The sequence below is a fragment of the Streptomyces avidinii genome (assembly GCF_014650695.1).
GTDB lineage: Bacteria > Actinomycetota > Actinomycetes > Streptomycetales > Streptomycetaceae > Streptomyces > Streptomyces avidinii.
Window position 1 is genome coordinate 96871 of record NZ_BMVL01000004.1, and the last position, 57671, is coordinate 154541.

Below are 57671 nucleotides of genomic sequence, written 5' to 3' on the forward strand. Positions count from 1 at the left end.
GTGGCGGCCGTCCTGCTGCGTCCGGGGGCTGCACCTGCTCCCGGTACGCCCTGATCCCCGCCGGCTCCGGCATGCCCTCTGGAAGCGACTGAAGCGAGATGCAGGCGGAAGGTCGGAGCCGAGGTGGCGATGAGCCCCGAACCGAGCGCCTGAGGGCACTCCTGTCTTCGACGTTCTCACCGCCCGCCAGGAACCCGGAGGCCTGCTCCGCATCCGGCAGCAGGACATCGCCGAACGCCTCGGACTCACCCAGTCCGTCGTTTCTTGGGCGATTGGCACCTACGGGACAAGGGCACCCTCAGCGAGCGGCAGCGCAAGGGCACCGTCCTCATCCGGCCCCGGCGTCCTATCTCTGACCCACGGTGCAAAGTAGCCGTCGGCCCTCTGTCCGTCCCCGTTGCTTTGTGCCCTGCCTCTCCGTTAGGCCGAACGAGTAGTCGACGGAGGGGCGGGAGCGTTCACGCGCCGGGAGTGGTCACCCGAAGACGTGGTGGCGTGCTGGACGCCGGTAGGACCTGACTGGGAGCTGGTTGAGAACAAGTCGGGCCCGACCCGGCTCGGGTTCGTGCTGATGCTGAAGTTCTTCGAGCTGGAGGGCCGGTTCCCTCAGTTCGTGGAGGAGTTCCCGCAGGCCTCGTCGACTATGTGGCCGACGTGGTCAAGGTGCCGGCGGAGGACTTGGGCCCTTGGGGAGGATCGGGCCGGCCAGTAGCAACTCCGCGTAGAAGGCACGTCGCACTCGTAGACCGACCTTGATCCAGCCGGTTGGGTTACGGAAGACGATGTCGGGCTTCGGCGCCGTTCAAGGACGGCTTCCCCGCCGGGCGGGAGCCAGCAGCCAGCGTGGTGAACGCCCCGGGCGTCGGGAGCCAGGCCGCCTCGGCACACGATCCAGCGGTCCCCGAGGGCGGCCAAATCGGCTCAGCCAGCAGGATCGTCACCAGCCGCAAGCGGCGTCTCACCCACTCAGTCGAGTGCGTAGGCAGTGCGGAGTCGGCAGCTACCTCGGCAAGCGCAAGGCGACCGCCTTCAGCTGGGGCCGGCACTTGTAGGTCGGGCATAGCCGACGGGCAGCCGTTCATCAATCCGGTGGTTGATGAACGGAGGCATCCCCTGCTGCCCGTCGCCAGTGGGCAAGGCGGTTCCGGGCGTAGAGGGTGTCGGGGTGGTCGGGCCCCAGTACCCGCTTGCGGTCCGCCAGCAGCTGCTCGAAGGCGGCTGCCGCGCCGGCCACATCCCCCGCGTCCCCCCGGAGGTTGGCGAGGCTGTGCCGGGTGGCGAGGGTGCCGGGGTGGTCGGGCCCCAGTACCCGCTTGCGGTCCGCCAGCAGCTGCTCGAAGGCGGCTGCCGCGCCGGCCACATCCCCCGCCTGCCCTCGGAAGCCAGCGAGTCTGTGCCGGGCGATGAGCGTGTTGAGGTGGTCGGGCCCCAGTACCCGCTCGATGTCAGCCAGCAGATCCTCCAGAGCGGCTGCCGCGCCGGCCACATCCCCCGCGTCCCCCCGGAAGCTGGCGAGGCTGTGCCGGGCGTAGAGGGTGTCGGGGTGGTCGGGCCCCAGTACCCGCTTGCGGTCCGCCAGCAGCTGCTCGAAGGCGGCTGCCGCGCCGGCCACATCCCCCGCCTGCCCCCGGAAGCCAGCGAGGTCGTGCCGGGCGATGAGCGTGTTGAGGTGGTCGGGCCCCAGTACCCGCTCCATGTCCGCCAGCACATCCTCCAGAGCGGCTGCCGCGCCGGCCACATCCCCCGCGTCCCCCCGGAAGCCAGCGAGCTCGTGCCGGGCGATGAGGGTGCCGGGGTGGTCGGGCCCCTGTATCCGGTCCATGTCCGCCAGCACATCCTCCAGAGCGGCTGCCGCGCCGGCCACATCCCCCGCGTCCCCCCGCCAGTAGGCGAGGTGGTGCCGGGCGGTCAGGGTGTTGAGGTGGTCGTGCCCCAGATGGTGCTGGGTGTCGGTGGCCAGCTGCTGGAAGTAGTGGACGGCAGCCGTGGTCTGGCCAGCCTCGCCGAGACTCCGACCGGTGCGGGCGAGGACGAGGTGGGCATCGGGCTGATACAGGGCGTCTTCGGCGTGGAGGGTCAGCACTTCGGTGTTGGCGCGCAGGGCCTGGGCGAGGGAGGTGTCGCGTTCGACCTCGGGCCAGGCGGCCATCAGGGCGTCGGCGGCGGTACGGGCGAGTCGGCCGTGCTGATCGGCGGGGAGGGGGTCGCGGACGGCGCGTTGGAGGAGCTGGTGGACGCGGACAGTGTGGTGTGGGCTGCTGGGGTTGTGGTCGATCAGGCTCAGGCGGTTCAGCGCACGCAGCGCCTGTGTGGCTTCTGCATCCGTGATCTCGTCTGGATGGGTCTGTCCTGGGGCGGCGTTGTGGTGTTGGGCGAGGTGGTTGAGAGCTGGTGGGCTGGCCAGGACGGCGGCGGGGATGCCGTTGGGGTCGAGCATTGCGGCGAGCTGCAGCATGGGGCGGGCCAGTCCCGCTGGGGGAAGTTGGTCAGCGCATTCAATGGACAGGGACCAGGTGGCGGCGACGTTGGTTGCCTGGTCGTCGGGGAGTCCGGAACGGTCGGGCAGTACATCGGTGAGGGTCCTTGCTCGGTCGGTCAACCGGTGCCGGTAAGTGGCGCAGTCCAGGCCGACGTCGAGGAGGTACGCGGCGGCCTGGGACAGTGCCAGCGGAAGGTTGCCGACATCGTTGGCGAGGCCGGAAAGCTGGTCGGTGGGCTCGTGGCGGTCGTGGGCGGCCAGAGCAGCGGTGAGGTAGGCGGTTGCCTCGTCGTCGGTGAACAGGCCCACCGGTACGAGCTGGCGGCTGTTTCCGGTGAGAGCGGCGTCGCGGCGGCGGGTGGTGATCAGGGTGCGGCCGTGGGTGCTGTCGGGGGGCCACAGGTTGCGCAGGTCGGCTGGGTCGGCGAGGTCGTCGAGTACCACCAGCCAGCGGCGCACAGTGCTGGGCTTGGGCTCCAGCCAGGCCAGGAAGGTGCGTGCGGCGGTCTCCGGGTTGGTGGGGTCGGCGCCGAGGATCTCGACTGCGGCCTGGGCGTAGCCGGTAACGACTGCGTCGCGGGTGACGGCTGTGACCCATACCAGCAGGTCCAGCTTCCCGGCCTGCCACAGGGTTCGGGCGTGGTGAGCTGCAAGTTGGGACTTGCCCACTCCGCCGAAGCCGGTCAGCACCTGGGTGTGTACGACGGTGTCCACGCCGTACGACGCGTGCTCCAGCAACTGGGCGGTGGCACGGTCCTGGAAACAGTGGGCCTGGCGGGGCAGTACACCAGCCTGCTGCGGCCAGGTCACCGGGGGAAGAGGTGCAGCGTGGAAGGCGACCCGCCCGCCGGGGCCGACATAGCCGACGGCGAGGCTGCGATCCTTGGCGGTGATACTCCCCGGTAGGCCGGCGAAGCCGGGCGTCGGGTCAGGGGTTGCCGGTCCGCTCAGTCTTTGGGCGGATCCGGCCTCGGAGGGGGGCTGATGTACGCACCCCCTTGGATGGCCTGGGCCGCGATTGAGCTGTCCTCGGCATGGATGCTCACGTTGTGGGCTGCCGCCAGTCCGCCTGTCACTCCGCCCTGTGGGGCGTGTTCGCTCAGCAGAGCACGCAACTGGTCAGCGGCTTGGCTGCGGTCTCCCTCGTCCAGGTTTTCCAGCATGGCTTCGATACGGGCCTGCCATGCAGCCTGTTGGCTGATCCGAGCCCGCTCTGCCTCGGCCGGGTCGGTGGCCTGCAGGGCGGTAGCGGTCTGGTCAAGGCGCTCCAGCTCCGCTTGCTCACGCTGGGCATCGCCCCGCCCGAACCAACGCGCAACCGCGCCCCGCAACCCGTTCCACGCATCGGTACCGGCAACCTGCACCACCGCGGTGCCGCCAGCCACAGCCAGCGCTACCAGGGTCTCCAGCATCTTCCGGCCTCCTCACCTGAGTGGCCTCTCTAAACCCATATCGCCGCAGAGAAGGACCGCAGGCAGCGCCTTGTCGGGAACACCCTCATGCTTATTGTCCAAGGCTTTCTAAGCGGGTGCACACCGGTGACTGCCCGATGAGAGTCGGCGCTCCGTTCAGTGACCCGTTCTGCTGTCCGGCCCGGGGCGAGGCCCGGGTGGCGCAGACCGGGTGGGCGCCGTGAGCTGGAAGAGGGGCGACTGAAGCGAGGTGGCGGCTGTGGCGCGTCCTGTGTGGGCCGGGAATCTGTCGTTCGGCCTGGTCAGCCTGCCTGTCGGCCTCTACACGGCTACAGACAGCCATACCATCCCCTTCCATCAGCTCCATCGCGGCACCTCCGACCGGATCCGCAACCGGCGGGTGAACGAACGCACGGGTGACGAGGTCGAGCTGACGGACATCGTCAAGGGCTACGACGCCGGCGACGAGTACGTGCTGGTCGAGCCGAAGGAACTCGACGACATCGCACCGGGCCGCTCCCAGTCGCTGGACATCGCCGGGTTCGTCGACCTGACAGAGGTCGACCCGATCTTCTTCGACAAGACCTACTACCTCGGCCCCCGAGGCAAGGAGTTCGGGAAGGTCTACAGCCTGCTGGAGCAGGCGCTGGCCAAGGCCGGCAAGGCGGGCATCGCCACCTTCGTGATGCGCCAGCACGAGTACCTGGTCGCCCTCAAGGCCGAGAACGGCCTCCTCACGCTGCACACGCTGCATTGGGCGGATGAGATCCGGGACCCGGGGAAGGAGATCGACACCCTGCCCGGGAAGGCGAAGGCTGCGGACAAGGAGCTGAGGATGGCCGAGCAGCTCATCGGCGCCATGAGCATGGACTGGGATCCCGAAGAGTTCCACGACACGTTCCAGGAGAAGGTCGCGGCCCTGATCGAGGCCAAGAAGGCCGGCAAGACCGCGGCGAAGGCCGAACCCGCGGCGCAGCCCACCGGGGTGGTCGACCTCATGGAGGCTCTGCGTGCCAGCGTCGAGCGCGCCGGAAGCCCGAAGACCACGGGCGAGAAGGCCACAGTCTCCGGGAACACCGCAGTTCGGAAGAAGCCGGCGGCGAAGAAGCGGATCCGCTCCGCCCCTAAGGAGGAACTGAGCGGTTTGTCGAAGGCAGACCTCTACAAGAAGGCTGCCGCTGCCAACGTCCCCGGCCGCTCGAACATGACCCGCGACGACTTGGTGAAGGCGCTGTCCCGAACATGACCGAGGCGGGACGTGACGAGCAAGACCCGTCGGCCTTCGCGACCGCCCGCGCACGCCTCGCGGCCGATCGCGCCGACACCCTTGCGCGGGCGGCCGCGCTTGGCCGCGACTTCGACGGGATCGTCGCGGCGAACGCCCTGGTCGCGGTCGACGACGAGCACGACCCCGAGGGAAGGGAGGCGGCACCGCCTTCGAGCGGGCCCACGTGGCCACCCTGCTGGCGCGGGCGCGCGAACACCTGGAAGAACTGGACCGAGCACTCGAACGGCTCGAAGAGGGACTGTACGGACAGTGCGAAGACTGCGGCGGGACGATTCCGCCCGAACGCCTGGAGATCCGTCCCGCCACGACCACCTGCGTCCGCTGCGCCGCCGATCCGCAGCGGCGGGCACTACCCCTCCGACGTCGCAGCCGGAGCCGCCATCGGCCTGGCCGCAGCCGCCCTCGTCCGGGCGGCCCCTCGTCTCCTGGTGCGCCACTTGGGATGCCCACCACCCGCAGGCGGGTGACCGGTTCCATGAGGGGTAAGCGCGCCGTGACAACAGCGTGCACATCAACCAGGGAGGGGTCTGCCATGGCTGCGCGTCTCGAGGTCCGGCACCAGGCATCGACTCCGTCAAGTACCACGCCGGCGCCCCCACCCCACCGGCACCAATTGGGGCCGTTGACCGGCGCGGCACCCCACCGGCGATATGAACGGCGGCCATCGTGCAATAACGGACGAACCAGGCGGAGAAGGTGAAGCCCAGATGACCGACGTTGGACGGCACCCGGACCACAGCAGCACCGAGGAATCGATGGGCGACCTCGTTTCACGGGCGTCGCAGATTTCGAAGCTGGTCCGCGAGGAGATGCAGCCGGCCCGGGCGGAGATGACCCAGAAGCGCCCTGGCCGCCCAGGCCCGGGTCGCCGCCGTCATCGCAGCCCTGGCCCTGCTCCTCCCGGTGTGGGCTTCGGCCCTGATCATCGCCGCCCTGCTCGCGGCCGTCGCAGCCGTGATGGCCGCGGCCGGGAAAAAGCAGATCGCCAAGGCCGGCACCCCCACACCGGAGCAGGCCATCGACAGCGTCAAGGCCGACGTGGCCGAGATCAAGGAGACAGCACACCGATGAGCACCCCTTCCCAGGACGACAAGGACGCCGCGCCCACTCCCGAGGAGCTGCGCGAGCAGGTCGAGCACACCCGCGAGGAGCTCGGCCAGACCGTGGAGGCGCTGGCAGCCAAGGCCGACGTCAAGGCGCAGGCCAAGGAGAAAGCGGCCGAGATCAAGGAACAGGCTGCCGAGAAGGCCAACCTGGTGAGCAACCAGATCCGCGACAAGGCGGCGCACGCCACCCAACTGGTCAAGGACAAGACGCCCGATCCGGTCCTGGACAAGGCTGCCCAAGCCGCGGCGCAGGTCCGCGACGCCGCGGCTCGGGCCGGGCAGCTCGCCGCCGACAAAACCCCGGACCCGGTCCGGGAGACGGCCGAGTCGGCCGCGACCATGGCGAAGGCCAACCGCATTCCCCTGATTGCCGCGGCTGCCGCGTTCGTCGTCTTCCTGATCGTGCGCCGCAGCCGCAGCCGCAGGTGCCAGTGCCGTTGAAAGCATCCAAGAGCGCCTACAAGCCGGTAGGCCTGGTCCTCGGCGCGGCGAGCGGCATGATCGCCGGCGCGACCTTCAAGCAGACGTGGAAGTGATCACGGCGACGATGCCCCTCACGCCACCGACGAGCACCGCGCCTGGCAGGAAGTCCTGATCGCCGCAGCCCTGCAAGGCGCGATCTTCGTCGTCAAGGCCGCCGTCGACCGGTCAGGTGCTGCCGGCACCCGGCGCCTGACCGGCACCTGGCCCGGCTGAACCATCCAAGGGCGGCGCCGGCCTCGCCTTGAGGACCGGCGCCGCCAGGCCCCTGTAGAAACGATGGAGGAAGCCGTGGCCGCACACCACGGGCTGCACGCCCTCACCGCCGCCGCTCTCGCCACCGCCCTGCTGGTCGCCCGCTGGCGAGCCACCCGCGCGGAACGCGACACCCACGGCGCCAGCGCCGCCAAGGCGCCCTGGCGACGCACGGCGTCCCAACCCACCAACACAGACAGCGCCTCCGCGCGTGTGGCAGAGCTGCACACCTCGTTCCTGGACCCAACCCTGCGGGAAGCCGACGCCCACCTCGAGCAGTACTGGAACAAGCTCACCTCGCTGTACCCGCACCGCGACGGCGAACGCCGTCACAGGTAGAAGCCAGGCGTCATCCCGCGGGCCAGTCACCGACTCGCACCGGCCGGCAGCTCCTCATCGGCAACGGACGCCACGCGGGCTGACACCCGAGGCGGGTATCGCACCCTGCTCTGGGCATACGAGAGCCGTGCGCTCTCTCCTGGTGCCTGGGAGTGCAGCCGCGAGCGTGGCCCGGTCCGGGGGGACCAGGTGGTGCGACGGTTGGGGCGGGATCGTAGGCTGCGGCCATGGCCGAGATCCAGACTCTGACGCCCTGCGACGCCTTCGAGCTGCTCATGGCGGGTAACCAACGGTTCGTCTCAGGCGCCTCCGAGCATCCGAATCAGGACGCCGCCCGCCGCGCCGAGACCGCACCGTCCCAGCAGCCCTTCGCCGTGCTGTTCGGCTGCTCCGACTCCCGGCTGGCCGCAGAGATCATCTTCGACCGCGGCCTGGGTGACCTGTTCGTGGTCCGCACCGCGGGGCACGTCGCCGGTGCGGAAGTACTCGGTTCCATAGAGTTCGGCGTGAGCGTCCTCGACGCGCCGCTGGTCGTCGTCCTCGGCCACGACTCGTGCGGCGCCGTCGCCGCGGCCTGCTCCGCTCTGGAGGACGGGCAGACGCCGCGCGGCTTCGTCCGTGACGTAGTCGAGCGGGTGACTCCGAGCGTGCTGGCGGCCCGCGCAGCCGGCCGCGAGACGGCCGACGAGATCCTGGCCGAACACATCGAGCACACCGTGGATCTGCTGCTGGAACGCTCCCGCGTCCTGGCTGAGCGAGTGGCGGATGGCCGCCTTGCCATGGTGGGACTGTCTTACCGACTGGCCGACGGCAGTGCCCAGCTCGTCGCCGCTCGCGGCCTCGATGCGGCGGTTCTCACGGCGTCGTAACCGCTGCGGGGGTGATCAGCGCCCCTTGCCGCGGTCGAAGGAACCCCGCACGTGGATGAGGAAGACCCATCGGGCCCACTTGATCATCCGCGGTCCCCGGGCTGCTCTTCCTTCCCGACCCGGCTGCTTCGGTAACTGGGGTCCGGGCTGCCAGCCTCGACGTGTGGGGCCGTGTCGAGCAGCCAAGGGCGCGTGTGGCGGCGCTTCGCTCATCCTTGGTAGCTCGGTTGCGCCCTTGGTGTCAGAGCACACCCACCGCCATGACCGCCCAGCCCAGCCTGGAGGTCCCTGAGTCAGCGCCGTGGTAGGGCAAGGTGGTCCCGCTCAGCGCGCATGCCAGGCCGAAGCCGGCATAAGCACCGCCCACACCGTGGCCCTGGCCACCCAGCGCGGCCATCGCTGCCACCGGGCGCTCCAGAACGCATTCATCGTCCGTTCATCACTGGTCATGTTCTGAACGTCGCATCGGCCACGGCGGCGTGGCATCGGCCGGCGGAACGACCTCCCTCCCCCAGCCGGGTGAGCTCAGCGGTTCCGGGAGTGGGCAATCCAGGTGAGCAGGTCCGTCCCACCCCCCAGCGTCGGCCTCAGTCGCAGAAGGTGCGCCTACGCGATGCGGACCCGACAGTCGGCGGACTGATCTCACCCTGAGCACAGCAGAGCGCTCTTCGGACGGATGCGGTGGTGCGGCAACAGCTCACGGCATTGATCAGCTAAGAAATCGTGACAGTCCTGAGTCGGGTGGCGCTCAAGTGAACAAAGGGGATGGCTTCCAGGACATCCCCCTGTTGTTCGAGGCTCCTTCTCCTGGCAGCACGGGCAACTGGGCTGAAATCTATGCAGTGGTATGGGATTCTATTGCAATGATTCCTCGTAGGATCCTAGCCTTTGTGATCTTAGCGGTGGCCCTGCTTTCAGCACTCCTGGTCTTGGTGTTCAGGCTCATCGACAACCGCGCACAGGCCTTCAGCGCGGCGTCGGTGCTGATTTCCGGAATTGCCCTGACTGGCGTTGTGGTCTCGCTCACGTTTCAAGCGCAGCAGACAAAGGCTGCCAGAGATGAACGGGACAGGTCTACCCATAGGCAGATGATCTATCTGACGATGGGAGATCGGGCCCTGGCGGAATGTCTGGAACCGCCAAACGCTCCAATGTCATTCGAGCGGTATCGGCAGATCATTTTCGCCAATCTGATCATGGGTAGATGGTATGCCGCGTATCAACTGGGAGAAGTGGATGATTCCATGCTCAGGTATACGCTTGAGCGGCATTTTCGCGGCGAGATAGGAAGAGCGCATTGGGAATATGGCCGCCACGACTGGCTTCGCGGCGCCATAGGAGGGCGGCAGCGAAGAGCTGCGGCGTTCGCCGATATAGTCAAGGAGAGCTACCAAGCCGCTGTCAACGCAGGGCCTGCAGTGCCAGCAGCTGACTACTTCACCGACGCGGGCACCGACCCTGGGACATGACCCAGCTGAAGGTCGGAGCTCTGCCCATCTGCGGCACGGACGAGAAGCTCAAGGGCATCTCACCGACCGGGACATCGTGGTGAAGGGCCTGGGCGCGGGCAAGGGCCCCGGCTCGGTGAAGGCGGGCGACCTCGCCCAGGGCGAGGCCGTGACCATCGGCGCCGACGACGACGCAGAGATCCTGGGCATCATGAGCGAGCACCCCTTCTGTCCGGTGGCTGCGATCCGGCCGACCGCCGGGCGTTCCCAATTCGGCTGCCCGCTTCCCGCAGTCCGCCGGAAGTGGCGGAAGCCCCGGCGGGCCCGCAGGCCCGCCGGGGCGAGGTACCGCTCAGGAGCCGACTCAGCCGTTGACGTTGACGGCCTTCCAGGCTGCCGCCACCTGCTGGTACTCCGCGCTGGTCGATCCGTACAGGTCCGCCGTCGCCTGCAGGGTCGCGGTGCGCGCTCCCGCGTAGTTGGTGGTCGACGTCATGTAGGTCGAGAGCGCCTTGTACCAGATCTTGTAGGCCTTGGTCCGACCGATCCCGGTCACCGTCGAACCGTCGTAGGTGGGCGAGTTGTACGCGACCCCGTTGACCGTCTTCGCGCCGCTGCCCTCGGAGAGCAGGTAGAAGAAGTGGTTGGCCACGCCCGAGGAGTTGTGCACGTCGAGCCGGCCCACGGTCTTGGACCAGTAGTCGGCCGAGGCGCCGTCCTTGCTGGGCTTGTCCATGTAGCGCAGCGGCGTGCCGTTGCCGCGGATGTCGATCTTCTCGCCGATGAGGTAGTCGCCGACGTCGGCCGAGTTGTTGGCGAAGAACTCCACCGAGGTGCCGAAGATGTCGCTGGTGGCCTCGTTGAGGCCGCCCGACTCGCGGCTGTAGTTCAGCTTGGCCGTGGCGGCGGTCAGGCCGTGGCTCATCTCGTGGCCGGCGACGTCCAGGGAGGTGAGCGGCTTCTGGTTGGCGGCGCCGTCGCCGTAGGTCATGCAGAAGCAGGCGTCGGACCAGAAGGCGTTGACGTAGGCGTTGCCGTAGTGGACGCGGGAGTAGGCGGCCTTGCCGTCCCCGGCGATGCCGTTGCGGCCGAGTTCGGACTTGTAGAAGTCCCAGGTCACGGCAGCGCCGTAGTGGGCGTCGGCGGCGGCCGTCTGGCGGTTCGACGGCAGTCCGTCGCCCCACTTGTCGTCGGCATCGGTGAACAGGCTTCCGGTGCCGGTGGTGCCGCCGTTCAGGTCGTAGGTCTTGTGGCCGCCGCGGGTGCTGTCGGTCAGGCTGTAGGACGCCCCGCTCTGCGTGGTGTCCAGCGTGACGGAGCCGGAGTACTGGCTCGTGCCGGTGCCGGTGTCGATGGCCTCGTAGGAGTACAGCTCGGCGCCGGTGGCGGCGTCCGTGATGACGTGGCGCTCACTGGGGGTGCCGTCGTGCTGGGTGCCGGTGACGACGGCCTCGTAGGCGAAGACCGGGTTTCCGCTCGCGGCCCAGACGACCTGGCGGGCACCAGCGGGCGCGGCCTTGAGGGAGGATCGGGCGGCGGGCGGGGCTATTCGGGCCTCGATGCCCTTGGTGGTCCTGCGGCTGCCGTCCTTCTTCTGGTGGACCACCAGATCTCCGCCGAGGATCGGCAGCCCGTAGTAGGTGCGCTCGTAGCGGGTGTGCACCGTGCCGTCGGCGTCCTTGATCACATCGCGGGCCACGAGGCGCTCCTCGGGGGCCAGGCCGATGGCCCGCGCAGTGTCGGCCGCCGTGTTCTGGGCCGCAGTGATCGCCTGCACGCGCGCGTCGGCGGTGAGGGCGAGCGCGGTGGCTCCCGCCTCGCGCTCGGCCGAGGCGTTGGCGGAGCCGCTCTGGACGGAGATGGCGACCATCGCCGCCGAGGCGACGACAGCGGCGGCGCGCAGCACTCGGGTGCGGGGGGCGCGGAATGAGGACGTGGGGAGGGTCACTCGTGCTCCTTCAATTGCCGTGGGGGGCCAGGCGGTTGAGATTGCCAGGAAGGGGCGGTGGATTGGCAGGTATGCAACAAGAATTTGACCAGCTGTTGTCCGGAAAGAGGGGAGCGATGTTCGCTGAGCGACCAAAAATGGAACATTCCGCTTCCCCGGACGCGGTGTGCACCGAGTCCGGGGATGGGGCCAGCGGTTACTGGATGCCGGGGATCTGCCGGGCCTTGAACGCGGCGCGCACGGCGTCCGCGGCGTTCGCGCCGTACATCCGCTGGGCGGTCGAAACCGTCGTCAGGGCCGCGTCCTTGAAGGATGTGTCCGGCGCGAAGCCGAACTGGGCGTTGACGATGATGCGGTCGGCGGTCCGGGCGCCCAGGGCGTTGCGGATGTCGAAGAGGGCGCGGGACCAGATCTCCCCGTCCGCGTGGACCTCGCCCTCCAGGTCGGCGTACACCTTGTTCCCGTCGATGCGGCGCAGGCAGTGTGGGGCGTCGCTGTAGGAGGCCGCGTCCCAGTCGGCTACGCAGGCCAGGTCGGCCCGCCTCGGCCAGCCGTACGCGGCGTCCGCGTGGGCGCCGACCTCGACGGCCAGGTAGTCACCGAAGGCCTCGCCGATCGCGCCGGCCTCGGGAGAGGTGCCGAAGCCGGGGACCTGCGCGTTGTGCACCGCGTGGCCGTACTCGTGGACGATCACCTCCGCGTCCTCGGCGTCGTCGACACCGCCCTTGCCGAAGCGGATCTCGGTCTTCTTGTCCGAGAAGAAGGAATTGTCCGCGCCCCACTGGTTGATGCGGACCGGCTGGGCCCGGTCGTTGGCCCCGGGCAGTTCGGTCCCGAAGCCCAGCCCTTGCAGGTACTCCTGGGCCTCATTGACCCAGAAGTAGGCCATGACCTGCTCGAACTGGTCGTCGGTGCGGTTGTATACGGTCGCGTCCGCGGGATTCGCCGAGGCGCCGGTGTCCGATCTGACGTACACCCACCGGCCCGACAGCCGGCCGCTGGCATCCAGGTTGCGCAGCGCGGCCGTGGTGTAGGCCGAGGCGGGCACGGCGTCGGCGGCATCCTTGGCGTCGGCCAGGGTCTGATCCCCCGAGGACTGGACGGGGTTGACCATGAAGATGCGGGCCTGGGGCAGCGCTGCTGCCGGCGCGGACCCGGACCCGGACGCCGAGGCCGGTCCGGTCAGGGCGACAAGGGTCAGGGCGGCGGCCGTGGCGGTGGCCGCGGCGTTCAGACCGCGGGGTATGCGGCGGGACATGGACATCCTCCTGTGAGGGACGCGTCGTGCTGGAGAAGAGACGCGGAAGGGCGGGGCGCGGCCGCGATCCTCGCGCACGACGTCCCGCCCGCGCCAGGCCCGCGTTCCGGGAAGTTCCGCCGCACACGGCGCCATTCGGGCAGGGCACTCGCCCCTGGGAACGGATCCTGGCCTCGGTCCTGGCCGTCGCGGACGCCGCCGACGACATCGACTGGACCGTCTCCGTCGACTCCACCGTCGTCCGGGCCCACCAGCACGCCGCCGGAGCACTCAAAAAGGGGCGGCAGGACGCCAGGAGCCGGTCGATCACGCACTCGGACGTTCCCGCGGAGGCCTGAGCACCAAGGTCCACCTGGCGGCCGACGGCCGGGCCCGACCCCTGGCGTTCACCGTCACCGCAGGCCAGGCCGGTGACGCACCTGCCTTCGAGACGGTGATGGACCGTATCCGTGTTCCCCGCACCGGTCCGGGCAGGCCCCGGACCAGGCCCAACGCTGTTCTGGCCGACCGCGCCTACTCCTCCCGCGCGATCCGGGCCCATCTGCGACGCCGGGGAATCCGCGCGGTCATCCCGCAGCCGTCGGACCAGATCGGCCACCGCCAACGGCGAGGTCGTCACGGCGGCCGCCGGCCCGGCTTCGACCGCGAGGCCTCAACGGTGTCGCCGTCGGGGCTGAACGCCACGGAAGTCACCACGTCGGGTCCGACCAGTCTGTAACGGGTCTTTCGAGTGCGATGTCCCACAGCCGGGCTGTGTTGTCAGTGCTGCCGGAGGCGAGGTTTGTTCAGGCGAGCCGGACGTCGAGCACGGTCCGGGCACGCCGAGCACGGTCCGGTCGGGCCGCCCGGTCAGTGCGCGCGGGCCCGCGCGTCGAGATCGTCCCCGGCATCCGGTTCACGGTGGCGCACCGGGCCGGCGGGCCCGTAGGTACGGGGTCAGGTGATGACCCGGACGGAATCCGGCTTCGGGAAGGGCATCCTCAGCCAGCCCGCGGGCCAGCCTCCGTCGTAGGGGTCCCCGGGTTCGGTCACAAGCAGCCGGGGGACGCGCCACAGCCACCACTGCTCCTCGTCGCCGCGGCCCGGCCACTCGATCGTCGCCGCGCGGAACCGCTCGTCGAGCTCGTGGAGCCTCGGCTGCCGGGCCGACCGGACGCGCGGGGGCAGCAGGGGCCAGACGCGGGCCAGAGCGGTCCGGCACCAGATGTCGCTGTCGAACTCCGCGAGGCACCAGGCGTACCCCTCCTCCACGCCCGCCACCTCGTGGCCCCATCCGTCGAGCAGTGCGGAGAACGTGCAGGGCTGGCCGCCCGCCCGGCGGTCGGCACCGGCCGCGACCATGGCCGCGTGCACGGCCTCCTGCTCCTGCTCCTGCGTGGTCACGAGCACCCCGTCCGTGCGTCCGAGGGCGGCGAGGGCAGGATCCGGACCCCACGTCCACCCGGAGAGCGGGCCGGGCGCTCCTGCGCAGAGCTTTCCCGCCGCCGCCCCGATCATCCGCAGGTCGAGTCCCCCGGGTCAACGGATTTCGCCGTCGACCGCGGACTCCCTTCGCCGCAGCAGCCGGAAGGGCCCGGTTTCCTGACGTTCGGACAGCTCACCGATGCCCGCTCCGTCCCGCTCCGTCCGGTTAGGTCGGTCCGGCTCGAAGTCGACGTCCTCGTACCGCCGATGGCCGCGTCGGCCCCGGCGGACCTGCGGTCGGACCCCGACTGGCCGGTAATGATGTCGAGTACATCGCAGTTCGATTCCGATCCGATCTCTGGCCTGCGATGATTCGCCGCAAGTAGCACGCTTCGGCCAACGGGGACAGCTATCCGATTCTTCGCCATGTCTGGTTATGATCGGCACCCTCCCGCCGTCCCCCGCTCGCGAGGACCGATGTCTCCCACAGAACCCGAAGGCATACGACGGCAGTCGACGCCCCGTCGGTGGCGCACCGTGCGCCTGCGCACCCTGCTCATCTGGCTGGCCGTGGTCCCCACCGTCGCGATGGGCACCCAAGTGACGCTGACCGCACAACGATTGCTGGACCAGTCGGAGCAGCTGCGGTCCGACGTGGTGGCCGCCGAGCGGATCGGCGCCCCGCTCTACACGCTGATGGTCGACATGCAGGCCGAGCGGACGGCGACCGCCTCCCGTTGGATGGAGACCGGCGGGTCCGAGGGCGAACTCCGCGCCCGGCGCGAGGCCACGGACCTGGCCGCGGCCGAGTTCCGCCGCCTGGCGGTCGATCCGTCGAGGTCCTTCGGAGAAGTGACCCGGCAACTCGACAAGCTCGCCGACCACCGTCAGCGGGCGGACACCCGCAGCGGCACCGCCGACAGCACGCTGGCCTACTACTCCGAGGTGATCGGCAAGGTCATCCAGGTGTACCAGCAGGAGTTCAGCCACGCCGAGGACGCCGAACTCGCCCAGGCGAGCCGGCCCGTGGTGTCGATGCTCCAGGCCACCGAGATGGTGGCGCGCGAGGACACCGTCCTGGCCCTGGCCGGACCGTCCGGGGAACTGACCTTCGCCGGCTACGACCAGTTCGTCAGCGCCCTGGGCGCCCAGCGGTACCTGCACGAGGCGTTGATCGTGCCGCACCTCACGGCGAGGGACCAGCGGTTCTACGAGCGCGTCGTCGGCTCCGCGGACTGGCAGACCAAGACGCGCATCGAGAGCGCGGTCCTCTCCGGGCACAAGGACATCGCCTCGGGCATCAGGCTGCCCGCCGATATCGCCGGCTGGCCCTCCGCGCACGCCAACTTCTCGGTGCAGATGACCACGCTCAACATCGACCTGGCCCGCTCGGTCCTCGCCCGCGGCGACGCCAAGGCCGCCGAGCTGCAGACCGAGGTCGCCTGGCTGATCGCGGGCAGCGCCGGCGGGCTGCTGGCCGTCGTCGTCGTGGTCGTCCTCACCACCCGGTCGGTCCTCCGCCGCCTCCACGACCTGCACGAACGCACGGTGACCGTCGCGGAGGAGACCCTGCCCGACGTCGTCTCCCGGCTCCAGCGCGGACAGACCGTGGACCCCGGGGTCCTGCCGGCCGTGAGCGGGGACCGCGACGAGGTCGGACGCATCAGCGACGCGTTCGCCCGGGCCGTCGCCGTGTCCGTCGACGGACACCGCCAGCTCGCCGCCGAGCGCCACGGATTCGGCCTGTTCGCCTCCGGCATCGCCTCGCGGACCGGCAACCTGGTCAGCCGCCAGCTGAGCCTCACCGAGGACCTCCAGGACACCTTCGGCCACGACGAGGCGCTGCTCGCGGAGCTGATGCGGGCCGACCAGCTGACGGTCGGCATGCGGCGCCAGATCGAGAACCTCCTCATCCTCGCGGGCGGCGAGGTCCCCGACCCGCACACCGAGCCCATGCGCGTGGCCGACCTGCTGCGCGAAGCGGCCGCGGAGGTCGAGGACTTCCGGCGCATCGAGCGGCAGGCCCTGGACGAGATCAGTGTGGAACCGAGCGCGATCAGCCGGATCAGCCACCTGCTCGCGGAGCTGCTGGACAACGCCACCCGGTTCTCCCCGCCGCGGGCCAAGGTGGTCATCCGCGCCGAGGTGGTGGCGGACGGGCTGTCCGTCGAGATCGAGGACCGCGGGCCGCGCGTGAGCCCGGAGCGCTACGAGGAGATGAACGGGCGCCTGCACGCGGCCCCGCCGTACTCCGTCCTGGCGCAGAACGCCCACCGGCTCGGGCTCTTCGTCGTCGGGCACCTCGCCGAGCAGCTCCGGGCCACGGTCACCCTGCGCCGTTCTGTCTACGGGGGCACCTCGGCGGTGGTGATCCTGCCCGGGGAGCTGCTGGTGGCCGCCGACGAGCGGGACCCGCGCGCCCCCGAGCCCGAGCCGCAGCGGGCTCTGGAGGCCCCGGCCCCGGTTCCCGAGCTGCTCCCGGCGCCCGCCCCGGCTCCGGCGGCCACTGCGGCCGCTTCCGTGCCGGGACCGGCCCAGGCGGGCGGGCCCGAGCCCGCACCCGAGCCGGTCGCGCACACGAGTGCCGGGCTGCCGAGCCGCCGTACCAAGGCACCCGCGGCCGTGCCCGCGGCCGCGCCCGCCCCCGAGCTGGTACCCGTACCCGCACGCGCGGGCCGCCCGGCCCTCCCGGAGCGCGTCCCGCAGACCCACATCGCCGAACAGCTGCGCGAGCCCCGCGCGCAGGAGACCGTGGTCCGGCCCGACACCGCGACACCCGAAGAGGTGGCCGATGCCTGGGCGGACTACGAACAGGGGACCCAGACAGTGGAAGAAGAGCTCCGACGGGATCAGCCATGACCACCTCACCGAACACTGCGGCAGCCAACGACGCGATCTACAGCGTCCTCGACAACAACCTGAGCAGGATCGCCGGCGTCCAGGGAGCCGTGCTCCTGTCCAACGACGGCATCAAGCTCAGCGCCTACCTGCTGGACGAGCCCCAGGCCGAGCGCATGGCGGCCGCGGCCTCCGGCATCGCGTCCACGATGAAGGCGATATCCCGGGACGTCGACGGCGGCCGCGTCATCCGCCAGCTCGTCGAGATGGACGACCGGTACCTGTGCATCGTCGGATGCGGCGAGGGCAGCACGCTCATCGTGGTGACCTCCCGCAAGGCGCGGCTCGGCGAGCTGGGCGGCGAGGCCGTACGGACCGCGCAGGCGCTCGGCGAGTGGCTGGGCACCCCCGAGCGCGGCCAGCCGTCCGCGTAATGCCGCAGGACGAGCCACAGCCACAGCCCGGCCGCCGCCGGACGCGGCTGTACGCCCTGACCGACGGGCGTACGGCCGCAGCGCACACCGTCCTCACCATGGACACCACGATCACGGCGGCGACCGGCGCGGACGTGGACGGCGGCCTGCCCACCGAGTGGCAGGAGATCCTCGCCATGTGCGCGCCGCCGGGCGGGCGGGCGGTCGCGGAGATAGCGGCGCGGATGAACATCCGCCTCACCCCGATGACGCTGCTCCTCGGTGAACTCGCCGACCGCGGGCTGATCCACCACCGGCCGCCCCTGGCGGTCGCCGAGACCACCGACGTGCACCTGCTCATGAGAATCAGGGACAGCCTTGCCCGGATATGACACGACCGCGACCGCCCACCGGGAACCGGCCCCGGTCAAGATCCTCGTCGCCGGCGGGTTCGGGGTCGGGAAGACGACGCTGGTGGAGACGATCTCCGAGATCGAGCCGCTGCGCACGGAGGAACGGCTGACCGCCGCCGGTGTCGGCGTCGACGACCTCGACGGCATCGAGTCCAAGACGGTGACCACCGTGGCGATGGACTTCGGCCGGCTCACCCTCACCGACGCCGGAGTCGTCCTCTACCTGTTCGGCACGCCCGGCCAGGAACGCTTCTGGTTCATGTGGGACGACCTGCTGAACGGGGCGCTCGGGGCGATCGTGCTGGTCGACACCGGCCGCCTCGACCGCAGCTTCCCGGCCGTGGACTTCTTCGAGAGCCGCGGACTGCCCTTCGTGGTCGGCGCGAACTGCTTCCACGGCGAACAGCCCTACACCGCGGAGGAGATCGCGGCCGCGCTGCACCTGCGCGATCCGAACACGCCCGTCCTCATGCTCGACGCCCGCTCCCGTACGGACGTCCGCGCGTCCCTCATCGCGCTGCTCGACCTGCTCATCACCAAGGCGCAGGCCCCGGCGGCCGTCAGCGGCTGAGTCCGGACCGGGCCGCGGTCACCGACGCCAGGTGGTCGGCCAGGTTCCGGTGCGGGCTCCAGCCCTGCGCCCGGGCCCGGGTCAGGTCCAGCACCACCGGGTGCGCCAGCTGGTCCACCGCGTAGCGGCTGAGGGCCGGTTCGGTGCCGGCCGCCGTCGCCACGGCCTCCGCGATCCGCGCCGCCGCGGCGGCCACCGGCAGCGGGAGGTGCCGGATCCGGGCCCGGACGCGGTGCGCGCGCAGCACCGCGCGCACCGCGGCGTCGCGGCCGTACGGTTCCCCGTCGGCGATGTTGTACGCACCCGGCGCCCAGGAGGCCGCGGCCAGGCAGGCCCGCGTCAGGTTCTCCACCGCGGTGAGGCTGAGCCGTACGTCCGGGCCGGGCAGCAGCAGCGTGCCCGCCCGGACCCGGGACAGCAGCCGGGGCAGCAGCGTGGTGTCGCCCGGCCCGTAGACGGCCCGCGGCCGCAGCACCACCGCCCCGGCGGCCAGGGCCAGGGCCTCGCCCTGTGCCTTGGTCCGCCCGTAGGCGTTCAACTGCCCGGCGCGCGGGTGCTCCTCGCCGACCAGGCCGCGGTCGCGCCGCGGGTCGTACACGCTGGCGCTGCTCACCCACACCACGGGCCGCCCGCCGGCCGCCCTCAGCAGCCGCTCCGTACCCTCCACGTTGACCGCGCGCATCAGCGCCGCGGCCCGCGAGCCGGGCGCGGGATCCCCGACGGCCGCCGCGCAGTGCACCACCAGGTCCGCGCCCGTCAGGTCCGGCAGCTCCCGGGCGGCGTCCCAGAACCGGTGCGTGCCCACCGGGCCGGGCCCGCGGCCCAGGCACACCACCTCGGCCCCGGCCGCCGCGGCGGCGCGTGCGACGTGCCCGCCGCAGAAGCCACTGGCGCCCGTGACCGCGATCATGCCGCGGCCCCGGCGGCCCCGGCCCGTACGGTCAGTGCGCGCCAGCCGGGCAGGGCCGCGCCCCGGTCCACCCGGGCCCGCGCGACCACCGGCCGGTACGGAGCCAGCGCGCCCAGGACGTCGGCCAGTTGGGCCCGGGCCAGCCGGGCCCCGGGGCACGCGTGCGGTCCGGCGCCGAACACCAGCCGGGCCACGGCCGGGCCGGCGGGCCGTCGGGGGTCCGGGTCGCGCCGGTGCGCGGCGGCCGCGTGCCGGGCGACCAGCAGCAGCCGGTCACCGCCCCGCACCGGGCAGCCGCCGACGGCTCCGTCCGCCGCGGCCACCCGGGGCAGCAGCGGGGAGGCCGCGGTGACCCGCAGCAGCTCGTCGGCCAGCACGGGCCGCAGGGCCGCGTCCGCCGCCTGGTCCCACAGCCCCGCGTCGGCGCACCAGGCAACCGCCCGCGGCAGCGCGGCAACGGTGGTGTTGACGGCGGCCACCGCCACCATCGCCGACAGGGCCTCATCGGCAGGGCCCAGGAGCAGGCGGAGCCGGTCGGTGGCACGGGCCGCGGCGGCCTCGGCCCGCGGGCGGCGCGGACCCGGCAGGTGGCTGCGTACGGAGGCGGCAGCGGCCTCGGCGGCCGCTCCGGCGACCGCTCGCGGATCGGCGCCGGGCCCCAGCAGGGCGCACACCACCGCCCCGGAGAGCTCCCGCGCGAGGTCGACGAGGTCCACCTCCCCGCCCCGCGCCAGCGGCGCGAGCCGGCGTACGAGCAAGGGCTGCCAGAGCGCCCGGAGTTCCTCGACCCCGGCCGCGCCCAGCGTGCCCGCGAGGCCCCGCCGGTCCGCCCGGTGCCCGCCGCCCTCCTGGTCGAACAGCACACCCTCGCCGTCGCGCAGGGCCGCGCGCGCGGCGGCGCCCGTCGTACCGGCCGCCGTCCGGTCGAGCGGCAGCCGGGTCAGGGCCTCCCGGTAGGCGTCCGGCCCGTGCACCAGCAGGGTCCGGCCGAGCCGTCGCACCGCCCGCCCGCGGGTGGCGGCGAGCAGCCCGAACAGCAGGGGGTGGCTGCGCAGGTAGACCCGGCGGTCCCGGAGGCGGGCCCGGGCGTGGGACGTGGAGCTCATCGGGGGTGTCCCTCCGTGGAATCGGCGGGCCGGGCAAGGGCGGGCCGGGCAAGGGCGGGCCGGGCAAGGGCGGGGCGGGCAAGGTCGGGCCGGGCAAGGGCGGGCCCGGCAAGGTCGGGCCGGGCAAAGGCGGCGAGGGCCGTCATCGCGCGGGGCCCAGGCGGCGGGCCGCGAGGGCCGCCGTCGCCGCCCGGTCGGGTTTGCGCGAGCGCCCCGACAGCGGGATCCGTTCCAGGAGCAGTGCGTCGGGCCGGGCCGTGCCCATCCGGCCGACCGGCTCCGACAGGGCGGCGCGCAGGGCCCGTTCGTCCGCGCCGCGCTGCGGCTGCACGACCGCGACGAGCCGTTCGTCGCCGTCTCCCGCCGGGATCCCGACGAGCACGGCCAGTTCCACCCCCGGCACGTGCAGGGCGGGCTCGTACAGCCCCGGGTAGATGTTCTCCGCCCGGCGCAGCACCATGTCCTTGCTCCGGCCCTCGAGGACGATGCGGCCCGCGCCGTCCAGCCGGGCCCGGTCGCCCGTACGCACCCACGCGTCGGGCTCCTCCCCGAGGTAGCGGTGGCGGGCCGCGGGACCGGACAGCAGCAGCTGCCCGCTCTCGTCCGGCTTGGCGAGCACGCCCGGCAGCGGCGCCCCGACCAGGTCCCCGGCCTCCTCGAAGGCGGACTTCTCGCGCGACTCGACCGCGGCGGCCGGGAACAGCTCGGTGAGCGCGTACACCCCCCAGGCCTCGGCCGCGCCCGCCGCGCGCACGCGTTCCAGCAGCCCGGCTCCGGCCGGGGCCGAGCCCGTCCACACCCGGCCGTGGAAGCGGGCACCCGCGCCCAGCGCGTCCCGCAGCCGGGGCGGGGTCAGGTAGGTGTCCTGCGGACGCAACCGGTGCAGTTGCCGCGCCAGCACCCGGGTGTTGCCCGCCGGGAGGGCGACGGGGGCACCGCGCGTCAGCGCGGGCACGAGGACGAAGAAGGTGCCGCCGAGCACCGGGCGGTCCCCCTGCGCGTCGAAGAGGGAGGAGACCGTGGCCATCCCGGCCGCCAGACTCGCCCGGGTGTGTACGACCGCCCGTGGCCGGGAGGTGGTCCCGGAGGTGAACACGATCACCGCGTCGGCGTCCCCGTCCAGGTCGGCGCCGGGCGCGGGCACCCCACCGCGCGGCGCGTCCGGGTCCAGTGCGGGCGCACAGCCCGGCAGCCTCGGCCCGACCGTGGCCACCGGCCCCAGCTCGGCCAGGTCCGGCAGCGCGAGCCGGGCCCGGCGGGCCAGCGGCCGGGCCCAGCCCGCCACCGCCTGCGCGGCCGCGTCGGCCAGCACCAGCGAGGGCCGGGCCAGCGCGAGGCGGGCGCGCAGCACATCGGGTCCGGCGCCCGGGTCCAGTACGGCCCCGCGCAGTCCGAGCCGCCACAGCGCGAGCAGGACGGCGAGGGCGCGCGGACCGGGGCGTACGGCGACCCCGACGGTGTCCCCGGCGCGCAGCCCGCGTGCGTGCAGGGCCGCGGCGAAGGCGTCGGCCAGCTCGGCGAGTTCGCCGCGGGTCGCGCGTACCCGGGGTGCGCCGGTACGGGTGGCGGTGAGCACGGCGGGCCGCTCGGGGCGGCTGCGCAGTGCGTGGTCGAGGCGGTCCAGCATCAGCGGGGGTCGTCCGTTCCGTGCGTGCCGCTGCCCTGATCGAGGTACCAGCGGGCGGTACCGGCGATCCCGTAGGCCCGCAGGCGCCGCGTCGAGTTCTCCACGACCATCTCCCGGCAGTGCGTGATCCGGTCGGTGTGGCGGCGTACGGCGTTCAGGAAGAGCCGGTCGGTCGGCGAGGGGCGCCGCGGCATGCCACCGACGGTCAGGTACAGCTCGGCCGTGATGGCCATGTTGTTCCCGGCGTGCATGCGGTACGGCGCCCGGTAGCCGCGCCGCCGGGCGTGCTCGGGCCGCAGCCGGCCGAAGAGCGCGGCGAGGGACACCAGTGCGCCGAACCCGGCCCGGCCGAGCGGGCCGTGCTCGTCGCGACGGGCCACGACCCGCCCGCACACCAGCCCGGGACTGCGGCGGAGCGCGGTCCGGGCGGCGCCGGTCCAGCCGGGACGGGGCAGGCAGTCGGCGTCCGTCCGGGCCAGCAGGGCGGCGCCCCGGCCGATCGCGTACCGGAAGCCGGTGTCCACCGCGGAGCCGACGCCCTTCTCCGGCTCCTCGATCACCTCCACCGGGAAGGGCGCGCCGGCCGCGAACGCGCGGGCCACGGCCCCCGTACCGTCCGCCGAGGCGTTGTCGACGACCAGCAGGGTGAAGTCCCGGTCCCGCTGCGCGGCGAGCGCCCGCAGGGTGTCGGCCAGCCGGGCCTCCTCCTCGTACGCGGGCACGATCACCCACATCGGGGCGTCCGCGGCCGTCACGACTTCTCCCAGACCATCGTCATGATGCTGATGCCACCGCCGAGCCCCACGAACAGCACCCGTTCCCCCGGGGCGAGTTCGCCGAAGACCCGGTCGAGCTGGAGCCCGATGCTCGCGCTCGCCACATTGCCGAGCTCCGGCACCGTCACCACGAGCTTCCCGGCGGGCACCCCGGTCAGTTCCGCGAACCGCTCCAGGTACGGCACGGTCACCTGGTGCACCAGCACCCTGGCGAAGCCGTCCCAGTCCATCCCCGTGCGGTGCAGCGTCCGGTCGATGACGGCCGTGCCCACCTTCTCGAAGACGCCCCGCAGTTCGTGCCCGTCGCCGCGGAAGTAGGTGTACGCGTCCCCGCGCGGGTGCCGCGACCCGCCGCCCGGGATGCCACCGACCTCCCAGTGCTCCGAGTGGGTCTCGGTGTCCACGTCGATGATCCCGCCGCGCTCCACGGCCTCCACGAGCACCGCCGCCCCCGCGTCGCCGAAGGTGTAGCCCGCGAAGCCCTCCCGCAGTTCCGCGAGATCGGCCGGGTCCCTGCGCACCGCCCGGCTCGGCGTCTCACCCGTGACCACCAGGGCCCGCCGCGCCCGACCGGCGAGGATCATGGAGCGGGCCAGGTCGATGCCGTTGACGAAGCTGTTGCAGGCGTTGGTGACGTCCAGGGCGTGGGCCCGCGAGCCCAGTTCCGCCTGCACGATGTGCGCGGTGGCCGGCTCGACCAGGTCGCGGGAGGCGGATGCGAACAGCAGCAGGTCCACGTCCAGCGGGCCGAGTCCGGCGGCGGCCAGGGCCCGGCGGGCGGCGCCCACCGCGAGGGTGGAGGCGTAGACGCCCTCGCCCGCGACCCGGCGGGAGACGATCCCCGTGGCCTGCGTCAGCAGCCTGGGCGGCAGCGTCAGGCCACTGCGGCGCGCCACCTCCCGCTGGAGGGCGTCCGAGGACAGCACCTCCTCGGGCAGCAGACTGCCGACGGCGGTTATCCCGGCGCGCGGCAGCGGATCACACGGCTGAATGAACATGCCCCCACGATGGCAATCCGGCCCGGCCCGGGGCCTGAGTACGGATGCTCAGTTCGCCGCCGCGGTCCGCACGGGCCGCCTGAGTACGCGGCCGGTGCCGGACCGCCGCCGCCAACCCCGCGACAGGCGGGGCTCGTTTACATAGGGTGAGACGGCAGGGGATCGTGGGCCACGGGGGAGGGCGCGACATGGCGGCACGCCGGTTACCGGTGCTGGCACAGTACCGGGACGACGCGGTGACCCGTCTGCTGTGCGCGGGCGCGCACCTGGACGAGGGCTTCGCCCGCGAGGTGGACGCGGAGCTCACCGAGGACCGGCTGCGCGCCACCGGACTCTCGCTCGGCATCGACCTGGTGGCCCTGGCCCGCCACGCGCGGGCTTCCGTCCGGCGCACCGACCTGCGCGACCGGCGTCTCGCCGGGCTCTGCGCGGCCGGCGTGTGGGCGGCGGTACCGGCCGCGCTGTACGGGCTGGTCGTGGGCCTGCCCGCCCTCGCCCTGGCGGCCGCGGCCGCATTCGTCCTCGCCTGGACGGCCGCATGGGGGCTGGTCCGCGGCGCCGAGGACGCGGCCCGCAGGGCGGCCCTGGGCGTCGAGCACGGCGCCCAGCGGCCGAAGGACCTTGCCCCCGGGGTCGGGGCGGAGGTGGAGGACCGGCTGCTGGAGCAGAGGCGGGCCAACGTGGTTCCGTACACGGCGAGCGCCGAGCGCACCAACCCGTTCGTCGGCAGCGGCTCGAAGATCAAGGAAATGGTCTGGCAGCCCATCGACGTCAGCCGCCCCGCCGACGATCCGGCGGGCGGCGGCAAGCTGACCATCAAGCCCTTCGACGCCGTCGACCTGCACAGCTTCATCGCCCGCGAGATGGAGCACATCGCCGGTCTGAAGGGACTGCGGGCCCGCAACCGGCTCTACGTGATAGGCGACCACGTCTCCTACGTCGGCCCCGACCTGCTCCCCGACCGGCTGCGCCGGCCGCGCGCCCAGATCCCCAAGCAGCTGGTGCAGGCCGGAGTGGTCCAGCCCGGCGCCGGCATGCGCACCTACCTGAGCCTGGAGCGGGCCGGCGAGGGGGGCCGCGTGATCGTCTCCATGCACCTGCGGGCCAGGCTCCAGCACCCCAGCCTGACCTGGGAAGTGGCCGCGTACGGGATCCCTCCGCTCCAGTCGCGCTTCTACCGGGTGCACCAGCTGCCTCAGGACGGCTGGGAGCGCTGGTGGAGTCTCTTCACCTTCGCCACCGCCACCACCGGGTCGGCGCTGGTCGGCGCCCCCGGGAGACTGTCCCGGCGGGCCTCCGCCCGGCGTGCGCGGGCCCGGGGGCTGGAGAAGTGGCGCCGCGAGATCGACCGGCGGCACCTGCGCTTCGACTACGGAGCCGTGGACAGCCTCCGCGAGCGGGTCGCCGACTGGGAGCAGCTGGGCTTCTCCGAGCGGACGGACTCCCAGGACTTCCTCCAGCGGCTCCAGCAGGGCGTGCTGATAGCGACCGAACGGTTCCTCAAGGACCACAACGTCGACACCAGCTCCTACGACCAGGCCCAGCAGGTGATCAACACCCACACGTACACCTTCCAGGGCGACATCCACTCCAGCAACATCGGCGCCCACGGCACCGTCAACCAGGCCGGTCAGGCCCAGGCACTGGGGAAGCCGGCCGGGCAACCCTGAACGAGGACGAGGAGCACCGCACTCATGAGCACCTACCACTTCCACGGGAACGTGTCCGGCCCCAACAACATCGGGGACCACGGCACCATCAACATCGGGGAGCAGGACACCGCCGCCCGCACCCTGCGCCTCGCCGCCGAGCTCGCCCAGTGGCTCCGGGCGGAGGGCGCCGGACCGGAGCGGCTCGACGCGGCGCAGGCCCTGCGCGGGGAGCTGGACCGGGCCGGGCAGGAGGGGCGCCCCGTCGAACCGGGCCTGATCCGGCGGTCGCTGGAGACCATCACCCTCGGCCTGGGCGCAGGCAGTACCGGCCTCGCCCTGGCCCAGGAGATCAGCCGGCTGCTGGGCTGATCCGGCTCACCTCGCCCGTACGACGGCCCGCGCACCGCCGAAGTCCAGCTCCAGCCCCGAACGCAGCGGCACGGTCTGCCCCGGAGCGATCTCCTGCGTGCTGCCGTCCGCGCGGGTACCCGTCCAGGCGGCCCCGGAGCGGTTGGCCAGCCCGAACTTCCCCGGGCGCTGCGGGTGTTCGGTGAGCTCCGCCACCAGCGTGCCGTCGCCGTAGTCGTGCCGGGCCGGCTCCGGCGCCAGGTGGTGCGCCTGCACGCGCGAGGACCGGTGCAGCAGGATGTGGTGCTCGGTGCGCGGCGGGGGCGTGGTCAGCACCAGCCGGGGCGGCAGGACCAGCGCGTTCCCGCAGCTCCAGCAGGTGCCCGCGGTGGCGGCCCGGGGTTCGGTCATGTTCTGCTTCCCGCAGTGGGCGCAGTCCACCACCGCGTCGAGGACCGCCCGGAGGGCGTCCCGCCACTGCGACTCCCGCACCCGGGCCGCGGGGTCGTGCAGGCCCCGGGTGAAGTTCCTGGTGAACAGGTCGCGCAGGGAGGCGGGCGCCACCGCCCAGGTGGCCAGTACCGTGGCGTGCTCGACGGGGTCGGGGGCGTTGGAGCGGTCCTGCGGGTCGAACAGGAACAGCGGGTCCTTCCCGTACAGCCTGCGCTCCGCGGCCTCGTCGAAGCAGTGGATGTCCAACTCCCGCCTGCCCATCAGCGGATGGTGGTTCATCAGCAGCATGAACAGCAGGACCGACAGGGAGTGCAGATCGCTCTGGGTGCCGGGGGAGACCCCAGGCTCGCCGCGCACCAGCTCGGGCGCCATGAACGCCATGGTGCCGGAGATGCCCGTGCTGTCGCCCTCGACCACCGCATTGTCGTTGTCGCAGACCAGCACCTCGCCGGTGACCGGATCGAAGAGCAGGTTCCCCCAGGAGATGTCCCGGTAGGCGATTCCGCGCGAGTGCAGCGCCTGATAGGCCTCGACCGTGTAGAGGCAGGCGGTGAGCAGCGCACGGATCGTGGTGCGCAGCTTGCGGCGGAAGAGCAGCGGCAGGCCCTTGAACCGGTCCGGGCGGATGTCCATCAGGTAGCCGAAGCCCCCGCGGCCGTCGGCCACGAAGTCGCGCGGCCACAGGAAGCGGTCGTCGTCGAAGCCGCGGTCCACCAGCTGACGGACGATGTCCTCCTGCTCCGGCGTCGCGCACGCCGGGTAGTACCACTTGAGGGCCTGGTCGCCGGACCCGGTGCGGACCCGGTAGACCTCCCCCTGGCCGCCGGCGCCGAGCAGGTCGAAGACCTCCACGCCCAGGCCGCTGTCGGCCGTCAGCCGGGTGCCGCTGTCGAGCATGCCGCTCATTGGTCACTCACTCCTGTACGGGTCTGTCATGTCGGAGATGTCGGCGGGTTCCGGTGTCCGGGCGGCCGGTTCCGGCGGTCCTGCCGGTTCCGCGGGTGCTGCCGCTCCCGCGGGTCCTGCCGGGGCCGCGGGTCCTGCCGGGGCCGCGGGTCCTGCCGGGGCCGTGGCGGTGTGCCAGGCCGCCACCAGGGTGGTGTCGTCCCCCGAGTGCTGGGAGGCCTTGGCCAGCCACTCCGGCAGGACGGCCCGGACGCACTCCGCGCCCTCCGCCGACAGCCGGTCGTCCAGGCCGGCCATGAACTGCCGGAAGCCGCTGTCCGAGGCGAAGCTCTTGGACAGCCCGTCGGTGGTGAGCGAGACCAGCCGCGGCGCCCGCGCGGGGGTGGTCACCGGCGCCCAGTGCGTACGCACCCGCAGCCAGGCCTGCGGGGAGCACAGGGACTCCGTCTCGTCGCCCAGATCGGCCTCGTCCGGCGCGAGCGGTACGGTCACCTGCCCGTCGTCGGTCACCACCGTCAGCTCGCCGTCGCCGAGCTGCCAGGCCGCGAAGACCCGGGGCGTCAGTACGGCGCCGACGAGCGTGCTCCCGTACAGCACCAGCTTGTCCGGAGGTGACAGCGCCGGCTCCTCGTGCGAGCTGGTCCGCGCCCAGTGCCCGAGCGCCTTCTCCTGCCAGGCGCTCACCAGTTGCCGCGGCAGCGTGTACTGGGCGTAGTTCATCAGCCAGGCCAGGCTCGGCGGCCGCAGCTCGCCCCGGGGCTCGGCGAGCGCCGCGAACTGCCTGGCCTGCTGGACGAACAGGTCCACCGCGAACCGGGAGCCCAGATGGCTGCGCGCGTGCACGGCCGAGCCGTGGCCGTCGGCCACCGCCATGATCAGCGGCTGTCCGGCGCTGCCGAGCCCCTCCACGTCGTAGTGGTCCTGGTTGCGCGTCTTGTTCACGCCCTGGACGCTGCCGTGGAGCGTGTCCCAGAGCGGGAGCGGCCCATGGGTCCGCACGGGCTCGCTCACCACACGTCGTCATCGTCGTCGTCGAGCACGGGCGGGGCGTAGGGCGGCTGCTTCACGGTCACGTCCGCGAACCCCGCCACCGGCTGGGAGGCTGCCTTCACCGCCGCCGTGGACGCCCAGCGGATCGCCGCCGCCAGCTGCTTGGGACTGTTCGCGTCCAGCGGCTGGAGCTCGGGATTGCCCAGGAACTCCTGGAGCACGTTGCGGTCGGCGTCCGCACCGATCGCGATGGCCACCCGGACGGCCTTGCGGCCCCACGGGGTCGCGTCCACCGCCCGCAGCCCCGCCTTCCAGTCGTCCGTCGGCACCCCGTCGGAGACCAGCGCCAGCACCGGCTTCAGCGCGCGCTGCGGCATCGGCGGGGTGTCCAGCTCGCGCGCCGCGAGCTGGAGGGCCTCCCCGAGGTTGGTCATCCCGTCCACCTGCACGTCCTGCCAGGTGAACTGCTCCACCGGCACCGGGTCCTTGTGGTGCCAGCGGGCCGTGGTGGAGAAGGTCATGGTGCGCAGCAGCAGCTGGGCCGCCGGGTTGTCCTGCGCCACGGAGAGCATCTCCGGAACGGCTTCTCTGATCGCGTAGTTGAGCTGGCCGATCTTCTCGCCCTGCATCGAGTACGAGCAGTCGATCAGCCAGATGAAGTGGACGGGCCGGTTCATCATCGGCCCGCCGGGGATGTCACTCACCGCGTATTCTCCTTCAACTTCCGGTCCACCCAGGGATGTACCGTGCCAGAGCCGCCACCGCGGCAGCCGCCGTCATCACGACCGCCGACACGAACAGGGCCCTCATCATCCGGCGGCCCCGCACGATCTGCGGTGTCATCATGGGGTGTTGCTCCTCTCGTTGCCGTGTGCGGGCCGCGCGTCCCGAGCGACCCGCGCCTGCGGCCGGTCCCCTGCGGCCCGCGCGTCCTGCCGGTTCCCGGTGAGCCGCCCCACGCGCAGCCCGGTCCGTGACAGCAGCCACAGCACCGGCTCCGCCGCCCGCCGCTGCTCGGTGTCCAGGGCGCCCGCCCCGGTGGCGGCGCGGGCGCTGACCACCCAGTACCGGGCCGCTGCGAAGTCGTGGCCCAGGACGCGGACCAGCTCGTCCAGCCCGATCCCGGTCAGCCACGCCTCGACCGGCTCCGTCGGCCGCGGCAGCGAGTCCAGCCGGTCCAGCACGTCCCGCTTGGTCACGACCGCGGCGACGGGCAGCCGCCCGCGACGGCCGCCGAGCCCCTGCAGCTCGCCGGTGAAACCCGCGTACGTCTCCACCGGGCCGAGGTCGGCCGGCCGGGCCGCCTCGGCCCGTTCGGTGTCGCCCGGGTGCAGGGCGCGGCGTACGACGGGCGCGGCGAGCACGTCGGTGACCAGCAGGACCCCGTCGGAGTGCGCGAGGTAGCCCTGGTCGCGGGTGGTGTCCGCGTCCCGGAGGGACTCGCCCATCGGGTCGTACAGGTAGAGCAGCCGACGCCGGAGGCCGTACCCGACCAGCAGCATCAGGGCGCGCGGCTGCCCGCCCTGGGTCTTGAGGGTCCACCCGGAGCTGCTCAGCTGCCGGCCGAGGGTGTTGGCCTCGCGCAGGTCGTCGGGGGAGGCGTATTCGACCGTCAGTCGGGACTCGTGCGACCAGGACCGCAGCCCTTCGAGCATGGCCGCCAGCAGCATGGTCTTCCCGGCGGAGGTGCCCCCGATCAGCGGCAGGTGCACGACCCGGGTGGTGCCGACGGCCGGGGGCAGGCTCCGGTCGCAGTGCGGGCAGCGGGCGGCGAGCCCCCGCCGCCCGGTCATCAGGGTGGTCGGCAGCCCCCTGCCGCAGCGGCACACGTGCCGCAGCGCTCCGAAGGCGCCCGGCCGCAGCTCGCGGTGGGCGGCGCCACAGCCCGGGCAGAGGTGGACGGCCAGCGGGAACGGCCGGTAGCAGCCGGGGTACGGGCACTTCATCCGGATGCCCAGGACCAGCTTCCACAGCCGCTCCGCGGTCCGCCCGGCCAGGGCGGCGGCCAGCACGGCCAACAGGACCAGGGCGAGCTGTACGGCGAAGAACAGCGCGACGCCCGCCAGCAGGACCGAGGCGAGCAGCGCGGACAGCACCGCGGCCAGCGCCGTACCGGGCGCCAGCAGGCGCAGCAGCAGCCTTCCGAAGCCGTTGTCGGCGAGCGCGCCGGTCTGCCCGTTGCGGCCGCGCAGCAGGCGGCGGCGCACCACTTCGCCGAGCCAGTGCCGGGTCAGCAGGTACCAGACGGTCAGTGCCGCCGCCTGTCCGGCGAACCGCGCGTCCAGCCACATCTGTCCGGCCCAGTAGGCGGGCTGGGCCGGCTCGGGACCCGGGTACGGGACGATCCGCGGGTCGCTGCTGCCCGGCGGGCTCGTCCGGAAGGCGGCCCAGGCGGCCGACAGGGCCAGCGCCAGGAACCGCCACAGCCCGTACCCGAGGCACACGGCGACCCCGATCACCCCGGTGAGGGTGCCCAGGATCCGGGCGATCAGCGCCGGATCGACCATGTCAGCCCCCATGGCCACCGGCCCCTTGACCGCCGGACCGATGACTCCCGGAACCGTGACCACCGGCCCCCTGCCCGCCCGACCCCTGACCGTCGCCGGAGCGGCGCCCGCCCCAGCGTTCGCGCAGGCGGCCGAAGGCGCCCGGCCGCTGCCAGCCGCGGAACTCGTCCGCCCAGCGGCCGCCCAGCCGGGCCAGCGCCTGCTCCACCTCCGCCAGCTCCGCCGGCGCGAGGCCCCGCACGGCCGGCCGCAGCACCCCGTCGAGCAGGTCCGTACGCGCCTCCTGCCAGAGCGGGCCGGCCTGCGGCTGCGAGGACCACACCGTGAAGCAGTCCGCCGCATAGCCGGGATCCAGCCGCAGCCGGTCGTGGACCACCGGCTTCCGTGCCGCCAGCCGGTAGGCGGCCAGCAGTTCCGCGTCGTTGCTCTCGATCAGCGCCCGCAGCTCGCTGTCCGGCCGGTCCGCGGCCAGCAGCCGCGCGCACAGGACCGCGTACGCGGTCTCCCGCGGACCCGGCTCCGGATCCAGTGACCGCAGGTCCAGCGCCTGGCGGACCCAGCCACCGCCCGCCGCGCCCGTCCGCAGGTTCCGGGCCAGCTCCAGCAGCAGCAGCGACGGCCGCAGCCGGGCCGGGATCTCCTCCTGGAACTGGCCGAGGAGCTCCGGTGCCAGCTCCAGCGCCCCGTCGTCCCCGGCCGGCGCGCGTACCGCCGCCCGTACGAGCAACTCCCAGGTCCCGGCCTCCCGGTGGACCTGCGCCCCGGTCGCCATGAGCACCAGCCCCGCCTCGTCCGCCCCGGGCGGCTCCCCGTCCCACACCAGCCGCATCGCGGTCCGCAGCACCAGCGGCTCCGCGTACAGCGAGACGCCCGAGTGGGCCAGCAGGGTGTTCAGCGCGCCGACCCGGTCCTGGCCGGCCGCGGCGGCCACCGCCGGGGATTCGGCGCACATCCGCAGGTGAGGCCGCGCGTCGGCCGCGGTCGGCCGCAGCGCGGTCCCGGCGAACAGCCGCCGCCCCGCGGCCGGATCGCCCGCCGCGAGCGAGTCCAGCCGGTCGAGTACGAGGGCGCGCAGCCCGGGCAGTTCGGCCAGCGCGGCCCGCACCCCCGCCCCGTACGCCCGCTCCGGATCGCCGAGCAGGGCGAGGGCCAGCTGCCGGGCCACCGCGGGCAGCAGGTCGCTCACGTCCACCCCGAGCACCGAGGCCACCCGCAACAGCCCCGCGGGATGCTCCGGTTCGGCCGCGGGCCCGCTCAGCGCCGCCCGCAGGCCCGGCTCCAGCTCCGCCGCGAGCCGGCTCCGGACGGCCGCGCCCAGGGCGCCCGCGGTGGGCAGGGCCGCGGGCGGCGCGCCGGTCCGTACCGCCTCGGTCAGGGTCAGGGCCACCAGCGGCTCGCACACCGTGGGCGGTGCCCAGCCGTCCAGGGCCGCGAGCAGCCGCCCGGCCGCCTCGACCTCCGCCGGCTCCCGGTCCCCGGCCGGGCCGCCCAGCGCCAGGGCCAGCGCCTGCAGTCGTACGCCGTCCAGCGCGTCCCGGTGCCCGGCCGCCCAGTCGGCGGCCGCCGTCCGGCCGGGGGAGGGCAGGGCGATGCCCGCGGCCAGGGCGAGCGCGGCCAGCGGGCCCGCGTCGTACGGCCCGGCGGCGAGCCGCCGGACCTCGGCGACCAGATCCTGGCGCTGCCCCTGCCAGATCCGCGCGGCGGTGTCCGCCCACACGTCCGGCGGCCCGACGGAGGGGGCGGCGGAGCGGGAGGCGTCGTACACCCGGTAGCGGTGCTCCTGCCCGGCGAGGCCGAGCCCGTCCTCCGGCATCACGCCGATGATCTGCTGCCGGGCGAGCTGCGGCCGCCGGGTGTAGGTGGTGAAGGTGAGCCACTGACCCCGCTGGTGCGGCAGCACACTGCACGCGAGCATGATCCAGCGGGCCACGGCCTCGCTGTCCGCCTCCACGAGCACGATCTGCGGGGCGTCCGGGTCCTCGCCGAGACGGCGCACATCGGCGAAGAAGGCGGCCAGCCACGGCGCGCGGGCGGCGACGAAGGCGGCCAGCGCGGCCCGGTCCAGCCGGCCCGGCGCGGGCACCGCGGCCAGCGCCGGCACGCCGCCCGGCGGGGTGGCGGCGGCCCACTGGGGCGATCCCCAGGCGGTGATCGGCAGTTCGCCCACGGCCGGGCCGGAACCGGCGGGCTGCGGCAGGTGCACCGCATGGGCGTGGAAGTTGCCCCACCGGCCGCTGTAGTCGGCGCCCGTGTACACCGAACGCGCCAGCAGCCGACTGCCGTCGCCCAGCACGTTCAGGCTGAGGGCCTGCGGGAAGGCGGCCAGCTCGTGCGGCCCCGGCCGCGGCGGCGCGTCCCGGGGCGGCTCGTAGCCGATCAGCTGCTCCGCCTCGCGCAGCAGGGCGGCCGGCACCCCGGGGCTGACGGCCGTGAACCGGAAGCCGGAACCGTCTGGACCGGGCGGCGCCGAGGTGTAGTGCAGTTGGGCGAGATTCATGAGTTCCCCTCCGAGCCGGTACGGGCACCCGTGCCCGAGCCGGTACGGGAACCCCCGCCGGCGGCGCCGCCGGCGCGCGGCAGCAGCCCGCCCAGCCCCAGCAGCCACAGCAGCGGGTCCTCCACGCGCAGCGGCCGCGGCCCCGACTTCGGGGCGTCGGCCGGTGCGTCCGCGGGCGGCGGCGAGCCGAGCGCCGAGAGCCCGAACAGCGACAGCTGTGCGAAGTCCCGCTCCAACTGCCGCAGCAGCGCACCCGAGTCCCAGCCGTCGAGCAGCGCGCGCATCTCCTCGTGCACCGTCTGCCGGTCCTCCTCGTCCAGCGCGCCGGCGGAATGGTCGGCGTTGCGCAGCAGCGGCGAGTGCGGCTCCAGCAGCGGCGCCAGCGAGTCCGTCTTGGTCACGGCCACCGCCACCGGGGTGGTGACCCGGCCGCGCGAGGAGCCCCGTCCGTGGGCGCGCAGCTGGGCCGCGAGATCCGCGGCGATCTGCTGCGGCGGCGTCTCGATGACCGGCAGCGGCGGCCCGTCGTCCAGCGGCAGCCGGTCGCGCACCGCCCGCATCTGCAGCGGGTCCACGAGCAGGATGATCCCGTCGGCGGCGGCCAGGTAGTGCGTGTACCGGTCCATGGCCTCGGCGCTGCCGAGGTCCTCGCCCGCCGCGTCGAAGAACACCAGCGCGGTGTGCCGGCTGCCGTCCCCGCGCAGCCGGCGCCGCAGCGGCAGGCTCAGCCGGTACAGCAGCGGGTCGTTGAAGCCCAGGGCCGCCGGCCTGGTGGCCCCCGGCAGCCGCAACCGGTCGTAGAGGTCCTCGGCCAGCTCCCGGTCCCGCCGCTGGGTCTCGCCGCCCATGGCGGTCACCGAGGCCCCGTACGCCCGGCCGACCCTGCCGCGCAATTCGCCCAGCAACACCGAGACGTAGGTGCTCTTGCCGGAGGCCTTGGGGCCGAGCAGGGCGATGATCCGGGTGTCCTGGTCGCAGTAGTCGCTCGGGAAGTCGCTGTGGCAGCGCCGGCAGACCCGCACCGGGGTGGACCCGCCGCAGGCGGGGCAGTCCGCGCGCGAGCCGCCCGCCTTCGGCGCGAGGCGCCGGCCGAGGCCGCGCGGGGCGGTGAAGACCGGGCCGCGCATCTTCAGTGCGGGGGGCACGCTCGGGCCCATGAACTCGGCCCACACAGTGTCGAGTTCGGCGCTGCACGGTCTGGCGCCGCGCACCCCCGTGGCGGACATCTGGCAGCGGTAGGGCAGCCGGGCCGCCGGGGACCGGTCGAAGCAGTAGGGGCAGACGACGGAGGTCATGTCAGCGGACCACCAGGGAGAGGAGAGGAGGCTCTTCGAGCCGGACGGAGGCGGCGGCGCCGCCGAGGAGGAAACCGCGCAGGGCGTAGGGGCGGCCGGGCGCGGCCGTGGTGTCGATCGGGCGCTCCACCGTGCCGGTGCCCGTCCCGGTGCCCGCGGCCGCGGCCGCGAGTTCGGCTCCGGTCACCCGGCACACGGGCGTGCCGCCGGCCGGGCCGCCCGGGCGCCGCGGGTTGCGGCCGCCGTCCCCCCGGGCCACGAGCAGGAGCTCGGGGAGGTCCGGGCCGGTGCCGCCGCCCGGTGCCCGTACGGTCACCCGCAGGACGGCGGGCCCGCGGCGCAGTCCGCGCCGGGGGCCGGGCACCAGTTCGTAGGCGATGGCCACGTCGGCGGGCAGCTCCGCGCGGGCGTCGGCCGCGGGAGCGGCGAGTACGGACCGGGCGCTGCGCGGCGCGGCATGCGCTTCGACGGACAACGCGGCCGGGGTGACCGGCAGGTGGAGGCCCTCGCGCAGGAAAACGCTCCGGGCCACGGCGTGTCGGGTGCTCCGGCCGTCCTGGGTGACGGTGGCGGTGACCGTGCCCGCGGCGCCGGGCCAGTCGAAGGTGACGTGGACCAGGTCGGGCGCGGTACGCCGCAGCGCGAGCCCGGTCACCGGCAGCGGGGCCTCGACCAGGACGCAGGGCCCGGCCAGGGCCCGCCCGCCCAGGACGGACACGGCGGACACGGTGGTCAGCGATCCCGGCGGCGGCGCTCCGATCGAGACCGGCGCGCCGGATCGGGGTCCCGCCGGGTCCTCTCCGGCCGTGTCCTCTCCGGCCGGGTCTCCTCCGGTCCAGCCCCGTCCCGCCCAGTCCAGCGGCGGCGGCAGCTCGGCCGCCGCCAGTTCGGCCCCCTCGGCGGGGGCCTCGCCGGGCCACTCCACCAGCCGGACCTCGCCGTCGTCGCCGCCGGTCCGCCGGAACTCCACCCCGCCCGCCGCCCGGGCCGTCGCCGTCAGGGTGCGTAGGGGGGCCGGCCAGACGTGCACGGTGACCGAGGCCGTCACGGCCGTGGAGAGCACCCCGCGGCCGGCGCGTCCCGTCGGGGCGTACCGGACCCGCACCGCCAGCTCGTACAGCCCGGGGGCCAGGCCCTGCGCACGCACGGTCTCCCGCAGGCCGGCCCGCACGGTCGGTGGCACCGGGGGTACCGGAGCGCGTCCCCCGGGCCCGGTCAGCGTCACCTCGCAGTGGGCGGCGCCCGCCGGCGGCGTCCACGAGGCCTCGATCCACCCGTCGCCGTCGCCGACCCTCAGCTCCGTCACCGCCGGGGCGACCGCCAGCGGGGCGCTGATCAGCGGCGGTCCGTCGACGGCGCCGTCGGCCCGGAGCGGAAGTGCCACATGGCGGACCTCCACGCCGGTGCCGGCGCCGCGGTCCACGAGCACGCCCCCGGCCGGCCGGCCCGCCACCTCGGCGAGCGGGGCACCGGCCGGCTCCCCGCGGGTGAGCCGCACCACCCGCCAGCGCGCGCCCCCGAACTCTCCGGTCGGCCAGTGCAGTTCGACACCACCGGGGACGAGCACGGACTCCAGCGGGCCGGGGTCCGCGGGATCAGGCCGGTAGCTGCGCACCAGCCCGCGCACCGCGCGCGGGCAGTCGCCCGCCAGCGCCACCGCCTCCTCGTAGTGGAGGCAGGCCCGCTCCGGATCCCCCCGCTCCTCGTGGCGCCGGGCCACCGCGAGCTCGGCGTCGGCGGCCGCGTTCCGTGCGGCCAGTCCGGCGAGGAGGGCCCCCAGCGCCCGGTCCCCGTCCGCGGGCGGCAGCAGGGCGGCCCGGCGGGCGGCGGAGCGGATCCGGTGCTCCAGCAGGTCGTCCCGCAGGGCCTCGGCGGCGGCCCGCTGCCCGCCGTCCAGCCGGGCCCGCCGGGCGGCGGCGTGGACCAGGGCGGCGGCCTCGGCCGGGTCGACCCCGAAGCCGGTCGCGGTGGCCGGCAAATGCCCCTGGGGGTGGTCGTGGAGCAGGTGGGTGAGCTGGTACAGCAGGATCCGGCGCAGGGCGGCGGGGTCCGCCTCCTGGATCCCGGCCAGCCGCTCCAGCAAGCGGGCCGCGGCGGGTTCGGCCTGTTCCCGGCGCAGCGCCCGCAGCACCCCGGCGCCCACGTGGCGGCGCCGACCGGGTCCGGTGACGGCGAAGATCCCGTCGAGCACCCGTAACCGGCCGCCGGGCGGAACCAGCAGTTCGCCCAAGTGGCGCAGGCCGATGCCCTGTTGTGCGGCGAGGAGTTCCCCGTAACCTCCCAGCAGCGGCGCCAACGGCAGGCCGGAGAGCGCGCGGGACAGCCCGATGGCATGCCCGAACTCCGTCCCGGCCATCGCTCTGCGCCCCCCGTGCAGTGTGTGGGAGGTCATTTCAGCAGATACGCAGGTCGTTCGGGAGCTCTTTTCGTTCTCCAGGTGTACGGCGCAGTGTCACGAAGTGATCTCCGGCCGGTACCCCGGGACCGCTGTCCTTGGGGCGCCCCTCGACTCCCCCCTCACCCGCAGAGGTCGTCACCCCATGGCAGAACTCAATCGTCGCAGGTTCCTGCAGATAGCCGGTGGCACCGCGGCCCTCACGATGCTGAACGACAGCATCGCGCGGGCCGCCGCCATCTCGGCACAGGGCACCACCGGAACGATCCAGGACATCGAGCACATCGTCGTCCTCATGCAGGAGAACCGGTCCTTCGACCACTACTTCGGCGCGATGAAGGGGGTCCGGGGCTTCGGTGACCCGCGGCCGGTCCTCCAGGACAACGGCAAGTCCGTCTTCCACCAGTCCAACGGCACGAAGGACGTCCTGCCCTTCAACCCGCAGATCCAGGACCTCGGGATGCAGTTCCTGGAGGGGCTCAACCACGACTGGGCCGGCGGCCACCAGGCGTACAACAACGGCAAGTACGACAAGTGGGTCCCGGCCAAGACGGCCACGACCATGTCGTACATGACCCGGAACGACATACCGTTCCACTACGCCCTCGCCGACGCCTTCACGGTGTGCGACGCCTACCACTGCTCCTTCATCGGCGCCACCGACCCGAACCGCTACTACCTGTGGACGGGCCACACGGGCAATGACGGAACGGGCGGCGGCCCGGTCCTAGGCAACCAGGAGGCCGGCTACGGCTGGAAGACGTACCCCGAGCGGCTGGAGTCCGCCGGCGTCTCGTGGAAGGTCTACCAGGACATCGGCGACGGCCTGAACGCCGCCGGCTCCTGGGGCTGGATCAACGACGCCTTCCGCGGCAACTACGGCGACAACTCCCTGCTGTACTTCAACAGCTACCGCAATGCCCAGCCCGGCAGCGCCCTGTACGAGAAGGCCCGCACCGGCACGAACGTCAAGGCGGGCGAGGGCTACTTCGACCGGCTGCGCGCGGACGTGGTGAACGGCGCCCTGCCCCAGGTCTCGTGGATCGCCGCTCCCGAGGCGTTCAGCGAGCACTCGAACTGGCCGACGAACTTCGGTGCCTGGTACATCTCGAAGGTCCTGGACGCGCTGACCGCGAACCCGGCGGTCTGGGCCAGGACCGCGCTGTTCATCACCTACGACGAGAACGACGGCTTCTTCGACCACGTGGTCCCGCCGTACCCGCCGGCCTCCGCGTCCTGGGGCCTGTCCACGGCGGACGTGTCGAAGGACCTCTACGCGGGCGGTGGCGGCTACGCGGCCGGACCGTACGGGCTCGGCCCGCGCGTCCCGATGATCGTGGTCTCCCCCTGGAGCAAGGGCGGCTACGTCTGCTCCGAGACCTTCGACCACACCTCGGTGATCCGTTTCATGGAGAAGCGCTTCGGGGTGCAGGAGCCGAACATCTCGCCCTGGCGCCGCGCCGTCTGCGGCGACCTGACCTCGGCCTTCGACTTCACCCGCGCCGACGCCGCGCCCGCCGCGCTCCCGTCCACGGCCGGCTACGTCCCGCCGGACAAGGACCGCCACCCGTCCTACCACCCCACCCCGCCGGCGACGGGCACCCTGCCCCGGCAGGAAGCCGGCTCCAAGCCGACCCGCGCGCTCGGCTACAGCCCCTACGTGGACGGCGCCCGCACCACCTCCACCGGCAAGTTCACCCTGACCTTCGCCTCCGGCCCGACCCTGGGCGCCCACTTCCACAGCACCTCGGGCAACCGTACGGACGGCCCCTGGCCCTACACGGTCGAGGCGGGCAGGACCCTCTCGGACACCTGGTCCACCAGCAGCTCCACCGGCAACCAGATCAACCTCACGGTCTGGGGCCCGAACGGCTTCCTGCGCACCTGGAAGGGCCCGGCGAAGAAGGCCGGCCCGGAGGTCACGGCCCGCCACGTGGCGGCCACCGGGAACCTCGCCCTGACGCTGGCCAACTCCGGGACGACGGCCGTCAACCTCACGGTGACCAACGCCTACGGCGGCGCGCCCCAGACCCTCCGGGTGGCGGCCGGTGCGACGGTCTCCCACACGGTCACCCTCGCCGCCTCGGGCCAGTGGTACGACGTGCAGGTCGTCTCCGACGCCGACGCCACCTTCCTACGGCGTTTCGCCGGACACGTGGAGACAGGCGCCGCGGGCATCTCGGACCCGGCGATCAAGACCGTCTGACCCGGTCCTCCTGCTGCGGGGCGGCCCGCAGCAGGAGGTTCCGCGCGGGATGCCGCCCGCGCGGTGTGACCGCGGGTCCGGTGGGCAGAACCCTCGGCGTCGGATTTCCACGCCAGGTCACCGAGGGAGAACGCATGGCCATCGCCCACCGCAGGATCGGCACCGGACCCGTCCGCGTCATCGTGCTGCACGACTGGTTCGGCACCTCCGCGAACTGGGGTTCCGTACTGGACCACCTGGACCCCGAGGGCTTCAGCTACGTCTTCCTGGACTACCGCGGCTACGGCGACCGGCGCGACGTCTCCGGCCGTCACAGCCTGGCCGAGATCGCCGACGACGTCCTCGAACTCGCCGACCAGCTCGGCTGGGACACCTTCTCCCTCCTCGGCCACTCCATGGGCGGCAAGGCGGCCCAGCAGGTCCTGGTCCGCGCCCCCGAGCGGGTCGAGAAGCTGATCGGCCTCGCGCCCGTGCCGGCCGAGCCCTACGCGATGGACGACGCGACCCACGCCCTCTTCCACGGCGCCGCCGCCGACCCCGACAAGCGCCGGACCATCCTCGACCTGGTCACCGGAAACCGGGTGAGCCGGCACTGGCTCGACGGCATGGTCGCGCACTCCCTCGCCGTCTCCCGCCCCGAGGCCTTCGCCGGGTACCTCGCCAGCTGGCAGCCCCTCGACCTGTCCTCCGCGGTGAAGGGCAACACCGTCCCGGTGCTCGTCCTCGTCGGGGAGTACGACCTGGCGATCACCCCGGATGTGATGCGCGCCACGTGGCAGGCCTCGTATCCGGACTGCCGGATCGTGACCGTCCCGGGCTCCGGCCACTACCCGCCGCACGAGACCCCGGTGGCCTTCGTCACCGAGGTGGAGGCCTTCCTGCGGATCTAGCCCGGGGCACACGAAAAATCCCGTGGGGCACGAGGAAACCTCGTGCCCCACGGGATCAACAGGGTGAGTGACGGGACTTGAACCCGCGGCCACCTGGACCACAACCAGGTGCTCTACCAACTGAGCTACACCCACCACGACGGGCTGCGGACCGCCCGTTCGATGTGCAAGCACAGCATAGCCGATCAGAGGGGTGCTCCCGCGACGCGATATCGGCTCCCGGGTGGGCGGCGGCCGCGCCGCCCGCGCCGCCCCGCACGGCGCTCCCTCGCCGGGAGGCGGGCGGCAGCGCCGCGGCCCGCGCCGCACGGCACCCGGCTTCCCCCGCCGGGCGGCGGATCGGCGCGGCCGCTGCCCCCGCCGCGCGGGGCACGGCAGGATCACCCGTATGACACGTGAACCCGCACCCTTCACGGCCGACGACTACGCCGCCCGGATGACCGCCGCCGCCGAGACCGCCGCCGACGCGGGGCTCGCCGGCCTGCTGATCTCCCCCGGGCCCGACCTCGCGCACCTCACCGGCTACCGGCCCACCGCCGAGACCGAGCGGCTGACCCTGCTCGTGCTGGCCGCCGGGCAGGATCCGGTGCTCATCGTGCCCGCGCTGGAGGCCCCCGACGCGCAGAAGGCCCCGGACGCCACCGCTCTGACCCTGCGGGACTGGGCCGACGGGAAGGACCCGTACGCCGTCGCCGCCCCGCTGCTGGACTTCCGCGGCCGCTTCGGAGTGAGCGACAACACCTGGGCCCTGCATCTCCTCGGCCTCCAGAAGGAGTTGCCGAACACCTCCTACGCGGCGCTCACCGACTGCCTGCCCATGCTCCGGGCCGTCAAGGACGAGCGGGAGCTGGACCGCCTCGCCGCGGCGGGCGCCGCCGCCGACGCCGCCTACGCGCAGATCCTCCACCTCCCCTTCGCCGACCGCCGGGAGCTCGACGTGGCCGAGGACCTGGCGGCCCTGCTGCGCGCACACGGCCACTCCCAGGTCGACTTCACGGTCGTCGGCTCCGGCCCCAACGGGGCCAATCCGCACCACGAGGCCGGCGACCGCGTCATCCGCCACGGCGACATGGTCGTCCTCGACTTCGGCGGCCTGCGCTTCGGCTACGGCTCCGACATCTCCCGCACCGTGCACGTCGGCGAGCCCACCGCCGAGGAGCAGCGGGTCCACGACATCGTCCGCGAGGCCCAGCGGGCCGGCGTGGCCGCGGTCCGGCCCGGGGTCTCCTGCCAGGAGGTGGACCGGGCCGCCCGCGCCGTGATCACCGAGTTCGGCTACGGGGACCGCTTCATCCACCGCACCGGCCACGGCATCGGCGTCACCACCCACGAGCCCCCGTACATGGTCGAGGGCGAGGAGCAGCCGCTGGTCCCCGGCATGTGCTTCTCCGTGGAGCCGGGCATCTACCTCCCGGGCCGGTTCGGCGTCCGCATCGAGGACATCGTGACCGTCACCGAGGACGGCGGGCGCCGCCTCAACAACGCCCCGCGCGAGCTGGCCGTCGTGGGGTGAGCGTCACGGGGCCAGGACGGCCGCCGACTCGCCCGGTACGTGGATCCGCCCGTCCGGCCCCGGGTGTTCGAGGGGCTCCCAGGCGGCCAGCACCCGCACCCCGTTGCGGCCCAGCGCGATCGTCACCGGCTCCGCGGAGAGGTTCACGATCACCCGGACCTCGCCCCGCCGGAAGGTGAGCCAGCGACGCTCCTCGTCGTGGGCGACCCGGACCGCCGCCAGGTCCGGGTCGCGAAGGTCCGGATGGGTGCGGCGGAGCGCGATCAGGGTGCGGTACCAGTCCAGCAGGCGGGCGTGGACGGCCTGTTCGGGCTCCGACCAGTCCAGGCGGGAGCGGTCCCGGGTGGCCGGGTCCTGCGGGTCCGGGACCTCCTCGGCCTTCCAGCCGTGCGCCGCGAACTCCCGGCGGCGCCCGGACCGCACCGCCTCGGCGAGCTCCGGGTCCGGGTGGTCCGTGAAGTACTGCCAGGGGGTCCGCGCCCCCCACTCCTCGCCCATGAACAGCATCGGTACGAACGGCCCGGTCAGGGTCACGGTCGCGGCGCACGCCAGCAGCCCGGGGGAGAGCGAGGCGGACAGGCGGTCGCCGAGCGCCCGGTTGCCGATCTGGTCATGGGTCTGGCTGTAGCCGAGGAAGCGGTGCGCCGGGGTCCGGCGGCGGTCCACCGGCCGGCCGTGGGTGCGGCCCCGGAAGGAGGACCAGGTGCCGTCGTGGAAGAAGGCCCGGGTCATGGTTTTGGCGAGGGCGGCGAGCGGGGCCGCGGCGAAGTCGGCGTAGTACGCGTGGGACTCGCCCGTCAGCGCGCAGTGCAGGGCGTGGTGGAAGTCGTCGTTCCACTGCGCGTGCAGGCCCAGGCCGCCGACGGCGCGCGGGGTGGTGGTGCGCGGGTCGCACCGGTCGGACTCGGCGATCAGGAACAGCGGGCGGCCGGTGTCCGCCGCCAGATCGTCGACGGCCGCGGACAGTTCCTCCAGGAAGGTCAGCGCGCGGTCGTCGGCCAGCGCGTGCACGGCGTCGAGCCGCAGCCCGTCGATCCCGTAGTCGCGCAGCCAGGCCAGCGCGCTGCCCAGGAGGTAGCCGCGCACCTCGTCGGAGCCGGCTGCGTCCAGGTTCACCGCCGAGCCCCACGGGGTGTGGTGGGTGTCGGTGAAGTACGGGCCGAAGGCGGGCAGGTGGTTGCCCGACGGGCCGAGGTGGTTGTGGACCACGTCCAGCACCACGCCCAGCCCGGCCTCGTGCGCGGCGGCGGTGAAACGGGCCAGGCCGGCCGGACCGCCGTACGGCTCGTGCACCGCCCAGGGCGCGACCCCGTCGTAGCCCCAGCCGTGCCGGCCGGCGAAGGAGCACACCGGCATCAGCTCCACGTGCGTGACGCCGAGGGCGGTGAGGTGTCCGAGCCGGGCGGCGGCCGCGTCGAAGGTGCCCTCGGGGGTGAAGGTTCCGATGTGCAACTCGTACAGCACCGCGTCCTGGAGCCCGGTGCGGGGCGGCGGTGCCGGCGTGGGCGTCCGCCGCGGGGCGAGGGCATCGAAGTCGACCACCGCCGACAGCCCGTCCGGCCCGTCGGGCAGCCGCCGCCCGCGCGGGTCGGGCCGCGGACCCTCGCCGTCGAGCAGGAATCCGTAGCGGCTCCCGTCGGCGGCCGGGGCCTCGGCGGTCCACCAGCCGTCCCGGTCCGGATCGCGCGTCATGTCGTACGTCGCCCCGTCGAGCCGCATGGCGACGTGGCCTGTCAGCGGTGCCCACACCTCGAACTGCACGGACGGTCCCCTCGTCGGCGGCGGTGTCCAGCCTGCGTATCCTGCCCATCATTCCGGGCGCGGCGGGGGAGTTCTGGACACTCCGGCCCCGACGGGCCGACAATCACCCTGTGACGTCCAGTTTTGAGATTCCCGCCTTCCCCGCGCCGCGGCTGTCCGACGCCGAGCGCGACCGGGCGCTGGGCCAGCTCAGGGAGGGCGCAGCCCTCGGCAAGCTGTCCCACGACACCTTCTTGCGCCGGATGGAACTCGCCCTCGTCGCGCGCCGCTCCGAGGACCTCGCCGTGCTCACCGCCGACCTCCAGTCCCGGGAAGCGGCCGAAAGCCCGTGGACGCGTCGGCTGTTCGGCTGGGTGGGCCGGGTCTCCGCCGTCTCCGTCGGGGTCCGGCGCGCCTGGAACGCGGAGCGACTGCCCAAGCTGCTGCTGCCGCACCCGAGCGCGGCCGCCCTGCGGATCGGCCGCGACCCCGGCAACGGGCTGCGGCTCAGCCACGAGACCGTCTCCCGGGCCCACGCGGAGCTCAGCATGCGCGACGGGGTGTGGGTCCTCAAGGACCTCGGCTCGACCAACGGCACCACGGTCAACGGGCGCCGGGTGACCGGCTCCGCGGTGGTCCGGGAGGGGGACCAGGTCAGCTTCGGGAACATGACCTTCCGGCTCTCGGCCGGCTGAGGCCGACCCGCGGCGGAGGCCCGGGCCGGCGGCGGGCGAGGCCTGCCGCGCATGCCGATGGAAATCGGCCCCCGCGTACTGCCGCCCTCCGACCAGTGCTGCTCACCGGCGCACGGCGAAGGCGGCCACTTCGGCATCCACACCGACGCCTCCCGCGTGCGCGACGTGAGTACGGCGCTGTCCGCGGTGTACTACCTCCACCGCACGCCCCGAGGCTTCGGGGGCGGCCAACTCCGGCTGTACGACACCGTGGTGAACGACGGCAGGGCGCGGCCGGCGGAGTCCTGTCGCACCGTCGAACCCGAGCACGACAGCATCGTCTTCTTCCCCTCCAGCGCCTTCCACGAGGTCGTGCCGTCCACCTGCCCGAGCGGGCGCTTCGCGGACCACCGGTTCACCCTCACCACCTGGATCTCCGACGAGGAGTCCGCCACGGGGCCGGACGCCCGGCCCTCGCGGATGGCGCAGTGGATGGCGGACGCGGCCGAAGGCACCCGCCCGCTCCACGAGGCCGAGGGCGACCACGACGGCGCCAGGCCGGTGGCCCTGCCGCCGCCCGGCCGCGCAACATGCCTCAGGACGAACGGGAACTGACGGTCGTGCCGTCCGGCCGCCCGGCCGCGACCAGCCGGTCGTAGGCGGCCAGGACGGTACGGGCCTGGTGCTCCACCTGGGTGGCCACCGGGACCCAGCGGGCCCCGAACCGGGCGGCGAAGTCCTCGCACCACCCGGTCACCAGCCGGTCCAGCCCGGGCGCCGCCGGGTGCCCCTGGGCGCGCAGGACCCGCAGCAGCATCGCGGCGGCGCGCAGCGACAGCCGCCGCCCGAAGGCGTCGATGCTGGCGATGTACGCCGCGGTGGCCTCCGCCGGGGCCCCGGCCGTCCACTCCGCCGCCACCTGGGGGATCAGCGCGAGCGTCCAGTCCACCGCCCGCAGAAGGGGGGCCGCGGCCGGAGCTCCGTACGACGGCGGGTCCTCCGGTACGCGGGCACCGCCGCGGACCGCGGCGACGAGCGCGGCGTCGGTGGTGAGCCGCTCGGCCAGCATCCGCAGGGCGCCGCGCGGGTCCGGGTGCGGTGCCGGATCGTCCACCAGGTCGGAGGCCCACATGGGGACTTCGACGATGGCGGTCGTGCCGGCGTAGCGGTGGGCGTGGTACCAGGTGCTGAGCCGGGTGTCCTCCGGGTGGAAGGCGCCCGCGGCCTCGCTGCCCGGCTGCGGGATCACGAAGATCCCGGGGCCGGGGGAGGGCCAGCCGGCCGCGTCCGAGGCCCCGTTCTCCACCGGGATGCGCAGCTCGGCGGCCGATTTCGCGAACGGCTCGGCGAGGCCCGGTATGTCCCGGGTGAGCTGTACCCAGGAACCGCCGAGGTCGGTGGCGTGCAGGGAGACCTGGAGGACCGGACGCAGTTCGTCGATGAGCGCGGTCAGGGCCAGGGTCTCGGGCGGCAGCCGGTCCGGAGGCAGTAAGGACGGCGCCCACTCGGGCTGTTCGGGGCCGGGCGGCCGGAAGAAGCCCCGGTGGTAGTCGAGCAGGGAGTACGGCCGGGGCGTGCGGTGCAGGTTCGCGCCGTCCGGGTCCGCGCAGAGCAGGAAGTGCCAGCCGCAGCCCGCCCGCGGCGCAGGGTCGTCGAGGAGGCGCCGGGCGAGCGAGAGGACGGTGGCTCCGCCGACGGGTTCGTTGGCGTGTGCCCCGGCGACGACGAGGACGTTGCGGTCGGCCCCGAGCGGGGCGCCGCCCGTGGCGGCGACGGACAGGACCAGGAGCGGTTGCCCGGCTCGGGAGGTACCGGCCCGGCGGAGCAGCACCTCGCCGGGGTGTTCGTCCGCCAGAGCGCGGGCGGCGAGCCCGAGTTCCCGCGGTGTGGGGTAGCGCATGTCACGGAGGAGAGTCACAAGGGATGCCATGCCCGCGGGGCCCGCCGCCTACTGCTCCGCGGGCCCCGCAGTTCACCGAATCCTGGGTGAAACCCCTGGCCAACGCCCGGGGCGCGGCCCCGGCGGCCGGGTCCGGCGCCGCTGCCGGGGGTCCGGGGTGGCTCCTCGCGGGGCGGGCTACTGCTGGTGCAGGCCGCGGTCCGCAAGGCTGAGGAAGACCTCCCCGACCGCCTCCGACAGTGTCGGGTGGGGGTGGACGTGCCGCGCCACATCTCCCGGTTCCGCGTCCCAGCCGACGATCAGCTGGCTCTCCGCGATCATCTCCGACACGTGCGGCCCCACCAGGTGCACCCCGAGCACCCGCCCGCCCCGCTCGGCGACCACCTTCACCGTGCCGCCCTGCCCGTGCACCATGCCCTTGGCCACGGCGGTCAGCGGCATCGTGTTCACCACCACGTCGTACGAGGCTTCGCGCGCCTGCGCCTCCGTCAGCCCGACGGCGGCGGTCTGCGGGGCCGAGTAGGTCACCCGCGGCACCGTCGCGTAGTCCACCGGCGCGCTCGCCACCCCGGCCAGGGTCTCGGCGACCAGCAGTCCCTCCGCGAAGGAGGCGTGCGCCAGCCCGAGCGAGGGCGGTGGCAGCAGGTCGCCCACGACATGGATGCCCGGGACGGCGCTCTCCAGTCGGGACCAGTCGGCCGGCGCCACGAACCCCCGCCCGTCGGTGGCCAGTCCGGCCGCCGCGAGGTCCAGGCCGTCGGTGACGGGGACCCGGCCGACCGCCACCAGCAGGCGCTCCGCCCCGATCTCCCGGAGCTCCCCGCGCGCGGTGCGCACGGTGGCCCGGACGCCCCCGGCCGCGAGCCGCTGCGCCCCCTCCAGCCGGGCCCCGGTCTGCACGTCGATCCCGCGCTTCTTCAGGCCCCGCGCCAGATGCCGGGACACCTCCGCGTCCTCCAGCGGAACGAGCCGGTCGGCGGCCTCGACCAGGGTCACCGCGGCACCCATGGAACGGTGGAACGACGCGTACTCCACCCCGATCGCCCCGCCGCCCAGCACCAGCACCGAAGCCGGCAGCCCGGGCGCGAACAGCGCGTCGTCGCTGGTGACCACCGTGTGGCCGTCGGGCTCCAGGCCGGGCAGGATCCGCGGCCGGGACCCGGTGGCCAGCACGATCCCCCGGGTGGCGGTGAACTCCCGCCCGTCCTCGGTCCGGACGGAGCGGGGACCGGTCAACCGGGCTCCGCTGCACACCACCCGGACCCCCGCATGCTCCAAGTGGCCCTCGACACCCTTGTGGTTGCGGGCGACGATGTCGTCCCGGGTGGCGGTCAGGGCCGACCAGTCGACCGACTCGACGCTCGCCCGGATCCCCCACCGCTCCCGTGCCTCGGCCACGCCGTCGACGAGTTCGGCCGCGTGCAGCATGGCCTTGCTGGGGATGCACCCCCGGTGCAGGCAGGTCCCGCCGACCTTGTCGCGTTCCGCGAGCAGGACGCTCAGGCCCAGGGCAGAGGCGCGCAGGGCGGTGCTGTAGCCGCCCGTACCGCCGCCGATCACGATCACATCCACCGTGCTGTCGTTGGTCATGTGGCCAGCCTCCACGGGCCGTTGGGGCAAGTCCAAGGAAATGATCTTCTGGGTGCCATGCAGGCTGTTTATGCTTCGAGGTCATGAGCCTGCGCCAGATGGAGTACTTCCTCGCCGTCGTGGAGGAGTCCTCCTTCACCCGCGCCGCGGACAGCCTGCACGTCACGCAGCCCGCCCTGTCCCACCAGGTCAAGGCACTGGAGCGGTCCGTGGGCGGCGCCTTGCTGGAGCGCATGCCGCGCGGGGTCCGGCTCACCCCCATGGGCCGCGCCTTCCTCCCGCACGCGCAGCTCGCCGTCCGCAGCGCCCACCAGGCCGAGCGGGCCGCCCGCGCCGCCGCCGGGGTGGCCGGCGGGGAACTGCACATCGCCACCGTGCACGCGCTGGCCGTCGGCCTGCTCCCGGGCGTCGCCGCCCGCTGGCGGTCCCTGTACCCGGGGGTCTCCCTGGTGCTGCGGGAGTACGGCTCCACCGAGGCCCTGGAGGAGCAGCTGGAGCGCGGTGTCGCCGACCTCGCGGTGGGCCCGGAGCCCGCCGGGTGGTCCGGTCCGCTCGTTGCGATCGGCCGGGAGGAACTGGTCGTCGTCGTCCCCTTCGACGATCCGCTGGCCGGCCGCACGGCCGTCCGGCTCACCGAACTCGCCCACCACGACTGGATCCGCTGCGCGATGGAACCGCTGGTCGACGGTGTCCTCGTGCTCGACCGGGCGTGCGGAGCGCTCGGTTTCACCCCGCACACGGTGCTGCATACGGAACACACCTCGACGGCCGTACGGATGGCGGCCGCCGGGGTGGGCATCGTCATGGCCCCGGCGCACATGGTCCGGGGCGCCGTCGGGGAGGACTGCGCCCTTCTCTCCCTCGACCCGCCGTGGCACCGGCCCCTGGCCGCCTTCTCCCGGGTCCCGCTGACCGGCGCCGCGGCCGCCTTCGCGGACCTGATCGGCGCCCGCCCGGCCACCCGGGTTCCGGGCGCGAGCGCTCCGCAGCACTGAGCAGCGGAGGGGCCCGGCCCCGGGCCGGGTCAGCGGCGCAGCCAGATGCCCACCGGGTGGCCGGCCAGCAGGGTGGCCACCTCGGTCGAACCGCTGTGTGACGTACGAGGGTTCGAGTGGTCCGGGGAGGCGGGGCCGAGGGGGGTCCAGGTGCCGGGGGGCAGGGGCAGGCGGGTGTCCCGCCAGCCGCCCGCCCCGGCCAGCCGGTGGGACAGCCGGGTGGCCGCCACCAGCAGCCCGGGGCCCCGGGTGAAGGCCACCAGGTGGTCGGCGGCCGCGCCCCGGGCCGGGACCGGCGTGTAGCCCCGGAACAGCTCCGGGCGGTCCCGGCGCAGCCGCAGCAGGGCGGCCGTGAGGGCCAGCTTCTCCTCGGCCGCATCCCGCGGGGCGGCCCCCGTGTCCAGCCGGGCCAGGGCCGCGCGGGGGAAGTGGGCCGGACGCCGGTTGTCCGGGTCCACCAGGGCCCGGTACTCCGTCTCCGCCCCCTGGTAGACCTCCGGGACCCCGGGCATCGCCAGGTGCAGGAGGGTCATCCCGAGGAGGTTGGCGCGGGCCGCCCCGGCCAGCTCCGCCGGGAGGTCGAGCGGCTCCCGGACGTACCCGGCCACGCCCGCCTCGTACTCCTCGTCCGGGTCGGTCCAGCTGGTGTGCAGGGCTGCCTCGCGGACCGCCTTGAGCAGGGCGTCGGCCAGCCGGGGCGCCGCCTCGGGGGCCCGGCCGAGCCCCAGCGCGGTCTGCCGGGCCACCCAGGCCAGCTGGGGGTCGGTCCCGGCCGGGCCGCCCATCAGCCCGGGAGCCTGGGACAGCGCCGAGATCCGGGCCCGGACGTCCGCGCTGCGCTTGGTGTCGTGGGTGGACAGTACGGTCCCGGCCGCGGGCCAGTCCCGGTCGAGGGCGGAGCAGTACGCGTGGAACTCCGCGGGCGGCACCGCCGGCCGCCCCGGCTCCCCGCCCACCTCGGTGGCCGACAGCAGCGGTGCGTACCGGTAGAAGGCCCGGTCCTCCAGGGACTTGGCGCGCAGGGCCGCCGAGGTCTGGGCGAAGCGGGCGGCGAAGGCCGGATCCCGCAGCAGCAGCTCCCGTACGGCGGCGACCGGGCCCGGACCGGCCAGCGCGGCGGCCTGCTCCACCGCCCGGGGCGGCAGGTCCGGCTCTCCGGGATAGGGCCGGTAGACGGGAAATGCGATCAGCAACTCCCTGACGGCCGGTGCAAGTTCCGGCCCGGCCTGCCGCTCCAGGGTGCTCAGTTCGGCTGCCAGGTCGCCGGTCAGCACCTCGCGTGCGGCCGCCCGGGCCGCCTCCGGCCACTGCGGCAGCCCGGTGCTCCGCCCGTACCGGGCCGCCAGCTCCGCGGCGCCCTCCGGGTCGGTGAACACCCCGTCGACCCGGTGCAGGGCGTCGTAGCCCGTGGTGCCCGCCACCGGCCAGGCGGAGGGCAGTCGCTCCTCGCGGGCCAGGATCTTCTCGACCACGACCCAGCAGCCGTCGCCCGCCGCGGCCCGCAGCCGCCGCAGGTACTCCTCCGGGTCCGCCAGGCCGTCCACGTGGTCGATCCGCAGCCCGTCCGCGATCCCGTCCCGGACCAGCTCCAGCACCTTCGCGTGGGTGGCCGTGAAGACGTCCGGGTCCTCCACCCGGACCCCGATCAGGTCCGAAATCGTGAAGAACCGGCGGTAGTTGAGGGAAGTGCGGGCCTCGCGCCACCAAGCCGGCCGGTACCACTGCGCGGCGAGCAGCTGGGGCAGCGCCAGCCCGGCGGTGCCCTCCCGCAGCGGGAACTGCTGCTCGCCGTAGCGCAGCACGTCGCCCTCGGCCTTCAGCTCGCAGGTCTCCACCGGCCCGGCGAGCACCGGCAGCAGCACCTGCCCGCCGCCCGCCTCCCAGTCGATGTCGAACCAGCGGGCGTACGGCGAGGCGGGGCCGTCCCGCAGCACCTCCCACAGCGGCCGGTTCAACTGCAGCGGGGTCGGCACGGCCATGTGGTTGGGCACGATGTCGAGGACCAGGCCGAGCCCGTGCGCCCGGGCGGCCGCGGCCAGGGCCCGCAGGCCCGGCTCGCCGCCCAGCTCGGCCCGGACGCGGGAGTGGTCGGTGACGTCGTAGCCGTGCGTCGAGCCGGGAGCCGCCTCCAGGACGGGGGAGAGGTGCAGGTGTGACACGCCGAGCGAGGCGATGTGCGGTACGGCTGCTTCGGCCGCCGCGAAGGGGAACTCCGGGCGCAGCTGGAGACGGTAGGTCGACGTCGGAGTGACATGTGTCGGAACGGCAGGTTCCGATTCAGGGGTCGCGCGCGGCTGGCTCATGAGAACGTACGTACCCAGCCTGCCGGATTCCGTGCCATTACCCAATGCATCCGAGTGACTGCGCCGGGTTAGCGTTGATCAAGTGGTTGGAACCGTCAACACCTATCGAAGAGTCATCGCCCTGACCGGGCCCCTACTCCCGCTCGTCTCATTCCTCGCCCGACTGCCCGTCGCGATGTCCCAGTTCGGCAGCTTCCTGCTGGTCGCCCAGACCAGCGGCTCCCTCGCCACCGCCGGCGCGGTGGGCGGCGCCCTCTCCGTCGGACAGGTCCTCTTCGGCCCCGTCCTCGGCTGGCTCGCCGACCGGCACGGCCAGCGTCCCGTCGTCCTCGCCGCGGCCGCCGTCAACGCCGTGGCCACCGCCGCGCTGGTCACCGGAGCCCTCACCCACCTGGCGACCGTCCCGCTCGCCGCGATCGGCGCCCTCACCGGAGCCTCCGTACCGTTGATCGGCCCGCTCGCCCGCACCCGGTCGGTCGCCCTGGCCCGCCGGGCCGACGCCGACGAGAGCGTCGTCGGCGCCGTCCACGCGCTCGAAGGCACCCTGGACGAGGTCTCCTTCGTCTTCGGACCCGCCCTCGTCGGACTCGCCGCGCTCCTCGCCCACCCGGCCTTCGCCCTGGCCGCCGCTGCCGGCCTGGTGGCCGTCTTCGGCACCGTCTACGCACTGCACCCGACCGCCGCAGTCACCGGGGGGCACCCCCGGACGAAGCCCGGGGGAGGACGCCCCGCGCGGGACCGGGGCGCGGGAGGCCGGGACGCCCGAGGTCAGGGCACCGAAGGTCAGGGCACCGGGGGCCGGGTCCGGCCGCCCGCCGTGGTCCACGCCGTACGCGGCTCCCTCGCCCTCCAGGGCGCCATGTTCGGCGCCTGCCAGGCGGGCATCACCGCGCTCACCATCCGGCTCGGCGTCCCCGACCAGGCCGCCGTCGTCTACTCCGCCATGGGTGTCGTCAGTGCGGTCGTCGGCATCTCGCTCGGTGCGCTGCCCGCCCGTTTCGGGCTGCGGCTGCGCTGGCGGGTGGCGACGGGTGCGGCTCTGGTGTTCTCCGCGCCGCTGCTGGTCACCGACGGCCTGTGGCCGCTGTACGCCGTCGTCACCGTGCTCGGCGCCGCCTACGCACCCCACCTGATCACCGCGTTCGCACTCACCGAGCGGGCCGTGGAACCGGCCCGGCTCTCCACCTCGATGGCCTTCGCCGCCAGCTGCCTGGTGGCCGGGCAGGCCACGGCGCTCGTCGTCTGCGGACGTCTCGCCGAGGCGTACGGCCCTGCCGGGGCCTTCGCCGTGGCCGTCGGGGCGGCCGCGCTCTGCCTGCTCCTCTCCCTCGTCACCCGGGTGCCCGCGGCCCGTACGCATCCCACCGGGGGGAGCGTTCCGGGCCCGCGGACCGGGTCGTCGGTGACGCAGGAGAACGGCGCCGCCTACGCCGGGCGCTGAAGCACCACCAGGCACCGGCCCGTCAGCGCCACCCGGTCACCTGCCGCGAACTGCGGCCCGGTACCGGGTGGCAGTACGTCCGCCCGAGCCGTGTCCACCACCAGCCGCCACTGCGCGCCGTGGCCCGCCGGGATCGTGAAGTCCTGGGGTTCCGCGCCCGCGTTGAACATCAGCAGGAACGAGTCGTCGGTGATCCGCTCCCCGCGGGTGCCCGGCTCGGAGATCGCCTCCCCGTTGAGGAAGACCGTCAGCGCCCGCGCGTGCTGCGCCTGCCAGTCGCGCGCCCGCATCTCCTCCCCGTGCGGGGTGAACCAGGCGATGTCGGAGAGCTCGTCGTGCGTGCCCTCCACCGGCCGCCCGTGGAAGAACCGGCGCCGCCGGAAGACCGGGTGGTCCCGGCGCAGCCACACCATCCGGCGGGTGAACTCCAGCAGCGACGGCCCCGGCTTTCCGGGCTCCGGCCAGCCCACCCAGGACAACGCGTTGTCCTGGCAGTAGGCGTTGTTGTTGCCCTCCTGGGTACGGCCGAACTCGTCGCCGTGGCTGAGCATCGGCACCCCCTGCGACAGCATCAGGGTGGCCGTGAAGTTGCGCATCTGGCGTTCGCGCAGCTCCGTGATCTCCGGATCCTCGGTAGGTCCCTCCACCCCGCAGTTCCAGGACCGGTTGTGGGTCTCGCCGTCCCGATTGCCCTCCCGGTTGGCCTCGTTGTGCTTCTCGTCGTACGAGACCAGGTCGTGCAGGGTGAACCCGTCGTGGCAGGTGGTGAAGTTGATCGACGCGAGCGGTCGCCGCCCGTCGTCCTGGTACAGGTCCGAGGAGCCCGTCAGGCGGCCCGCGAACTCCGCGAGCGTACGGGGCTGGCCACGCCACAGGTCCCGTACGGTGTCGCGGTACTTGCCGTTCCACTCGGTCCACAGCGGCGGGAAGTTGCCCACTTGGTAGCCGCCCTCGCCCAGGTCCCAGGGCTCCGCGATCAGCTTCACCTGGCTGACCACCGGATCCTGCTGGACCAGGTCGAAGAACGACGACAGCCGGTCCACCTCGTGGAACTGGCGGGCCAGCGTAGCCGCCAGGTCGAAGCGGAAGCCGTCCACGTGCATCTCGGTGACCCAGTACCGCAGCGAGTCCATGATCAGCTGGAGCACGTGCGGGGAGCGCATCAGCAGCGAGTTCCCGGTCCCCGTGGTGTCCATGTAGTGGCGCGGATCCTCCGCCAGCCGGTAGTACGAGGCGTTGTCCAGCCCGCGGAAGGACAGGGTCGGGCCCAGGTGGTTCCCCTCGGCGGTGTGGTTGTAGACCACGTCGAGGATCACCTCGATGCCGGCCTCGTGCAGCGCCCGGACGGCCGACTTGAACTCCAGCACCTGCTGGCCGCGGTCCCCCGAGGCGTAGCCGTTGTGCGGGGCGAAGAAGCCGATGGTGTTGTAACCCCAGTAGTTGCTCAGCCCGTCGTTGACCAGCCGGTGGTCGTTGACGAACTGGTGCACCGGCATCAGCTCCAGCGCCGTCACCCCGAGCTTGGTGAGGTGGCCGATGACCGCCGGGTGCGCGAGCGCCCCGTAGGTGCCGCGCAGCTCCTCGGGAAGGTCCGGGTGACGCATGGTCAGGCCCTTGACGTGCGCCTCGTACAGCACCGTGTGGTGGTACTCGTGGCGCGGCGGCCGGTCGTTGGCCCAGTCGAAGTACGGGTTCACCACCACCGAGCTCATCGTGTGCGGGGCGGAGTCCAGGTCGTTGCGCGAGTCCGGCCGGCCGAAGTGGTAGCCGTACACCGCCTCGTTCCAGCTGACCCGGCCGCTGATGGCCCGCGCGTACGGGTCCAGCAGCAGCTTCGCCGGGTTGCAGCGACGGCCGCGCTCGGGCTCGTACGGCCCGTGGACGCGGAACCCGTAGCGCTGGCCCGGCATGACGCCGGGCAGGTACGCGTGGCGGACGAAGGCGTCCGTCTCCCGCAGTTCCACGGCGGACTCGGACCCGTCGTCGTGCAGAAGACACAGCTCGATGCGTCGGGCGGCCTCCGAGTAGACCGCGAAGTTGGTGCCGGCGCCGTCGTACGTGGCACCCAGCGGATACGCCTGTCCCGGCCAGACCTGCATAGATAACGACTCTTCCCTGGTTGTCCGAAGATGTCCCGGCTGACCCGGCGTGGACCACGTCCCTGCCAGATCTTCCCCGAAAGAGGGGCCCCAAGCGCGGACTTGGCAGGGGTCCTACCGGGTGACCCGCAGAGCCGATATGCGGGTCAGCGGACTGTCTGCGCATCGGATAATGGGTCAACGGACAGCCGCCGTAAGGACCGTCTGGCTGCACCGGGCCGCGCGCGCGGAGTACCCTTCCGTGATCACTGGAGACGGGCGTCCAGACGCAGAAGGCGGTGCACGGGTGAGCTCGGGAGGTCTGGAGCTGCCCCCTGGTGACAGCAGTCACGAGGGTGGCCCGGCGGACGCCCCAGGTGGTGTCCCGGGCGGGGCACCGGCGGGGCTCCCGACCGGGGCGGTCTCCCTGGCGGGCGGCCCGGCGGCGGACGGGAGCGCGGGGGCCGGCGTCCAGCTGGAGTGGGGCGCGGAGGCCTGGAGCGAGGTCCGCACCCGGGCACAGCGGGCCGGCCGTGCGTACATCTGGCTGAATCTCATCGAACAGCGGCTGCGTGCGGTCGTCGGGGCGGTGCTCAAGCCGATCTACGAACCGGTGCACGGCGTGGACGACTGGGTCGTCGCGGCCGCCGGGCCCGCCGGGCAGGAATGGGTGCAGCGGGCCGTCGCCGTGCGCGAGGTCAGCCGCCGCAAGGGCTACCTGCTCGACTCGGCCGACGACAACGTGCTGAGTTTCCTGACCCTGCCCCAGCTGCGGGAACTGATGGTCCAGCACTGGCCGTGCTTCGAGCCGTACTTCGACGACCGGCGCGAGATCGAGCTGGCCCTGGACGAGCTGGAGGTCACCCGCAACGTCGTCTCCCGCAACCGCGCGCTGTCCCGGCCCGTGCTGGAGCAGGCGGAGCGGGCCTCGGCGCGCCTGCTGGAGGTACTGGGCGGGGTCTCCGGCAGCCCCTCGGCCGAGCGGCTGCCGATCGACGCCGTCGAGGACCTGGTCGGCGACCGGTACGCGGACGTCATCTCGGTCCACCCGGACCGGGTACGGCTCCAGCGGCAGCTCCCGGCCGAGGACCTCTTCGGCGGGGCGCGGCGGCTCGACGCCATCGGCATAGGGCTCAACCTGCTGGTCCAGAACTTCTCGGGCCGAAGACTCGTCCGGCTCACCGAGGCCGGCTGCCGGGTGCGGCTGCTGTTCCTGAACCCGGCGAGCAGCGCCGTGAAGCGGCGCGAACGGGAACTGGGACTGCGCAAGGGCGAGCTGAGCCGCTCGGTGGAGATGAACATCCTGCACGTCCGCCGGGTCCGCGCGGGCCTGCGGGACCCCTCCCGGTTCGAGATCCACGTCTTCGACGAGACCCCGAGGTTCACCGCCTATCTGGTGGAGGGGCAGTCCTCGGGCATCGCGGTGGTGCAGTCCTACCTGCGACGGGCGCGCGGCATGGAGTCCCCCGTCCTGGTGCTGCGGGGCGGCGGGCGCGGAGTGCCGAAGGACGCGGACCACGGGCTGTTCACGACGTACCGCGAGGAGTTCGAGTCGATGTGGGAGGACTCCCGGCCGGTGTCCTGACCGGCGCGGGCGCGCGCGCCACGCCCCGGCGGCCGGGCTGTCAGTACCCCGTGGCAGGCTGAAACCCGTTGACCGAAGGTGTACGGGGGAGGGGCACGGGGTGGAGGACTGGCACGGCATGGGGGACTGGCACGGCGGTGTGCTGATCGGATTCGACCTGGAGACGACCGGCACGGAGCCGGGGGAGTCGAGGATCGTGACGGCGGCCCTGATCGAGGTGCGCGGCGGTGCGGTGCGCGAGCGGCGCGGCTGGCTCGCGGACCCGGGGATACCGATCCCGGAAGGGGCGTCGGCGATCCACGGGATCAGCACGGAGCGCGCGGTCGCCGAGGGACGCCCGGTGCGGGAGGTCGCGGACGAGGTCGCCGAGGCCCTGGTGGGCCACTGGCGGGCCGGCGCGGTGGTCGTCGCGTACAACGCGGCCTTCGACCTGACCCTGCTGACGGCCGAGCTGGCCCGGCACGGGCTGCCGTCGCTGGCCGACCGGCTGGGCGGGGCGCAGACCGGTCCGGTGGTGGACCCGCTGACCATCGACCGGGCCGTGGACCGCTACCGGCGGGGCAAGCGCACCCTGGAGGCAGTCTGCGGGGTGTACGGGGTCACCCTCGACGACGCGCACGACGCGGGGGCGGACGCGCTGGCCGCGGTCCAGGTCGCCCGCGCGATAGCCGAGCGCCACCCGGAGGTGGCCGCGCTCACCCCGGCCGACCTGCACGCGCGGCAGAGCACCTGGCACGCGCGCTGGGCCCGGGACTTCCAGTCGTACCTGCGCCGTCAGGGCACCCCGGACGCGGTGATCGACGAGGCCTGGCCCCTGCGCGGCCTGGTCCCCGCCTGAGCCCGTCCCGCCGGCGGGAAATGAAGGCGGGCCACCCCGTACGGATGTGCGACGATCACTCGTCGCACATCACCCTGGGGGGTTCATGCCAACGCCAATGGCATCCGCTAGACATCCTTTTTCCACCGTAATGACGTGTCTGCTGGCCGTCCTCGCCGCGCTCCTCCTGCCGGTGAGCGCCGCTCAGGCCGCGCCGGCCGCCGAGGACTGCGTCGCCGTCACCGAGGGACGGTACGCAGGCAGTTTCGCCGCCGCCGGGCAGACGCACTGCCTGGAGCTGCCGAGCCCGAAGGGCGCCCGGATCGCCGCCCTCACCTCGCTCGGCGGCGCGAGCCTGAGCGTCACGGTCGAGGCGGTCGACCGGAACGGCACCGCACAGTGCACCGCCTCCGAGCTCGCCCGGGGCGAATGCGCACTCACGGGCACGGCGCCGTTCCGCGTGCTGGTGCGCGCCGCGGACGACACCGGAACCGGCGCCTACGGCGTCCACTTCATCCGCACGGACGTCCTTCAGAGCGGCTGTCAGGTCCTGCCCGCGGGCAGCTTCGCCGACGACGCGGCGGCCGTGCGGCTGGACACCGGCAACGGCGTCTTCTCGCACTGCCTGACCATCCCGGCCGGCGCCCACTCCACCTCGGAGCTCCTGCGCGTCCGCTACGGATTCCCGGACGACACGGAGCTGTTCCCGCGCTACTCGCTCAGCATCGTGGACACCGACGGCAACGGGCCGCCCTCCTGCTACACGCATCCCGCGGGCGGCCGGACGGACGCGCTCACCAGCTGCTACTTCACCGCCGACAAGGGCTACACCCTGCTCCTGCAGGGCCAGGACGCCCCGCGCACCCACACCCTGGACCGCCGGGACGTCACCGCCGCGGCCCCGGGCTGCACCGCCTCCGCCGCTACGGCCGTCGGCGCCCCGGCCACGACCGGCGCC

General features: G+C 73.5%; 43 protein-coding genes, 1 tRNA gene and 5 pseudogenes (1 of these 49 running past the window's edge). 26 read left to right on the top strand and 23 right to left on the bottom strand.

From position 1 onward, the window contains the following. Positions 1-1081: 1081 nt before the first annotated feature. Positions 1082-3289 carry an FxSxx-COOH system tetratricopeptide repeat protein gene (gene fxsT, locus IE257_RS11550; RefSeq protein ID WP_189967520.1) on the bottom strand — a complete coding sequence of 736 codons (2208 nt, stop codon included), beginning with the start codon at positions 3287-3289 and terminating at the stop codon, positions 1082-1084. 137 nt (positions 3290-3426) lie between these two features. Next, positions 3427-3891 carry a hypothetical protein gene (locus IE257_RS11555; protein WP_189967522.1) on the bottom strand — a complete coding sequence of 155 codons (465 nt, stop codon included), beginning with the start codon at positions 3889-3891 and terminating at the stop codon, positions 3427-3429. Between the two features lie 259 nt (positions 3892-4150). Between IE257_RS11555 and ku the strand changes: the two genes are divergently transcribed. From ku to IE257_RS38110, 9 genes and pseudogenes are all read left to right on the top strand, one after another. Then, positions 4151-5137, top strand: coding sequence for a non-homologous end joining protein Ku (ku, locus tag IE257_RS11560; RefSeq protein ID WP_189967524.1), 987 nt, complete (start codon positions 4151-4153; stop codon positions 5135-5137). After that, positions 5134-5522: pseudogene (locus IE257_RS38105) on the top strand (TraR/DksA family transcriptional regulator); the annotation flags it as partial. The gene ku and the pseudogene IE257_RS38105, both read left to right, overlap by 4 nt. A 364-nt stretch (positions 5523-5886) precedes the next feature. Next, a pseudogene (locus tag IE257_RS11570) lies at positions 5887-6250 on the top strand (phage holin family protein). Beyond that, positions 6247-6726 carry a DUF3618 domain-containing protein gene (locus IE257_RS11575; RefSeq protein ID WP_189967526.1) on the top strand — a complete coding sequence of 160 codons (480 nt, stop codon included), beginning with the start codon at positions 6247-6249 and terminating at the stop codon, positions 6724-6726. Before IE257_RS11570 ends, IE257_RS11575 begins: the two are co-directional and overlap by 4 nt. Then, positions 6723-6981 (top strand): annotated as a pseudogene (locus IE257_RS11580) (DUF4235 domain-containing protein). Before IE257_RS11575 ends, IE257_RS11580 begins: the two are co-directional and overlap by 4 nt. A gap of 75 nt (positions 6982-7056) precedes the next feature. Beyond that, on the top strand, positions 7057-7359 hold the full coding sequence (locus IE257_RS11585) for a hypothetical protein (RefSeq protein ID WP_189967528.1): 303 nt from the start codon (positions 7057-7059) through the stop codon (positions 7357-7359). Positions 7360-7586: 227 nt separating this feature from the next. Further along, entirely contained in the window at positions 7587-8228 is a 642-nt protein-coding gene (locus IE257_RS11590) for a carbonic anhydrase (protein ID WP_189967530.1), read from the top strand. A gap of 752 nt (positions 8229-8980) precedes the next feature. Beyond that, positions 8981-9697, top strand: a complete 717-nt coding sequence (locus tag IE257_RS11595) for a DUF6082 family protein (RefSeq protein WP_189967532.1) — start codon at positions 8981-8983, stop codon at positions 9695-9697. Continuing rightward, a pseudogene (locus IE257_RS38110) lies at positions 9694-9899 on the top strand (CBS domain-containing protein); the annotation flags it as partial. The gene IE257_RS11595 and the pseudogene IE257_RS38110, both read left to right, overlap by 4 nt. A gap of 141 nt (positions 9900-10040) precedes the next feature. On the opposite strand, the gene IE257_RS11600 reads toward IE257_RS38110, so the two are convergent. Both IE257_RS11600 and IE257_RS11605 read right to left on the bottom strand, forming a co-directional pair. Next, the gene (locus IE257_RS11600) at positions 10041-11546 is read right to left on the bottom strand and encodes a M4 family metallopeptidase (protein WP_189968289.1); all 1506 of its coding nucleotides are present in this window, start codon (positions 11544-11546) and stop codon (positions 10041-10043) included. Between the two features lie 274 nt (positions 11547-11820). Continuing rightward, the gene (locus IE257_RS11605) at positions 11821-12882 is read right to left on the bottom strand and encodes a M4 family metallopeptidase (RefSeq protein WP_189967534.1); all 1062 of its coding nucleotides are present in this window, start codon (positions 12880-12882) and stop codon (positions 11821-11823) included. 155 nt (positions 12883-13037) lie between these two features. Here IE257_RS11605 and IE257_RS11610 point away from each other — a divergent pair. Further along, positions 13038-13534: pseudogene (locus IE257_RS11610) on the top strand (IS5 family transposase); the annotation flags it as partial. A gap of 284 nt (positions 13535-13818) precedes the next feature. Here IE257_RS11610 and IE257_RS11615 read toward each other — a convergent pair. After that, positions 13819-14265, bottom strand: coding sequence for a hypothetical protein (locus tag IE257_RS11615; protein WP_189967536.1), 447 nt, complete (start codon positions 14263-14265; stop codon positions 13819-13821). Positions 14266-14823: 558 nt separating this feature from the next. Between IE257_RS11615 and IE257_RS11620 the strand changes: the two genes are divergently transcribed. The 4 genes from IE257_RS11620 to IE257_RS11635 are packed head-to-tail and all read left to right on the top strand — an operon-like array spanning position 14824 to position 18521. Then, complete coding sequence (locus tag IE257_RS11620) at positions 14824-17145, top strand: sensor histidine kinase (RefSeq protein ID WP_229920283.1); 2322 nt, start codon at positions 14824-14826, stop codon at positions 17143-17145. Next, positions 17142-17558 (top strand): roadblock/LC7 domain-containing protein, encoded by a 417-nt coding sequence (locus IE257_RS11625; protein WP_189967541.1) that lies wholly within the window; start codon positions 17142-17144, stop codon positions 17556-17558. The genes IE257_RS11620 and IE257_RS11625 overlap by 4 nt, the downstream gene beginning before the upstream one ends. Then, a complete protein-coding gene (locus tag IE257_RS11630) occupies positions 17558-17929 on the top strand; it encodes a DUF742 domain-containing protein (RefSeq protein WP_189967543.1) in 372 nt (123 codons plus the stop codon). Before IE257_RS11625 ends, IE257_RS11630 begins: the two co-directional genes overlap by 1 nt. After that, the gene (locus IE257_RS11635) at positions 17916-18521 is read left to right on the top strand and encodes a GTP-binding protein (RefSeq protein ID WP_189967545.1); all 606 of its coding nucleotides are present in this window, start codon (positions 17916-17918) and stop codon (positions 18519-18521) included. The genes IE257_RS11630 and IE257_RS11635 overlap by 14 nt, the downstream gene beginning before the upstream one ends. On the opposite strand, the gene IE257_RS11640 is transcribed toward IE257_RS11635, so the two are convergent. The 5 genes from IE257_RS11640 to IE257_RS11660 form a co-directional block, all read right to left on the bottom strand. Further along, positions 18511-19431, bottom strand: coding sequence for an NAD-dependent epimerase/dehydratase family protein (locus IE257_RS11640; protein WP_189967546.1), 921 nt, complete (start codon positions 19429-19431; stop codon positions 18511-18513). The two genes, IE257_RS11635 and IE257_RS11640, sit on opposite strands and share 11 nt — an antisense overlap. Continuing rightward, complete coding sequence (locus IE257_RS11645) at positions 19428-20537, bottom strand: cytochrome P450 (RefSeq protein ID WP_189967548.1); 1110 nt, start codon at positions 20535-20537, stop codon at positions 19428-19430. The genes IE257_RS11640 and IE257_RS11645 overlap by 4 nt, the downstream gene beginning before the upstream one ends. 142 nt (positions 20538-20679) lie before the next feature. Further along, positions 20680-22164, bottom strand: coding sequence for an AMP-binding protein (locus IE257_RS11650; RefSeq protein ID WP_189967550.1), 1485 nt, complete (start codon positions 22162-22164; stop codon positions 20680-20682). After that, positions 22164-22919, bottom strand: coding sequence for a glycosyltransferase family A protein (locus IE257_RS11655; RefSeq protein WP_229920284.1), 756 nt, complete (start codon positions 22917-22919; stop codon positions 22164-22166). The genes IE257_RS11650 and IE257_RS11655 overlap by 1 nt, the downstream gene beginning before the upstream one ends. Continuing rightward, a complete protein-coding gene (locus IE257_RS11660) occupies positions 22916-23938 on the bottom strand; it encodes a 3-oxoacyl-ACP synthase III family protein (RefSeq protein WP_189967552.1) in 1023 nt (340 codons plus the stop codon). The genes IE257_RS11655 and IE257_RS11660 overlap by 4 nt, the downstream gene beginning before the upstream one ends. A 188-nt stretch (positions 23939-24126) precedes the next feature. On the opposite strand from IE257_RS11660, the gene IE257_RS11665 reads away from it, so the two are divergent. Together IE257_RS11665 and IE257_RS11670 are read left to right on the top strand one after the other, a co-directional pair. Beyond that, positions 24127-25608, top strand: a complete 1482-nt coding sequence (locus tag IE257_RS11665) for an AbeC-like domain-containing protein (RefSeq protein WP_189967554.1) — start codon at positions 24127-24129, stop codon at positions 25606-25608. A gap of 24 nt (positions 25609-25632) precedes the next feature. After that, complete coding sequence (locus tag IE257_RS11670; RefSeq protein ID WP_189967556.1) at positions 25633-25959, top strand: hypothetical protein; 327 nt, start codon at positions 25633-25635, stop codon at positions 25957-25959. 6 nt (positions 25960-25965) lie between these two features. Here the strand turns inward: IE257_RS11670 and IE257_RS11675 are convergent, their stop codons facing one another. The 7 genes from IE257_RS11675 to IE257_RS11705 all read right to left on the bottom strand — a co-directional run bounded on the left by IE257_RS11675 (position 25966) and on the right by IE257_RS11705 (position 36978). After that, positions 25966-27297: a protein kinase domain-containing protein gene (locus IE257_RS11675; protein ID WP_189967559.1), complete on the bottom strand. Its 1332-nt coding sequence runs from the start codon at positions 27295-27297 to the stop codon at positions 25966-25968. Positions 27298-27300: 3 nt separating this feature from the next. Then, positions 27301-28308, bottom strand: coding sequence for a PP2C family serine/threonine-protein phosphatase (locus IE257_RS11680; RefSeq protein WP_229920285.1), 1008 nt, complete (start codon positions 28306-28308; stop codon positions 27301-27303). Beyond that, positions 28305-28967, bottom strand: coding sequence for a vWA domain-containing protein (locus IE257_RS11685; RefSeq protein ID WP_189968294.1), 663 nt, complete (start codon positions 28965-28967; stop codon positions 28305-28307). The genes IE257_RS11680 and IE257_RS11685 overlap by 4 nt, the downstream gene beginning before the upstream one ends. Before the next feature lie 162 nt (positions 28968-29129). Continuing rightward, positions 29130-30806 (bottom strand): TRAFAC clade GTPase domain-containing protein, encoded by a 1677-nt coding sequence (locus IE257_RS11690; RefSeq protein WP_189967561.1) that lies wholly within the window; start codon positions 30804-30806, stop codon positions 29130-29132. Beyond that, positions 30796-33291, bottom strand: coding sequence for a GTPase-associated protein 1-related protein (locus IE257_RS11695; RefSeq protein WP_189967563.1), 2496 nt, complete (start codon positions 33289-33291; stop codon positions 30796-30798). The genes IE257_RS11690 and IE257_RS11695 overlap by 11 nt, the downstream gene beginning before the upstream one ends. Then, positions 33288-34586, bottom strand: coding sequence for a TRAFAC clade GTPase domain-containing protein (locus tag IE257_RS11700; protein ID WP_229920286.1), 1299 nt, complete (start codon positions 34584-34586; stop codon positions 33288-33290). Before IE257_RS11700 ends, IE257_RS11695 begins: the two co-directional genes overlap by 4 nt. A gap of 1 nt (position 34587) precedes the next feature. Beyond that, positions 34588-36978 carry a hypothetical protein gene (locus tag IE257_RS11705; protein ID WP_189967565.1) on the bottom strand — a complete coding sequence of 797 codons (2391 nt, stop codon included), beginning with the start codon at positions 36976-36978 and terminating at the stop codon, positions 34588-34590. 148 nt (positions 36979-37126) lie between these two features. Between IE257_RS11705 and IE257_RS11710 the strand changes: the two genes are divergently transcribed. Both IE257_RS11710 and IE257_RS11715 read left to right on the top strand, forming a co-directional pair. Next, positions 37127-39187 carry a phosphocholine-specific phospholipase C gene (locus IE257_RS11710; protein ID WP_189967567.1) on the top strand — a complete coding sequence of 687 codons (2061 nt, stop codon included), beginning with the start codon at positions 37127-37129 and terminating at the stop codon, positions 39185-39187. Between the two features lie 134 nt (positions 39188-39321). After that, positions 39322-40077: an alpha/beta fold hydrolase gene (locus IE257_RS11715; RefSeq protein WP_189967568.1), complete on the top strand. Its 756-nt coding sequence runs from the start codon at positions 39322-39324 to the stop codon at positions 40075-40077. A 62-nt stretch (positions 40078-40139) separates the two neighbouring features. Here the strand turns inward: IE257_RS11715 and IE257_RS11720 are convergent. After that, a tRNA-His gene (locus IE257_RS11720) sits at positions 40140-40212 on the bottom strand. 253 nt (positions 40213-40465) lie between these two features. Here IE257_RS11720 and IE257_RS11725 point away from each other — a divergent pair. Further along, positions 40466-41590, top strand: coding sequence for an aminopeptidase P family protein (locus IE257_RS11725; protein WP_189967570.1), 1125 nt, complete (start codon positions 40466-40468; stop codon positions 41588-41590). Between the two features lie 3 nt (positions 41591-41593). Here IE257_RS11725 and treZ read toward each other — a convergent pair whose 3' ends face one another. Next, entirely contained in the window at positions 41594-43351 is a 1758-nt protein-coding gene (gene treZ / locus IE257_RS11730) for a malto-oligosyltrehalose trehalohydrolase (RefSeq protein ID WP_189967571.1), read from the bottom strand. Positions 43352-43461: 110 nt separating this feature from the next. On the opposite strand from treZ, the gene IE257_RS11735 reads away from it, so the two are divergent. Together IE257_RS11735 and IE257_RS11740 are read left to right on the top strand one after the other, a co-directional pair. After that, positions 43462-44025, top strand: a complete 564-nt coding sequence (locus tag IE257_RS11735) for a DUF1707 and FHA domain-containing protein (protein WP_189967574.1) — start codon at positions 43462-43464, stop codon at positions 44023-44025. 51 nt (positions 44026-44076) lie between these two features. After that, positions 44077-44619: a 2OG-Fe(II) oxygenase gene (locus IE257_RS11740; protein ID WP_189967576.1), complete on the top strand. Its 543-nt coding sequence runs from the start codon at positions 44077-44079 to the stop codon at positions 44617-44619. Here IE257_RS11740 and IE257_RS11745 read toward each other — a convergent pair. Both IE257_RS11745 and lpdA read right to left on the bottom strand, forming a co-directional pair. Beyond that, entirely contained in the window at positions 44600-45922 is a 1323-nt protein-coding gene (locus IE257_RS11745; protein WP_189967577.1) for a M14 family zinc carboxypeptidase, read from the bottom strand. The genes IE257_RS11740 and IE257_RS11745 overlap by 20 nt on opposite strands. Before the next feature lie 159 nt (positions 45923-46081). Next, the gene (gene lpdA / locus IE257_RS11750; protein ID WP_189967579.1) at positions 46082-47494 is read right to left on the bottom strand and encodes a dihydrolipoyl dehydrogenase; all 1413 of its coding nucleotides are present in this window, start codon (positions 47492-47494) and stop codon (positions 46082-46084) included. Positions 47495-47577: 83 nt separating this feature from the next. On the opposite strand from lpdA, the gene IE257_RS11755 reads away from it, so the two are divergent. Continuing rightward, the gene (locus tag IE257_RS11755) at positions 47578-48489 is read left to right on the top strand and encodes a LysR family transcriptional regulator (RefSeq protein ID WP_189967581.1); all 912 of its coding nucleotides are present in this window, start codon (positions 47578-47580) and stop codon (positions 48487-48489) included. A gap of 29 nt (positions 48490-48518) precedes the next feature. Here IE257_RS11755 and treY read toward each other — a convergent pair whose 3' ends face one another. Further along, positions 48519-50792, bottom strand: a complete 2274-nt coding sequence (gene treY / locus IE257_RS11760) for a malto-oligosyltrehalose synthase (RefSeq protein WP_189967583.1) — start codon at positions 50790-50792, stop codon at positions 48519-48521. A gap of 82 nt (positions 50793-50874) precedes the next feature. Here treY and IE257_RS11765 point away from each other — a divergent pair, with 82 nt between their 5' ends. Beyond that, positions 50875-52233 (top strand): MFS transporter, encoded by a 1359-nt coding sequence (locus IE257_RS11765; RefSeq protein WP_189967585.1) that lies wholly within the window; start codon positions 50875-50877, stop codon positions 52231-52233. On the opposite strand, the gene glgX is transcribed toward IE257_RS11765, so the two are convergent. Then, positions 52218-54332, bottom strand: a complete 2115-nt coding sequence (gene glgX / locus IE257_RS11770) for a glycogen debranching protein GlgX (RefSeq protein ID WP_189967587.1) — start codon at positions 54330-54332, stop codon at positions 52218-52220. The genes IE257_RS11765 and glgX overlap by 16 nt on opposite strands. A 286-nt stretch (positions 54333-54618) precedes the next feature. On the opposite strand from glgX, the gene IE257_RS11775 reads away from it, so the two are divergent. The 3 genes from IE257_RS11775 to IE257_RS11785 form a co-directional block, all read left to right on the top strand. Next, positions 54619-55896: a DUF5919 domain-containing protein gene (locus IE257_RS11775; RefSeq protein WP_189967589.1), complete on the top strand. Its 1278-nt coding sequence runs from the start codon at positions 54619-54621 to the stop codon at positions 55894-55896. Between the two features lie 118 nt (positions 55897-56014). Further along, on the top strand, positions 56015-56734 hold the full coding sequence (locus tag IE257_RS11780) for a 3'-5' exonuclease (protein ID WP_189968296.1): 720 nt from the start codon (positions 56015-56017) through the stop codon (positions 56732-56734). Positions 56735-56864: 130 nt separating this feature from the next. Beyond that, positions 56865-57671, top strand: partial view of a hypothetical protein gene (locus IE257_RS11785; RefSeq protein WP_189967591.1) — the 5' portion only. Its footprint extends 1623 nt past the window's final position; 807 of the gene's 2430 nt are visible here — the first part of the coding sequence; the start codon lies at positions 56865-56867; its stop codon lies beyond the right edge, outside the window.

What these genes read in the sequence shown, in the direction of transcription:
- IE257_RS11670 (WP_189967556.1), top strand. Translation starts at nt 25,633, where the DNA reads ATGAGCACCTACCACTTCCACGGGAACGTGTCCGGCCCCAACAACATC.
- IE257_RS11645 (WP_189967548.1), bottom strand. Translation starts at nt 20,537, where the DNA reads ATGAGCTCCACGTCCCACGCCCGGGCCCGCCTCCGGGACCGCCGGGTC.
- IE257_RS11660 (WP_189967552.1), bottom strand. Translation starts at nt 23,938, where the DNA reads ATGTTCATTCAGCCGTGTGATCCGCTGCCGCGCGCCGGGATAACCGCC.
- IE257_RS11590 (WP_189967530.1), top strand. Translation starts at nt 7,587, where the DNA reads ATGGCCGAGATCCAGACTCTGACGCCCTGCGACGCCTTCGAGCTGCTC.
- IE257_RS11690 (WP_189967561.1), bottom strand. Translation starts at nt 30,806, where the DNA reads ATGGGGGCTGACATGGTCGATCCGGCGCTGATCGCCCGGATCCTGGGC.
- IE257_RS11675 (WP_189967559.1), bottom strand. Translation starts at nt 27,297, where the DNA reads ATGAGCGGCATGCTCGACAGCGGCACCCGGCTGACGGCCGACAGCGGC.
- IE257_RS11715 (WP_189967568.1), top strand. Translation starts at nt 39,322, where the DNA reads ATGGCCATCGCCCACCGCAGGATCGGCACCGGACCCGTCCGCGTCATC.
- IE257_RS11630 (WP_189967543.1), top strand. Translation starts at nt 17,558, where the DNA reads ATGCCGCAGGACGAGCCACAGCCACAGCCCGGCCGCCGCCGGACGCGG.
- lpdA (WP_189967579.1), bottom strand. Translation starts at nt 47,494, where the DNA reads ATGACCAACGACAGCACGGTGGATGTGATCGTGATCGGCGGCGGTACG.
- IE257_RS11650 (WP_189967550.1), bottom strand. Translation starts at nt 22,164, where the DNA reads ATGCTGGACCGCCTCGACCACGCACTGCGCAGCCGCCCCGAGCGGCCC.
- IE257_RS11605 (WP_189967534.1), bottom strand. Translation starts at nt 12,882, where the DNA reads ATGTCCCGCCGCATACCCCGCGGTCTGAACGCCGCGGCCACCGCCACG.
- glgX (WP_189967587.1), bottom strand. Translation starts at nt 54,332, where the DNA reads ATGCAGGTCTGGCCGGGACAGGCGTATCCGCTGGGTGCCACGTACGAC.
- IE257_RS11710 (WP_189967567.1), top strand. Translation starts at nt 37,127, where the DNA reads ATGGCAGAACTCAATCGTCGCAGGTTCCTGCAGATAGCCGGTGGCACC.
- IE257_RS11685 (WP_189968294.1), bottom strand. Translation starts at nt 28,967, where the DNA reads ATGATGAACCGGCCCGTCCACTTCATCTGGCTGATCGACTGCTCGTAC.
- IE257_RS11755 (WP_189967581.1), top strand. Translation starts at nt 47,578, where the DNA reads ATGAGCCTGCGCCAGATGGAGTACTTCCTCGCCGTCGTGGAGGAGTCC.
- IE257_RS11600 (WP_189968289.1), bottom strand. Translation starts at nt 11,546, where the DNA reads ATGGTCGCCATCTCCGTCCAGAGCGGCTCCGCCAACGCCTCGGCCGAG.
- IE257_RS11665 (WP_189967554.1), top strand. Translation starts at nt 24,127, where the DNA reads ATGGCGGCACGCCGGTTACCGGTGCTGGCACAGTACCGGGACGACGCG.
- IE257_RS11740 (WP_189967576.1), top strand. Translation starts at nt 44,077, where the DNA reads ATGCCGATGGAAATCGGCCCCCGCGTACTGCCGCCCTCCGACCAGTGC.
- IE257_RS11705 (WP_189967565.1), bottom strand. Translation starts at nt 36,978, where the DNA reads ATGACCTCCCACACACTGCACGGGGGGCGCAGAGCGATGGCCGGGACG.
- IE257_RS11695 (WP_189967563.1), bottom strand. Translation starts at nt 33,291, where the DNA reads ATGAATCTCGCCCAACTGCACTACACCTCGGCGCCGCCCGGTCCAGAC.
- IE257_RS11725 (WP_189967570.1), top strand. Translation starts at nt 40,466, where the DNA reads ATGACACGTGAACCCGCACCCTTCACGGCCGACGACTACGCCGCCCGG.
- IE257_RS11700 (WP_229920286.1), bottom strand. Translation starts at nt 34,586, where the DNA reads ATGACCTCCGTCGTCTGCCCCTACTGCTTCGACCGGTCCCCGGCGGCC.
- IE257_RS11575 (WP_189967526.1), top strand. Translation starts at nt 6,247, where the DNA reads ATGAGCACCCCTTCCCAGGACGACAAGGACGCCGCGCCCACTCCCGAG.
- IE257_RS11625 (WP_189967541.1), top strand. Translation starts at nt 17,142, where the DNA reads ATGACCACCTCACCGAACACTGCGGCAGCCAACGACGCGATCTACAGC.
- IE257_RS11780 (WP_189968296.1), top strand. Translation starts at nt 56,015, where the DNA reads ATGGGGGACTGGCACGGCGGTGTGCTGATCGGATTCGACCTGGAGACG.
- treY (WP_189967583.1), bottom strand. Translation starts at nt 50,792, where the DNA reads ATGAGCCAGCCGCGCGCGACCCCTGAATCGGAACCTGCCGTTCCGACA.
- IE257_RS11555 (WP_189967522.1), bottom strand. Translation starts at nt 3,891, where the DNA reads ATGCTGGAGACCCTGGTAGCGCTGGCTGTGGCTGGCGGCACCGCGGTG.
- IE257_RS11640 (WP_189967546.1), bottom strand. Translation starts at nt 19,431, where the DNA reads ATGATCGCGGTCACGGGCGCCAGTGGCTTCTGCGGCGGGCACGTCGCA.